This is a genomic window from Streptomyces sp. CBMA29 (genome assembly GCF_014596445.1).
Classification (GTDB): Bacteria; Actinomycetota; Actinomycetes; order Streptomycetales; family Streptomycetaceae; genus Actinacidiphila.
On record NZ_MECL01000068.1, the window covers coordinates 1 to 41,953 of the forward strand.

Consider the following 41,953-nt stretch of genomic DNA (forward strand, 5'->3'; position numbering starts at 1 on the left):
GAGGTGGTCACCGGGCGGCACCGGCGGCGGGGGCTGGCGCGGTGGCGGTGGCGGTACGGCTCGCGGGGGCGAGACGGCGCCAGGCCGCGGCGAAGTGCGTGGCCGGAGCCAGGGCGGCGACGTCGGCGGCGTCGTGACCGGCTGGCTCGCCGCCGACCGTCGCAGTACCGGCCTTCTCGTTCAGCACCGCCGTCATGTCGCGGACCGCGTGCCAGGTGCCGCGCCAGGTGCCCGTGACCTTGGGCAGGACGACGTCCGCGACGGCGGGGGAACGGGGGCCGGGGCGGGCATCGGGGCGGATGTCGCCGGGGACGCCGGCCACAGTGGGCGATGGCTTGGTCACACGGATCACCCTACGGAGACGCAAGGGACAAAACGGACCCGCGATCCTTACGAAACGCGGACGGCACCGCTCCCGGGCCTCCGGCCCGGCGTCACTGTCCGTGGCGGGTGTCAGACTCGACAGCATGACCAGCCCCACCGTGCCCGCCGCCCCGGCCCCGCGCCGCCGGGTCCTCGTCGTGGACGACGACCCGACCGTCGCCGAGGTCGTCGCGGGCTACCTCGACCGGGCGGGCTTCGCCGTCGAGCGCGTCGCCGACGGCCCCACCGCCGTCGCCCGCGCCGCAGCCCTCCGGCCCGATCTGGTCGTCCTCGACCTCATGCTGCCCGGCATGGACGGCCTCGAGGTCTGCCGCCGCATCCGCGAGAACGGACCTGTGCCGGTCGTCATGCTCACCGCCCGTGGCGACGAGGACGACCGCATCCTCGGGCTCGAAGTCGGCGCCGACGACTACGTGACCAAGCCGTTCAGCCCTCGCGAGCTGGTGCTCCGCGTCGAGTCCGTCCTGCGCCGCGCGGGCAGCCCGCCCGCCCCCGCCTCCACCCCCGGCGCCTGGCTCCGTTCCGGCTCCCTCGCCCTCGATCCGGCCGCCCGCCGCGCCACCCGCCATGGCGCCGAACTCCCCCTCACCATCCGCGAATTCGACCTCCTCGCCTTCTTCCTGCACCACCCGGGCCGCGTCCTCGGCCGCGAGGAACTCATGCGCCGCGTCTGGGGCTGGGAATTCGGCGACCTCTCCACCGTGACCGTCCATGTCCGCCGCCTCCGCGAGAAGATCGAGGCCGACCCCGCCCGGCCCCGCCTGATCACCACCGTGTGGGGCGTCGGCTACCGCTTCGACCCGTCCGACGACCCCGCGGACGATCCGGTGGACGATCCGGTGGACGACGGGGACGCGGGCGCGGCTTCGGCTTCGGCTTCGGCTTCGGGCAGGGGGCACGATGCGTGACGTGGTGCTCATCGCTGCCTACGCGGCGGCCGGGGCGGGGGCGGCCGGGGTGCTCGGAGCGGTCGCCCTGCGGCTGCTGCGGCACCGATCGGTGGCGTTGTCGCTCGCCGTGGTCGCCGTCGTGACGGTGGCGGCGATGCTCGCGGGGACGCTGTCGGTGGCGTGGGCGATGTTTCTGTCGCAGCACGACCTGGGTGTGGTCACGACGGTGTGCGGGATAGCGGCCGTGGTGTCGCTGGGCGTCACGCTGCTGTTGGGGCGGCGGGTCGTGGCGGGCAGCCGCGCGCTGGCCGCCGCCACGCGGGCCTTCGGCGACGGCGACGCCTTCGCCGCTCCCGCGCATGCCCCCACGGCCGAACTCGCCGAGCTGGGACGCGAGTTGGCCGTCACCAGCGCCAAGCTGGCCGACTCGCGCCAGCGCGAGCGCGCCCTTGAGGCGTCGCGCCGCGAGCTGGTCGCGTGGATCTCGCACGATCTGCGGACGCCGCTCGCCGGACTCCGGGCGATGACGGAAGCGCTGGAGGACGGCATAGCGGAGGACCCGGCCCGCTACCACAAGCAGATACGCGCCGAGGTCGACCGGCTCAGCGGCATGGTCGGCGACCTCTTCGAACTCTCCCGCATCCAGGCGGGCGTTCTCGCGCTCTCCCCCACCCGCATGTCGATGTACGACCTCGTCGGCGACGCCATAGCGGGCGCGAATCCGCTGGCCCGCGAGCACGGTGTACGGCTCGTGGGCGACGGGGTCGAGCCGGTGCCGGTGGAGGTCGACGGCCGTGAGATGACGCGGGTCCTGGCCAACCTCCTGGCCAACGCCATCCACCGCACCCCCGCGGACGGCACCGTCGCCGTTTCCGCGCGGCGCGACACCGCTTCCGGCTCCGTCGTGCTCTCCGTCACCGACGGCTGCGGCGGCATCCCCGCCGACGACCTTCCCCGCGTCTTCGACACCGGGTGGCGCGGGACCGGGGCGCGGACGCCTCCGGCGGGGGCGGGACTCGGGCTCGCCATCGTCCGTGGCATCGTCGAGGCGCACCACGGGCGGGCCGCCGTGCACAACGTCCCCGGCGGCTGCCGCTTCGACGTCGTCCTCCCCGCCGCCCCCCTCTGACGCCCCCGGCCCTACCCCGCCCCTTCGACGGGCGTCAGCCCGTGCCTTTAGGGTCGCGCCGGCACCCGCCGCAGCAGCGATGAACGGTGCCCCGTGTTTTCAGGGGCGCTGGGGGCACTTCCCGGCCGAAGGCCGGGCGAGGAACTGCGCGGCCCACCCCCCACCTGGCCGGCTGCCCGAAGACAACCGAACTGCCCCGCCGGGGCGGGTGGTGACCTGCGGCAGCATCGCAGCTTGTCGCGCGGTTCCTCCCCCAGCTACCGCTGGGAGGTGCCCCCAGCGCCCCTAAAACACGCCCTGCGCGAAGCCGGCGCACCACGTCCTCGACCGTGAGGTCCCGGCCGGTCCGGTGGACGGGGCCGCGCCGGGTCGGGGCGTCAGCGCTCCGTAAGAACTACGCGTCACACCAGCGCGGGCACGTCAAAGGTGAGCGTGGCGGCGTCCGCGTCCAGCAGGGCGGGCACTCCGAGCGGCACAGTGAGCGTGGACTCGCAGTGCCCGAAGCCGAATTCCTCGACGATCGGCACATCGAGCCCGCCGAGCAGGTCGGTGATCAGCGCCCGTACGTCCGTGTAGGGGCCGCAGTCCTGCCAGGAGCCGAGGACGATCCCGGCGACCCCGTCCAGCCAGCCGGAGCGCAGGAGTTGGGTGAGAATCCGGTCGAGCCGGTACGGCTCCTCGCCGATGTCCTCCAGTACGAGGATGCCGCCCGCGGCGGACGTGCGGGCGTACGGCGTGCCGAGGTCGGAGGCGAGCAGGCTGACGCAGCCGCCGAGGGTGACCCCGCCAGCCCGGCCCGGCACCAGGGTGCGGGCGGTCGGGGAGGTCAGCGTCACGGTCTCCTCGGGGGTGAAGAGGGTGCGCCGCAGGTGATCCTGGGTGGGGCCGTCCTTGAGGAAGGTCTCGGTCGCCGCCATCGGGCCGTGCAGCGTGGCCAGGCCGAGCCGGGTCGCGAACGCCTCATGGAGCGCGGTGATGTCGCTGTAGCCGATGAACGCCTTGGGCGTGGCCGCCCCCATGGCGTCCCAGTCGAGCAGGTCGACCATGCGCTGGACGCCGTAGCCGCCGCGGGCGCACAGCACGGCCGCCAACGACGGGTCGCACCAAGCCTGTTGGAGGTCGTCGGCGCGGGCCCGATCGGTGCCCGCGAGGTAACCGGAGGGGTGGTCGTCCAGGACGTGCGGTGCCACGACGGGGTCGAGGTCCCAGCTCCGCAGGATGTCGAGGCCCGCGTCGAGGCGTTCGCGCGGTACGGGGCCGCTGGGCGCCACGACGCCGATCCGGTCGCCGGGCGCCAGCCGCCGGGGGCGGATCAGCGCGGGCACCGGCGCCCCGGCCGGGGCGGCCGCCTGCCCCGGTCCGTCTCCGGGCCCCCGTCCCACAAAGGCGTCGGCGGCGGAAGCGGAGGAGGCAGCGGCAGCGGCAGCGGCAGAACTCGCCGTCATGTGTGCAGCTCCAGCGGCGCGACACCCTCCGGTGCGAAGCCGAAGACCTGTCCGTAGAGGGCGAGTTCGGCCTCCAGACAGGTGACCATGGTGTCCAGGCGGCGGAAGCCGTGGCTCTCGCCTTCGAAGGTCAGATACGCGTGCGGGATGCCGCGTCCGGCGACGGCCTCCAGGAACCGCTCACACTGCACGGGCGGGCAGATCACGTCGTCCAGGCCCTGGAGCAGCAGGAACGGCACGTCTATCCGGTCGCCGTGGTGGACCGGCGAGCGGTCGCGGTAGCGCTCGGGCACCTCGTCGAGCGGCCCGATCAGCGACTCCAGGTACTCCGACTCGAAGTCGTGCGTCTCACCGCCCGCCCGCGACCAGCCGCGCAGGTCGAGGATCGGGTAGATGACGGTGCCGCAGGCGTAGGTGTCGGTGGTGGTCAGGGCCGCGGCGCTGGTCCAGCCGCCGGCGCTGCCGCCGCGGATGGCCAGCCGCGCGGGGTCGGCGACGCCTTCGGCGACCAGCCCCTCGGCGACGGCGGCGCAGTCCTCGACGTCCACCACGCCCCACTGCTCGCGCAACCGGTTGCGGTAGGCGCGGCCGTAGCCGGTGGAGCCGCCGTAGTTGACCTCGGCGACGCCGATGCCGCGGGAGGTGAAGTAGGCGATCTCCAGGTCGAGGACCATCGCGGCGCGGCTGGTGGGTCCGCCGTGCACCCAGATGACGTAGGGCGCGGGTCCCTCGGCGGTGACCAGCGGATTGCGCGGCGGGTAGACCTGCGCGTGCACCTCGCGCCCGCCGGGGCCGGTGAAGGTCCTGGCCAGGGCGTCGGGCACGTAGGCGGGGTCGACCGTGTCGTGGTGCGCGGCGCCGATGACGCGGGTGCGGCCGGTCTTGACGTCCAGCTCGACCAGTTCGTACGAGGTGCGGGCGCTGCCCGCGACGCCGATGACGCGGCTGCCGGACGCGGCGAGGGTCGGATTCCACTCGGTCCAGTGCCCGGGGGCGTCGGTGACCTCGCCGGTGGCGGGGTCGAGCAGGCCGAGCCGCAGGGCGCCGACGCCGTGCAGGACGGCGATCAGGCCGTCGTCGAGGGGGGCGAACCAGTGGTGGCCGAGTTTCCACAGCGCGTTGCCGAATTCCTCCTGGCGTGCGCAGAGGTTGACGGCCTCGCCGGTGGCCGGGTCGACGCGGTGCAGATTCCACCAGCCGGTGCGGTCGGTGGCGGCGAGCAGGGTGCCGTCGGCCGCCCAGCCGACCTGGGTGACGGATTCCTCGGGGCCGCCGATCAGGGTGCGTGCGGCGGTGAAGGCGCCGTCGGCGGTGACGTCGGCGATCCGCAGTTCGGTGCCGTCCCAGGGCATCGACGGGTGGTCCCAGGCGGTCCAGGCGGCCCGCGTGCCGTCGGGCGACAGGCGGGGACCTGTGACGAACCGGTGGGTGGCGGGGGCCAGTTCACGTACGGCCGCGCGGTCGTCCGCGGCGGAGCCGTCGAGCGGTACGGCGGCGGGCACGCGGCGTACGTCGGTGGGCTTGTCGCCGGTGAACTCCTCCAGGACGCCCCAGACCTCACCGCGCTCGCGGTGCAGGGTCAGGTCGGCCCAGCGCAGGCCGCCGCCGACGGCGCCGACCGGGGTCAGCGGGCGCGGCGGGGTCTGCGGCGCATCGGGGCGGAAGGCGTAGAGCCGCTGGTCGGCGAAGTCGGCGAAGACCACCAGTGGGGCGCCGTCCACGACGGCGCCCGCCCAGGGGGTGCCGCCGTATTCGATGACGCGGCTGCGGACGTTCCAGGGCGCGGGCAGCGGGCATTCCTCGGTGCCGTCGGGCCTGCGGCGGATCAGCGCGCGGCGGCCCCCTTCGGCGGGGCGGGGCGCGGTCCACCACACGTCGTCGCCGACGATGCCGACGTATTCGGGGCCGCCGTCGTGCGCGGCGGCCGTGGTGGCGTCGACGGGTGAGGGCCAGGCGCCGTGCCGGGCGGTGCTCCCGGTGGTCGTGGTCACGCTCCGGCCCCCGTTCCCGTGGCGCGCAGGAAGCGGTCGAGGACGTGGACGCCGAAGTGCAGCGCGTCGACGGGCACCCGCTCGTCCACGCCGTGGAAGAGCGCCTGGTAGTCGAAGCCTGGGGGCAGCCGCAGCGGTGAGAAGCCGTAGCCGGTGATGCCGAGCCGGGAGAACTGCTTGGCGTCGGTGCCGCCGGACATGCAGTAGGGCACGACGTGCGCCTGCGGGTCGAAGTGTTCCAGCGACTCGCGCATCGCGGCGTAGGCCGGGGAGTCGACCGGGGCCTGGAGCGGGATCTCGCGGTGGTGGAACTCCCAGTCGACGTCGGGTCCCGTGAGCCGGTCCATGGTGGCGGCGAACTCGTCCTCGGCGCCGGGCAGCATGCGGCCGTCGACGTAGGCGGTGGCGGAGCCGGGGATCACGTTGACCTTGTAACCGGCTTGCAGCATCGTCGGGTTGGCGCTGTTGCGGACGGTGGGCCTGACCAGGTCGGCCGCCGCGCCGAGCTGTTCGAGGAGGGTGTCGACGTCGTCCAGGGCGGCCTGGTCGGCGGGGACGCCGTAGAGCGCGGCCAGTTCGGTGAGCGCGGCGGTGACGGTGGCCGTGAGCCGGACCGGCCAGTCGTACTCGCCGATCCTGGCGATGGCGGCGGCCAGTCGGCTGACCGCGTTGTCCCGGTTGACCTTGGAGCCGTGGCCCGCCTTGCCGTGTGCGGTGAGTTTGAGCCATGCGGTGCCGCGCTCGCCCGCGGCGACGGGGTAGATCCGCAGGTCGTCACTGGCGTGGAAGGTGAAGGCGCCGGATTCGCTGATGCCTTCGGTGCAGCCCTCGAAGAAGTCGGCGTGCTTGTCGGTGAGGAAGCCGGAGCCGTAGGAGGCGCTGTCCTCCTCGTCGGCGGTGAAGGCGAGCACGATGTCGCGGGTGGGGCGGTGTCCGGTACGGGCCCAGGCGCGGACGGTGGCAAGCACCATCGCGTCCATGTTCTTCATGTCGATGGCGCCGCGGCCCCAGACGACGCCGTCCCTGATCTCGCCGGAGAAGGGGTGCACGGTCCAGTCGGCGGCCTCGGCGGGCACGACGTCCAGATGGCCGTGGACAAGCAGCGCGTCGGCGTTCGGATCGCTGCCCGCGATCCGCGCGAGTACGTTGGCGCGGCCGGGCGCGGACTCCACGATCTGCGGTTCTATCCCGGCGTCGGAGAGCTGCTGGGCGACGTATTCGGCGGCGGGCCGTTCGTTGCCGTCGCCGCCGCCGCGGTTGGTGGTGTCGATCCTGATGAGGTCGGACGTAAAGGTCACGACCTCGTCGAGTGCCCGCGCGTCCACGGCGTCGTGCCGGACGTCTGCCTCGGCGGTCCGCTCAGCCATACTGCTCCTCCACCGCTTGCGACACGAGTGTGGTGACCGCCTTGAAGGCCCTGATGCCCTCGTACATCGTGGGCAGCGTGTAGGCGACACGCCGCTCCCCCGTCCGCTCCACGCCGGGCACCACGGTGGCGGCCCCGGCCAGGTGAACGGCGTCGAATTCCAGCTCGACGGTGAAGGGCCCGGCCTGCGCGGGCTCGTGGCGCACGGCCAGCGCGGCGGCGTCCTTGGCGGCGGCCCTGATGTCGGCGGCGGTGCGCGCGGGCGGGCGGCAGACGGCCGCGTAACGCGACACGTAGTCCTTCACCGCGACGGTACGGGCCTGCGGCGCGTACCCCTCGGCGTCGATCCCGGTCCTGTCGTCGCCGGTCACCAGCACCACGGGGACGCCGTACTCGGCGACGACCAGCGCGTTGAGCCTGCCCTCGCTGGCGGCGACGCCGTTGACCCACACGCCGGTGATGGAGTTGGCGAGGTAGGTGTGGGCGAGGACCCCCTCGGTCCCGGCGCCGGTGTGGTAGCCGACGAAGGCGATGCCGTCCACGTCTCCGTGCTGGACGCCCTCGACCATGGAGAGATCCTTGTGGCGGCCGGTGAGCATCTGGGCGCGCTCGTCCAGCTTCTCCAGCAGGAGATTGCGCATGGTCCAGTGCGCCTCGTTGACCAGCACCTCGTCCGCGCCGCCGTCGTAGAAGCCCGCGACGGCGGCGTTGACGTCGGAGGTGAACATATGGCGGCAGCGCTGCCACTGCTCGCTGCCGGGCAGCACGTCGGCGGGCCAGGTGACACCCGTCGCGCCTTCCATGTCCGCCGAGATCAGGATCTTCATGTTGCGTCACGTTACGCGGCGGCCGGAGGGCGCACCAGGGCCGGGCCCGGCCTGTGGATAACTTCAGTGGTCCAGACCACTGAAGCGGACGGGGGAATCAGCCGGTACGGCCCGCCACCAGCCATTTCGACGGAATCTCTATGCGTGTCCCGTCCACCCTGAACTCCGTTGTCACCAAGGGCTGTTCACCGTCGGCCAGCACATCGAGCCCGGCGGCCCGGAAGAATTCGGGCAGCGCCGCGTCCGACACCTCCCCGGGCGCGATGCCGTGCGCGAAGATCGCCCCGAGCTTCTGCGGCGGCCCGGCGGGCCCCTGCGCGAGCCCCATCAGCACCGGCTTGGCCGCCTCCGCCAGCTCCAGCGCGAAGGCCCGGCCGCGGTGCCCGGTGAGCACCGCTATGCCGTCCGCCAGCCCCGCGCGGTCCTCCGGCTCGCACTGGTGCAGCACCCCGCGCATGTAGACGTTGGCGTCGCCGATCTCCTCGTGCAGCCGTTCCACCGCGTCGGTGTCCACCGCGTCCAGCCGCTGGTACTCCGCCGCCCCGTGCGGATCGTCGCGCCTGGCCCGGTCGATCGCCTCCCGCGAGAGGTCCACGCCGACCACCCGGTCGTACCGCTCGGCCAGGAAGCGGGTCTGCGTCCCGTTCCCGCAGCCGAGGTCCACCACCGGAAGGCCGGGGTCGAAGTACGCCCGGAAGTGGGGGTGGTGCTGTTCCGCCGCGAGCTCGGGGGCGGAGTCCCAGAAGACTCCGCCCGGCTCGTGGGGCGCGTCCTGCCAGAAACTCTCCCACGCCTGCTCATACCCGCTGGACACGTTCACGCGTACTCACCACTCCCCAGGACCGCGATCGTAGATAAAGGCAGAGGCACGGCCGCCGACCGTGCCCGCATCAGGAGCTACCGGACCGTCACTTCGGAGTCAACGGCCAGAGCGGAATCGACCGCGCCGGCGGAACCAACACCTCGGGCGGAATCGACGGCAGCGGCGGAATCAGCGGCTCCGGCCCGGCAGCGGCTGCTCGAACCAGACGGACTTGCCCTGCGCGAAGCGGCTGGTGCCCCACTCGCGGGCGAGCCTGCTGACGATCCGCATGCCGCGCCCGCCCTCGTCGTCGGGTCCGGCGCTCAGCAGGACGGGGACGGCGTGGTCGTCGTCGGTCACCTCGCACAGCAGCGCGCCCGCGCGCACCAGCCGCAGCCCGATCCGCCGGGTGTGCGCGTGCCGCACCGCGTTGGTGACCACCTCGCCGACCAGCAGCTCCGCCGTCTCCGAGATCTCCGCCAGGTCCCAGCCGAGCAGCGTCTCGCGGACCAGGGCGCGGGCCCGCGCCACCTCGCGCGGGTCCGGCTCCAGCTCCCAGGTCGTCACGTCGCGCCGCGGGATGCCGTTGAGCCGGGCCATCAGCAGCGCCACGTCGTCCTTGCGACCGCCGCGCGGGTTGAGCGCGCGGATGATCGTGTCGCAGGCGTCGTCCATCGACGCGGCCGGGTGCGCGGCGCTCTCGCACAGCGCGGCCAGACCGGTGCCGATGTCCTGGCCGCGCACCTCCACCAGGCCGTCGGTGCACAGGATGAGCCGGTCGCCGGGCGCGACCGGCACCCGTACCGTCTCGAACGGCACCCCGCCGACGCCCAGCGGCGCGCCCGTGGGCACGTCGAGCAGCTCGCTGCGGCCGTCTGCGGCGCGGACCAGCACCGGCGGGATGTGTCCCGCGTTGGCGATCAGCAGATCGGACTCGACCGGGTCGTAGACCGCGTAGAGGCAGGTCGCCAGATACTGCTCGCCGAGCCGCTGCGCCAAGTCGTCCAGATTGCGGAGCAGTTGGGCCGGTGGCATGTCGAGCCCGGCCATGGTCTGCACCGCGGTACGGAACTGGCCCATCATCGCGGCCGAGTTCAGCCCGTGGCCCATCACGTCGCCGACCACCAGCGCCAGCCGCGATCCGGGCAGCTTGATGCTGTCGAACCAGTCGCCGCCGACCCGGCCCAGCCGCTCGCCCGGCAGATAGCGGGTCGCCACGTCACACCCCGGCATCCGCGGCGCGATGTGCGGCAGCATGCTGTCCTGGAGGGTGTCGGCGACATTCTCCTGATACGTGTACATGCGCGCGTTGTCGAGGACGAGCCCGGCGCGGGCGGCCAGTTCCGCGCCCGTCACGCGGTCCATGTCGTTGAACACCGCCCGCTCGCGGTGGCGCAGCAGGATCATGAAGCCCAGCACCACATCGCGCGCCTTGAGCGGGACGACGAGCATCGAGCGGTTGTTGATCAGCGGGCTGATGTCGCGCTTGGGGAACTGCGCGGCGATCGCGTTGCCCATCGGCTCGCTGATCCGCGGCACCAGGACCGGGTCGCCGGTGGTCATGCACTGGAAGAACGGCGTCTGCGCGGGGAAGGGCATGGACTCGCCGACCGGCACGACGTCGTCCCAGCGGCCCGGTTCGTCGGTGTGCTCGACCGCCACGCGGTACCACATGGTGGTGACATCGGGCGGCCCGTCGGGGAAGCCCTCACCCGCCAGCACCTGCTCGCGCAGATACGTGCCCGCCACATCGGTGAAGCGCGGCACGACGGCCGCGCTGACTTCCTGAATGGTCCTGGCCAGATCCAGCGAGGTGCCGATCCGGCCGCTCACCTCGTTGAGGAATTCCAGGTGCTCGCGGACCGCCGCGTATTCGAGGTCGGGCGTCGACTCGTCGGCCGGGGCAGCCTGCGGCTCGGCCGCCGCGGCGGCCTCGGCGGCGCGCCGTCTGATCTGCCGCTCGGCCCGGCGCGGCACACCCCAGTCCGGGGTGACCGGCACGCGGTCGTGCTGGCTTATCTCCAGCACCGGATAGCCCAGTTCCAGCACCTGCGCCACGATCCGCCCGCTCTCCAGCGGATTCATGCTCGGCAGGATCTCCGGCAGTCGCTTGGCGAGCTGGTCGGAGCCGGGGAATTCGGTGTGCAGCGCGAAGCCGGGCGCTATCCGCTCCGAGCAGTCCGCCGTCCCCGACGCGTCGGTCTCCGCCACGTCGGGGTCGGTCACCGCGGAGGGCGTCCCGGCAGAGCGCGTCCCGGCGAAGGACGTCCCGGCAGAGGCGGAGGAACCGGCCGCGGAGGAGGCGTCGGTGGCCAGCACGAGCAGCCGCTCGGGGCCAGGACCGACCAGCGGGTAGGCCCACCACAGCACGTCCAAGGGGATGCGCCCGTCGCCGTCGCCCTCGCCGCCGCCCTCGCCGACGCCTTCCGTGCGCCGCACGCAGTCGTACAAACGGGCGCGGCCCGCCGTCGGGTAGGACCTGGCACCGGCCAGCGAGGACTCCAGGTCGGGCCCGGTGACGTCGTACGGATACGCGGTGCCCGCCGTGCCGCTGCCCAGGTCGGCGTCCGGGGGCTCGTCGAGGGCGCCGCCCACCGGTAAGAGGTCGAGCGCGTTCCGCCCGACGGCCTCTTCCCGTGTCCAGCCGAACAGCCGGCGCGCACCCGTACTCCAGTGCGACACCAGCCCCGCGGCGTCCACGACGATCACCGCGAGCGGGATACGTCCGGACGACTCCGGCGGTTGACGGCGGTCCATGGTTCGTCGGGCTCCTTCCCTCGGCCCCGCGGTCCGCGGCCGGAATGCGGTGGGAACCGCCCCGGCACAAGATCTACGATGCCGTTGACCACGGTACGACCGGACCGGGTGCCAGGGGAGGGAAAGTACGAATCCGGGCGCACGCCCGCGCGCGAGCAACCAAACTGCCCGTGCTAGCGTCCAAACCCTCTGTTCGAACTCTCTCACGTCGGTGGAGTTCGACCCCCTCGCCGGAAGGGATACCGGCCGGGGCGCACCGCATCCGCGACCGGAAGAGGCCACGTGACCACCTGGCAGCCTGCGCGCTGGACCGCCATGAGGGGACCGGGGGCCCTTTTCCGGCGGGTCGACCTGCGCAATCCTGTCGTGGCCGCCACGGTGCTCGCCGCGGTCCTGCACGTGATCTGGGCCTATTTCCTGGCCAAGGACTCCGGCGACATGGCCGCGCAGTACGCCTGGACGGATTTCATAAGGGCCCACCCCTCCGCCTCGTACAACCTGTCCTGGTACGGCGGCATGCATCCCGCGTCGTACAGCATTCTGTCGCCGTACATCATGGCCGGGCTCGGCGTGCGGACCACCGCCGTGATCGCGGGCACCTTGTCCACGACGGCGGCGACGCTACTGCTGATCCGCGCCCGGATCAAGCGTCCGATGCTGCCCGCGCTGTGGACGGCGTTCGCTCTTTGGGGTGACGTGCTCTCCGGGCGGGTCACCTTCGCGCTGGGCGTCCTCTTCGGTCTGATTGCCACACTGCTGCTGTTCCCCACCGACCCGCCGGCCGGCGCGCGCCGCACCCCGCGACTGCTGACCGCCACGCTGATGGGCGCGCTGGCCACCATGTGCAGCCCGGTCGCGGGGCTCTTCATCCTGGTGGTCGCGGCGGCGCTGTTCCTCACCGGGCGCCGCAAGGACGCGTATGTGATGGCGGTCTGCCCGCCCCTGGTGGTCGGCGCGACCTCGCTGCTCTTCCCCTTCTACGGGGTGCAGCCCTTCAAGTGGTTCTTCGCCATCATCCCGTTCGCCACGGCCGTGGTGATCGCCCTGGTGGTGCCGCGCGAATGGCGCGTCGTACGCGTCGGGAGCTGGATCTACGCGGCCGGTGTCGCGCTGACGTACATCATCCCGTCGCCGATCGGCAGCAATGTGGAGCGGCTGGCCCTGCTGTTCGGCGGCACCGTGCTGCTGATCGTGGCCATGGCGTGGACCAGGGGCGGCCGGATGGCGCTGATGCTGTACCTGGCCTTCCTGGGCGTCGCGGGCTGGCAGATCTCCAAGCCCGTGGTGGACCTGGTGAACACCTCGGCGCCCGCGTCCACGGTCGAGCACGCGGCGCCGCTGATCGCGCAGCTCACCAAGGTGCGCGCGGACAAGGGCCGGGTCGAGGTCGTACCGCTGCGCTCGCACTGGGAGGCGTCGGGCCTGGCCCCGCACGTCAACCTGGCGCGCGGCTGGAACCGGCAGGCGGACGTCGAGCGCAATCCGCTCTTCTACGACGGCACGCTGACCGCGGAGACCTACCGGCAGTGGCTCCAGCGCTGGAGCGTCGGATACGTGGTACTGCCGTCCGACACTCCGGACGGCGCGGCGGTGGCCGAGGCGAAGATCGTGGCGGCGGGCCAGAACTGGCTGACGCCGGTCTGGCACGACGACTACTGGAAGCTCTACAAGGTCGCGAACGCCGATCCGCTGGCCGATCCGCCCGCGATCGTGGACGAGGCGAGCCCGGCCGAGCTGACCGTGACGATGCCGACCAGCGGCTCGGTGATCCTGCGCATTCCGTGGTCGCCGGTGCTGGGCATCGAGGGCGCCAACGACAACAAGCACGGCTGTCTCATCCAGGACGGCGACTGGACGCGGCTGTACGCGCCCTCGCCCGGCACGTACCGGATCGGCGGCACGTACGCGCTGATCCGTGGCACGCAGTGCAACAAGGACGACGTGGACGGCAGCGGCAGGCCGGTCCGCACGACACCGGCCCGGCGCTGACCGGCCAGCTGTCTGAACCGCCGGCCGGCCGAACCGCCGACTGTGCTGTACGACCGACTGTGCTGTACGACCGGCCGGCCGACCGGCGCTCGACAGCCCCGGTGTCCGGGAACGACAACGGGCGGTGACCCTCACTCTTTTGGAGGAGGGTCACCGCCCGTTCCGTACGGCGGTGCATACGACCGCGCGTCCGCGGCGGGTACGGCGGCGGCGCTGTTCCAGTCGGTGTGGCCTAGTCGGCGTGGCCTAGTCGGCGTGTCCGAGCTGGAGGTCCCGCTCGGTCCTGCCGCCGCCCGCGACCTGGAGGACGGTGGCGACGGGCGGGTAACCGGCGGCGATCACCGTGTACTCACCGGCGGCGAGGTCCACGAAGCGGAAGTGCCCGTCGGGGCCGGTGGTGACCGAGTCCACGACATTGCCCGCCGCGTCCAGCAGCGTGACCCGCGCGTCCTCGACCAGCCGCCCGCCGGGGGCACGAACGGTCCCGCGCAGCACCGCGCCGCCCGCCAACTCCACGTCCTGCCGGGTCTCCCGCGACGCCTGCACCGACACCGGCAGCGCCGCGGGCCTGAAGGCGGGCGCGCTGGCCGCCAGCGTGTACTCGCCCGCCACCAACTCGCTCAGTACGTAAGCGCCTTCGCGTCCGCTGCGGGAGGTGGCCACGACGTCGCCGCGGATGTCGGTCAGCGTCACGATGGCGTCCCTGACCGGGGTGCCGTCCGCGGTGCGCACGGCGCCCGCCAGGCGTCCGGCGCCGCCGAGCACCACGTCGAGTTCGACCGGTCGGTCGGCGACGGTGATACTGACGGCCTGCGGCTGGTGGCCGCCCGCGGCGGCGATCAGCACATAGCTGCCGCTGCCCGGGGTGCTCAGCGCGTACCGCCCGTCCTCGGCGGTCGCGCCGCGGCCGATCTGCCGTCCCGTGACGTCGATCAGGGTGAGCGCGGCGCGGCCGACCGAACTGCCGTCGGAGTGCTGGACGGTGCCGCACACGGGCACACCGCCCGCGTAGCTCTTACGGGCGCCCGGCACGGCCGGGTCGGTCACGGTGAAGCCGGGCGCGCCGTCGGCGCCGGTGAGGGTGTCCGTGGCGGTGTCGCCGTCGTACGTGGTCGTCGGGGAAGCGGGGCCGTGCTGGGTCACCAGGGGTTTCTCCTTGAGGAGGAAGGCGAAGAGGAAGCCGAGCGCGAGCACCGGCACCAGGTAGAGGAAGATCCGCGGCATGGCCTCGGCGTACGCGTTGACGTAGCCGTCGCGCACGGACGCGGGGAGGGTGCGGACCAGTTGGGGGGTGACCGACTGCGCGTCGGGCAGGTGGGCGCCCTTGGGGAGTTCGACCGCGAGGCGCTTGGCGAGGCGGTCGGCGAAGAGCGTGCCGAAGACGGCCGCGCCGACCGAACCACCGATCTGCCGGAAGTAGTTGTTGGCGCTGGTGGCCGCGCCGATGTCGGAGGGGCGGACCGAATTCTGCACGGCGAGCACCAGCACGGGCAGCATCAGGCCGATGCCGAGGCCGAGTACGGCCATGTAGACGCTGTACTCGGCCTGCGGGGTGTCGGCGTCCATCAGCGACAGCAGGTACATGCCGGCCGTCGACAGGGCGCCGCCGACGATCGGGAAGATCTTGTAGCGCCCTGTCCTGCTGATCAACTGCCCGCCGACGACGGAGGCGAGGACGACGCCCATCATCATCGGCAGCATAAGGAGCCCTGATCCGGTGGCGCTCGCGCCGTCGACCATCTGGAGGAAGGTCGGCAGATAGCTGGCGGCGCCGAACAGGGCGACGCCGACGATCCCGCCGATCAGGGCGGTGGTGTTGAAGACTCCGTCGCGGAACAGCCGCAAGGGGATGACCGGTTCTGCGGCGAACCGCTCGACGAGTACGAAGAGCAGCGCGCTGACCACGGCTCCGGCGCCGAGGCCGAGGATCTCCCGGGACTGCCAGCCGTACTTGGAGCCGCCCCAGGTGGTGACGAGCACCAGGCAGGTGGAGCCGACGGCGAGCAGCAGGGCGCCGAGCACGTCGAGGCGGGGCCGGACGGCGGGCTTGGGGAGTTTCAGCACGAGGCTGATCACGACGAGGGTGACCAGGCCGAAGGGCACGTTGATCGAGAAACACCAGCGCCAGGAGGCGTGGTCGGTGAAGAAGCCGCCGAGCAGCGGTCCCGCGACCGACGCGAGGCCGAAGGCTGCGCCGATCAGACCCATGTAGCGGCCGCGTTCGCGCGGCGGCACGATGTCGGCCATGATCGCCTGCACGCCGATCATCAGTCCGCCGCCGCCGATGCCCTGGATGGCGCGGAAGGCGATCAGTTCGTCCATGGTGCGCGACCAGGCGGCCAGCGCGGAGCCGATGACGAAGGTCATGATGGCGAACTGGAAGACGATCTTGCGGCCGAAGAGGTCGCCGAGCTTGCCGTAGATCGGCAGTCCGATGGTGGACGCCAGCAGGTAGGCGGTGACGACCCAGGACATTTTGTCGAGGCCGTGCAGCTCGCCGACGATCTTCGGCAGGGCGGTGGCCACGATCATCTGGTCGAGCGCGGCCAGCAGCAGCGCCAGCATCAGGCCGAGGAAGACCAGGCGGACCCGGCGCGGTGTGAGGTCGACCGCGGCGCCGTTGCCGCCGGGCGGTCCCGCGACGCCGCCGCCCGCCTCCTCGGCCGCGCCCCCGGTCCCCTCCCCCGGCCGTTCGTCGTCCACGGCCGCCGGACGCTCGATCAGCGTGCTGCCACCCACTGCCACTCCCCTCGTCGCGCCTGACTGGCCACCGTTTCCCGCATTAAGCGACAACGACGAGCAAGCGCGACGATTCTCAGGAAGTACGCGAAACCACCCGTATCAGTGAACGATCACGAAACCGGCGGCACCGTAAGGGGCTTCGCTCCCCCTCACTTCACTCCCCTCACTTCACTCAGCTCAGCCTCACTCCCCTCACTCAGCTACAGCCTCACTTCTTCTCGATGTCGGCGGCCAGCGAGGCGAGCAGCGCGTCGTAGATACGGCCGAGGCCCTTGGGCGCGAAGGTGCACTCGAAGAAGCCGCCGACGCCGCTCGCGCCCTGCCAGGTGGTGACGACGACGACCTTGCTGCGGCCCTCGCCCGACGGGGTGACCGTCCAGGTGTTCACGAGCGTCGAATTGCGGTCGGTCTCGACCAGCGTGTCCGCGGCGGGCGCGGAGACGTCGAAGAGGCAGTCGCGGATCCGCTTGCTGGTGGCCTGGAGCTTCCAGTGGACGACGGTGCCCGCGCCGTGGCCGCCCTCCCGGACCTCGTACTCGCTGAACTGCTCAGGGAGCACCCGGCCGCGGGTGCCCGCGTAGTCGGCGAGGGCGCCGTACACCCGCTCCGGCTCCGCGTCGACGATCCGCTCCGTGGTGGCCTCGACCAGCGCCATGACTTCTCCTCAGGTCCGTGCCAGGTCGCGCGCCTTCCCTGCGCGCCGTACAAGCCAACCACACGCGTTTATCGAATCTGTGTTCTATTGTGGACGGACGGGCGACCGGAGACGGCCGGCCGGAAACGACCGGAGGAGGGCGCGATGCGCTGGGACCATCTGAGCGGCGACGACGCGGCGGCCGGTGGCGCGCCCGCGCTCTTCGGCGCCGACGCGGTCACCCGGACCTTCGACACGCCGGGCTTCCGCGGCATCACCTTCCACGAGATACGGGCGAAGTCGATCATCAACCGGGTGCCGGGGGCGTCCCGGATGCCCTTCGAGTGGACGGTCAATCCGTACCGCGGGTGCAGCCACGCCTGTGTGTACTGCTTCGCGCGCAAGACGCACAGCTATCTCGATCTCGACACCGGGATCGACTTCGACTCGCAGATCGTGGTGAAGACCAACGCGCCGGAGCTGCTGCGCCGGGAGCTGGCGTCGGCGCGCTGGCAGGGCCAGCACATCGCGATGGGCACGAACGTGGACTGCTACCAGCGCGCGGAGGGCCGGTATCAGTTGATGCCCGGCATCATCGCCGCGCTGCGCGACCGCGCCAACCCCTTCTCGATCCTCACCAAGGGCTCGTTGATCCTCCGCGACCTGGAACCGCTGCGGCAGGCCGCCGGCGTCACCGATGTGTCCATCGCCCTGTCGGTCGGCTTCACCGACGGCGAGCTGTGGCGCGGCGTGGAGCCGGGTACGCCTTCCCCCGAGACCCGGCTGGCGGTCTGCCGCACCCTGCGGGCGAACGGGCTGCCGCCCACCGTGCTGATGGCGCCCGTCCTGCCCTTCCTCAGCGACTCCCCCGAGCAGTTGCGGGCCACCGTCCGCGCCATCGCCTCGGCGGGCGCCGCCTCGATCACGCCCCTGGTCCTCCATCTGCGGCCGGGCGCCCGCGAGTGGTACATGGCGTGGCTCGGCCGGCACCACCCGCGTCTCGTACGGCGCTACGAGACGATGTACGCGGGCGGCGCGTACGCCCCGACGTGGTACCAGCGCCGGGTCACCCGCCAAGTCCACGAATTCGCCACGGAGTTCGGCTGCGGGCCCGCGCATCGCGAAGGCACCCGGCGCTTCCGGAAGCCGGGCGAGGCGGAGCCCGAGGGGGTGCCCGCGGCACGGCCCACGGTCGAGCCCGCCGCCGGAACCACCCAGCTCACGCTGTTGTGATCCCCGAGCGCGGGACACGTCTTAGACGTCAGCCAGCGCCGCGTAGGCGGCCGGGGCCAGTGGCGGGTGGGCGGTCGCGGCGCGCAGCGCGTGCCGGGCGGCGGGAGGCGCCTCCCGCGCGCACAGTGTGCCCAGGCCCTCCACGCAGGCCAGCGCGATGCGTTCGTGGGGCGCGGGGTTCGGCCCGGCGAGCAGCCGCTCCAGGGTGACGGTGAGCGCCGGTACGGCCTCGGGCGCACGCATCCGTACCAGGAGGCGGATAGCGGGCAGCGCGTACGCGACACGCAGTTCGTTGGTGGCCAGCGCGGCGGCCGCCCGCCCGGTCCGCGGGTCCGCCAGCCGCGCCAGCGCCTCGGCGGCGCGGCTCGCCCGCGACTCGTCCCGGTAGTTCAACAACAGCGCCAGCGTCTCGAACGCCCGCCGGTCTCCCGCCTCCGCCAACTCCACGGCCGCCGCCTCCCTCTCCTCCAGCGGTTCACCTGAGGCGGTGAGCTTGCGAGCGAGGCGTTCACGGGTCTCGACGTCCATCTCCCCACTCTAGAAGCCGAGTTGTCCGCCACCGGGCGTTTGAGCCGAAGCGCTCCCGTCTGCCCCGCTGGGGCCGGTTTTTCGCCCGCGCCACCGCGCTGGCTGAGCGCGCAGTTCCCCGCGCCCCTAAAAACCAGGCCCTTCGCCGGCGCAGCGCGCTTTTCCCGCGCCCCTAAAAGGCACCCACCTGCGCAAGCCGAACGGAGAAGGGGCGGGCCGCGCCGGAGGCGGGGGGCTCAGATGGGGGCGGCGCACATCACATGGGCACAGGACTGGCGGGGATGTTACTCGCCGGTTACGCTCGGGGGACGTGCACGGAGGTCGGTGACGCAGCCGCCGTGGACGGGAATTTCGTCGGTTCGGCATCATCGCGGCGCGGCCCCGGGACAGGGCTCGCCCCTCTCTTCGCGCGGGCACGCACCCCTGCACTTCCGGCCCGCGACTCCACCTCACTCCTTCAGCCGTGTGCGCGCGTGGCGCGCCCCGGTCTCCCCAGCGTCTGGAGTCACGCGATGGACCGTCCGTCCACACCCTCATCGTCAGCAACCGCATCCTCACCCCCCGCCGCGAGCGCGACGCCCCTGGCGACCGTCGCCGTCGTGGGCCTGGGCACCATGGGCACCGGCATCGCCGAGGTCATGGCCCGCGCCGGTCACGAGGTGATCGGCATCGACATCGACCAGAGCGCGGCGCGCCGCGCGGTCGCGGCGCTGGAGCGTTCCACGGCGCGCGCCGTGGAACGCGGCCGGAGCACCGAGGCGGAGCGCGGCGACGCGCTGGCCCGCTTCCGTACCTTCCCCGATCTGCGGGCCGCCGCCGAGGCGGATCTGGTGATCGAGGTGGTCGACGAGCGCTACGACATCAAGCGCGAGGTCTTCACGGAACTGGACCGGCTGGCCAAGCCGGACGCGATCCTGGCGACCGGCACGAACGCGCTGTCGGTGACCCGGCTGGCGGCCGAGACCTCCCGCCCCGAGCGGGTGCTGGGGCTGCACTTCTTCGCGCCCGCGCCCGCGATGAAGCTGGTCGAGGTCGTGTCGACGGTCCTGACGTCGCCGGAGACCACCGCGGCCGTCACCGCCCTCGTACTGAGCCTCGGCAAGGAGCCGGTGCCGGTCGGCGACCGGCCGGGTTTCATCGCCGACGGCCTGCTCTTCGGCTATCTCAACCAGGCGGCGGCGATGTACGAGGCGCGGTACGCCACCCGCGAGGACATCGACGCGGCGATGCGGCTGGGCTGCGGGCTGCCGATGGGCCCGCTGGCGCTGCTCGACCTGATCGGCGTCGACACCGCCACGACCGTTCTGGAGGCGATGTACGAGGCGTCCCACGACCGGCTGCACGCGCCCGCGCCGGTGCTCAAGCAGCTCACGGCGGCCGGGCTGCGGGGCCGTAAGTCGGGCCGCGGTTTCTACAGCTACCAGGCGCCGGGCAGCGCGGTCGTGGTGCCGGACGCGCAGACGCCGGGAGCCGGGGACACCCGGCCGGCCGGGCGGCCGGTGCGCGCGGTGGGCGTCGCGGGTTCCGGCACGATGGCGACCGGTATCGCCGAGGTCTTCGCGAAGGCGGGCTTCGACGTCGTGCTGGCCGCCCGTACGCAGGAGAAGGCGGAGTCGGCGGTGGCGCGGCTGGCGAAGTCGCTGGACCGCTCGGTCACCAAGGGCCGGCTGACCCGGGAGCAGCGGGACGCGGCGGTGGCGCGCGTGTCGCCGTCCGGTGCGTACGACTCCTTCGCCGACGCCGACCTGGTGGTGGAGGCGGTGGCGGAGGACCTGGCGGTCAAGCAGCAGCTCTTCCAGACGCTCGACAAGGTCTGCAAGCCGGGCGCGGTGCTCGCCACCACCACCTCGTCGCTGCCGGTGGTCGCGGTCGCGCGGGCCACCGGGCGCCCGCAGGACGTCGTCGGGATGCACTTCTTCAACCCGGCGCCCGCGATGAAGCTCGTCGAGGTCGTGCACACGGTGCTGACCGCGGACGACGTGCGGGCGACGGTGCACCAGGTGTGCGACGCGGTCCGCAAGCACGCGGTGGACTGCGGCGACCGGGCGGGTTTCATCGTGAACGCGCTGCTGTTCCCGTACCTCAACAACGCGGTGAAGATGGTCCAGGACCACTACGCGAGCGTGGACGACATCGACGCGGCGATGAAGCTCGGCGGCGGCTATCCGATGGGCCCGTTCGAACTGCTCGACGTGGTGGGCCTTGACGTGTCGCTGGCGATCGAGCAGGTGCTGCACGAGGAGTTCCGCGATCCGGGCCTGGCGCCCGCGCCGCTGCTGGAACACCTGGTGTCCGCGGGCTGTCTGGGCCGTAAGACCGGCCGCGGCTTCCGCGAGTATGCCCGGCGCTGAGGCGCGCCCCGGCAGTGGAACAGGACACGGCGCCGAGCGCCACGCCGGCACCGGCGGCGCGCCGTCCGGCGGGCGTGAGCGCAGGTCGGACGGCGGTCGTCCGGCGGACTGGGGACGTTTCCCCCCGGCCGCCGGACGGGGGGCCGCGTCGTGTTACGTTCCCCACATGTCCCAGCCCGCGAAGTCCGACCCGCCGGAGACCGCGAACGGCCGCCGCGCCGCGGCCCAGCGCCACCGGGTGCGCCAGGACCTCGCGTCGGCGGCCATGCACCTGTTCGCCGAGCGGGGTTACGAGGCCACGACGGTCGACGACATCGCGGCGACGGCCGGGGTGGCGCGCCGTACGTTCTTCCGGCACTTCCGCTCCAAGGAAGAGGCGATCTTCCCGGACCACGACGACACGCTGGTACGGGTGCAGGCGGTGCTGGACTCCGCGGAGCCGTACGAGCACCCGCTGGACACGGTGTGCCGGGGCATCACCGAGGTGCTGCGGATGTACGCGCACCTGCCGGAGGTGTCGGTCGAGCGGTACCGGCTGACCCGCGAGGTGCCGACGCTGCGGGAGCGGGAGATCGCCTCGGTGGCCCGTTACGAGCGGCTGTTCACCCGCTATCTGCTGGGCCACTTCGACGAGGGCGCGCACCGGGACGGTGACGACGACCCGCTGCTGGCCGAGGTGGCCGCCTCCGCGGTGGTCGCGGCGCACAATCACGTCCTGCGGCGCTGGCTGCGCAATGACGGCAAGGGCGATGTGGAGGCGCAGCTCAACCACGCCTTCGACGTCATCAAGGCCACCTTCGGCAGTGGCATCGGCGCGGGCCGGATACCGTCGCGGGTCGCGGTGGAGCCTACGGCGACCGTGTCGCGGCAGGGTGAGGTGGTGGTCGCGGTCGCCCGCACCGACGCCTCCCCGGCCGAGATTCTGCGGACGATAGAGCAGGCCCTGCGCCGCTGAGCGCCCCGGGTGCCGTCGGCGCCCGCCCGGCGCACGAGCGCCCGCCCCACCGCACCCGCGACCACGGCAGCGGCCGACCGGAACCCCGGTCGGCCGCTGCCGCTCGTTTGTGGCGTCCCGGTGACACGTGAGACAAATTTTTGGCACGCAGTGTCTTTACGACTGGCACTGCGTGCCATACCGTGACGGTAGTCCGGGCGGCCGGCGTACGGATATCCCGCGTACGCCGACTGTCCCCAAGGCCCGGACCCGCCTGCGTCACAGGTATCCCCGCGCCACCGCGCACATGGTCAGTTCCACCGCCGTTCCCGCCGGACCGACGACGGCACCCCCCGCCATCCGCCCCTGCGTTCCCTCAAGCGTCAACGCAGCAGCAGCACGCTTCGCCGGAGGTCAGACACCATGAAGGAAATCCTGGACGCGATCCTCGCGCCGGACAGTTCGGCCGCCGACTTCGCGGCCCTCCCGCTGCCGGAGTCCTACCGCGCCGTCACCGTCCGCAAGGACGAGGCCGAGATGTTCGCCGGACTCACCACCCGCGAGAAGGACCCCCGCACCTCGCTCCACCTCGACCAGGTCCCGCTGCCCGAACTCGGGCCCGGCGAGGCCCTGGTGGCGGTGATGGCCAGCTCGGTCAACTACAACTCGGTCTGGACCTCGATCTTCGAGCCGGTCTCGACCTTCTCCTTCCTCGAGCGCTACGGCAGGATGTCGCCGCTCGCCAAGCGGCACGACCTGCCGTACCACGTCATCGGCTCCGACCTGGCGGGCGTCGTGCTGCGCACCGGCGCCGGGGTCAACGCCTGGAAGCCCGGCGACCGGGTCGTCGCGCACTGCCTGAGCGTGGAACTGGAGTCCGCCGACGGGCACAACGACACGATGCTCGACCCCGAGCAGCGGATCTGGGGCTTCGAGACCAACTTCGGCGGCCTCGCCGAGATCGCGCTGGTCAAGTCCAACCAGCTCATGCCCAAGCCGGAGCACCTCACGTGGGAGGAGGCCGCGGCGCCCGGACTCGTCAACTCCACGGCCTACCGCCAGCTCGTCTCGCGCAACGGCGCGGGCATGAAGCAGGGCGACAACGTGCTGATCTGGGGCGCGAGCGGCGGACTCGGCTCGTACGCCACGCAGTTCGCGCTGGCGGGCGGCGCCACCCCGATCTGCGTCGTCTCCAGCCCGCAGAAGGCGGACATCTGCCGGGCGATGGGCGCGGAGGCGATCATCGACCGCAGCGCCGAGGGCTACCGGTTCTGGAAGGACGAGCACCACCAGGACCCGCGCGAGTGGAAGCGGTTCGGTGCCCGGATCCGCGAACTGACCGGCGGCGAGGACGTCGACATCGTCTTCGAGCACCCCGGCCGCGAGACCTTCGGCGCCTCGGTCTACGTCACCCGCAAGGGCGGCACGATCGTCACCTGCGCGTCCACCAGCGGCTACACCCACGAGTACGACAACCGCTACCTCTGGATGAGCCTGAAGCGGATCGTCGGCTCGCACTTCGCCAACTACCGCGAGGCGTGGGAGGCCAACCGGCTGATCGCCAAGGGGAAGATCCACCCGACGCTGTCGCGGACGTACACGCTGGCCGAGACCGGGCAGGCGGCGTACGACGTGCACCGCAATCTCCACCAAGGCAAGGTCGGCGTCCTCGCGCTGGCCCCCGAGGAGGGCATGGGCGTCACCGACCCGGAGCTGCGCGCCAAGCACCTGCCCTCGATCAACCTGTTCCGCGACGCGACGTCCGGTGTCCCCGACTCCCCTGCCGGGGAAGCCCGATGACAGGGCGTCGCAAGGACCGGCCGTGGCTGATGCGGACCTACGCGGGGCACTCGACCGCGGAGGCGTCCAACGAGCTGTACCGGCGCAATCTGGAGAAGGGCCAGACGGGCCTGTCCGTCGCCTTCGACCTGCCGACCCAGACCGGCTACGACGCGGACCACGTGCTGGCCCGCGGCGAGGTCGGCCGGGTCGGCGTGCCGATCGCCCATCTCGGCGACATGCGGCGGCTGTTCCAGGACATCCCGCTGGAGCGGATGAACACCTCGATGACCATCAACGCCACCGCCATGTGGCTGCTGGCGCTCTACCAGGTGGTCGCCGAGGAACAGGGACTCGGTGAGGAGGGCCTCACAGCGCTCCAGGGCACGACGCAGAACGACATCGTCAAGGAGTACCTGTCGCGGGGGACGCATGTCTTCCCGCCGGTCCCGTCGCTGCGGCTGACCACCGACATGATCACGTACACGGTCAACCACCTCCCCAGGTGGAATCCGATCAACATCTGTAGCTACCACCTCCAGGAGGCCGGGGCCACGCCGGTGCAGGAGATCGCCTACGCGATGTCCACGGCGATCGCCGTCCTGGACGCGGTCTTCGCCTCGGGGCAGGTGCCGCAGGAGCGCAGGGGCGACGTCGTCGCGCGGATCTCCTTCTTCGTGAACGCGGGTGTGCGGTTCGTCGAGGAGATGTGCAAGATGCGCGCCTTCGGCCGGATCTGGGACACCGTCACCCGCGAGCGGTACGGCATCGAGAACGCCAAGCAGCGCCGTTTCCGCTACGGCGTGCAGGTCAACTCGCTCGGCCTGACCGAGGCGCAGCCGGAGAACAACGTCCAGCGGATCGTGCTGGAGATGCTGGCCGTCACGCTGTCCAAGGACGCCCGCGCCCGCGCGGTGCAACTCCCGGCGTGGAACGAGGCGTTGGGCCTGCCCCGGCCCTGGGACCAGCAGTGGAGCCTGCGCATCCAGCAGGTGCTGGCGCACGAGAGCGACCTGCTGGAGTACGAGGACATCTTCGACGGCAGCCGTGTGATCGAGGCGAAGGTCGAGGAGCTGGTGGCGCTCGCCACCGCCGAGATCGAGCACATCCAGGAGCTGGGCGGCGCCATGGCGGCGGTCGAATCGGGCTACCTGAAGTCGGAGTTGGTGTCCTCGCACGCCGAACGCCGGGCCCGGATCGAGTCCGGCGAGGAGAAGATCGTCGGCGTCAACGTCTACGAGTCCACCGAGACCAGTCCGCTGACCGCCGACCTCGACACCGCCATCATGACCGTCGACCCGGCCAACGAGGCGCGGGTGGTGGCCGCGCTGCACGACTGGCGAGCGGCGCGTGACGAGTCGCGCGCGCGGGAGGCGCTGACCGCGCTGCGCTCGGCCGCGGCGGGCACCGCCAATCTGATGCCCGCGACGCTGGAGTGCGCGCGGGCGGGAGTGACGACCGGCGAGTGGTCGTGGGCGCTGCGCGAGGTGTTCGGTGAGTTCCGGGCGCCGACCGGGGTGAGCAGCGCGCCGGTCGTGGTGGCCGCCGAGGAGGGCAGCCCGATGGCCGAGGTGCGGCGCAAAGTCGCCGAGACGGCCAAGGAGCTGGGCGGCGGACGGCTGCGGCTGCTGGTCGGCAAGCCGGGTCTCGACGGGCACTCCAACGGCGCGGAGCAGATCGCCGTACGCGCCCGCGACGCCGGTTTCGAGGTGGTCTACCAGGGGATCAGGCTGACACCCGAGCAGATCGTGTCGGCGGCGGTGGCCGAGGACGTGCACTGCGTGGGTCTGTCGATCCTGTCAGGTTCGCACGCCGCTCTGGTGCCGGACGTGCTGGAGCGGCTGCGCAGGGCCGGGGTGGACGACATCCCCGTGGTCGTCGGCGGGATCATCCCCTCGGCGGACGCCAAGGCGCTGATCGCGGCCGGAGTGGCGGCCGTCTTCACCCCGAAGGACTTCGGTATCACCGGGATCATCGGCCGGATCGTGGACGAGATCCGGCTCGCGAACAAGCTGGAAAAGCTGGAGGTATGACGTGCAGTTCGGCCGCACTTACGAGGAGTTCGAGGTCGGTGCGCTCTACAAGCACTGGCCGGGAAAGACCGTCACCGAGTACGACGACCACCTCTTCTGCCTCCTCACGATGAATCACCATCCGCTGCACATGGACGCCAACTACGCCGAGAAGACCACCGACTTCGGCCGCAATGTCGTCGTCGGCAACTACGTCTACTCGCTGCTGCTCGGCATGTCGGTGCCCGACGTCTCGGGCAAGGCCATCGCCAATCTGGAGATCGAGTCGCTGAAGCACGTGGCGCCGACCTTCCACGGCGACACGGTCTACGGCGAGACGACGGTGCTCGGCAAGCGCCCGTCGACGTCGAAGAACGACCGCGGCATCGTCGAGGTGGAGACCAGGGGCTACAAGCAGGACGGCACCCTGGTCTGCGTCTTCCGCCGCAAGGTGCTGGTGCCGACCGCCACGTACATCGAGGAGCGCGGCGGGGAACAGCCCGGCCGTCCCGAGCTGGGAGAGAGCTGAGTCATGAGCCGCCTCGCGCAGACCGACGGGCTGACCGACGTCCAGGAGGAGATCCTCTCCACCGTCCGCTCCTTCGTGGACAAGGAGATCCTGCCGGTCGCCACGGAGTTGGAGCACCGCGACGAATATCCGACGGACATCGTCGAAGGGCTCAAGGAACTGGGCATCTTCGGCCTGATGATTCCCGAGGAGTACGGCGGCCTCGGCGAGTCGCTGCTGACGTACGCGCTGACGGTCGAGGAGATCGCGCGCGGCTGGATGAGTGTGTCCGGCATCATCAACACCCATTTCATCGTCGCCTACATGATCAAACAGCACGGCACACAGGAGCAGAAGGACCATTTCCTGCCGCGTATGGCGGCGGGCGACGTGCGCGGCGCTTTCTCGATGTCGGAGCCGGAACTGGGCTCCGACGTGTCGGCGATCCGCACCAAGGGCGTACGCGACGGGGACGCGTATGTCGTCAACGGCCAGAAGATGTGGCTGACGAACGGCGGTTCGTCGAATCTGGTCGCGGTGCTGTGCAGGACCGACGAGGGGCAGCCGCAGGACGCGCCGCCGCACAGGTCGATGACGACCTTCCTGATCGAGAAGGAGCCCGGCTTCGGCGCCAACGCGTCGGTCCCCGGCCTCACCGTGCCCGGAAAGATCGACAAGATGGGCTACAAGGGCGTCGACACCACGGAGCTGATCCTCCAGGACGTACGGGTTCCGGCCGACCGGGTGCTCGGCGGACAGAGCGGCCGGGGTTTTTACCAGATGATGGACGGCGTCGAGGTCGGCCGGGTCAATGTGGCCGCGCGCGGCTGCGGTGTGGCACAGCGGGCGTTCGAACTGGGCATCGGCTACGCACAGCAACGGCACACCTTCGGCAAACCCATCGCACAGCACCAGGCGATCCAGTTCAAGCTCGCCGAGATGGCCACCAAGGTGGAGGCCGCGCACCGGATGATGGTCAACGCCGCACGTAAGAAGGATTCGGGCGAGCGCAACGACCTGGAGGCCGGGATGGCGAAGTACCTGGCCGCGGAGTTCTGCAAGGAAGTAGTGGAGGACGCGTTCCGCATCCACGGCGGCTACGGCTTCTCCAAGGAGTACGAGATCGAGCGGCTGTACCGGGAGGCGCCGATGCTGCTGATCGGCGAGGGGACCGCCGAGATCCAGAAAATGATCATCGGGCGACGACTGCTGGAGGAGTACCGTCTCCAGGGATAACCGAAGGAAGAATATCCGTATTTATTGACATTTACCCGAGGGGAAGGTCACACTGCGTGAGCCGTCGCGGCACGGGAACCAGCCATCGACTCGCCCTTGAGCTTGCCGAGTTGCCCGTGTCAACCGATACCATCGGGTTAAAGCCGCCGTCCCCAGAAGTAATTCGCGGCACCCTCCGCTACGAAGGTCTTCCATGCCCCACAGCCATTCCTCTGCACCACGCGACGGTCTTGTCGGCGTACGACTCGCGCGCGGAGCGTCGCCGTGGCTCCTCCCGACCGTCGCCACCGCGGCGGTAAGCCTTGCCCGCGCGCGCCGCTCAGGCCGCTGGGCGACGGTGGCCGTCCCCGCCACCGCGCTCGCCGCGGGCATGCTGTGGTTCTTCCGCGACCCCGAGCGCGAGATCGCCCAGGGCCGTGTGATCTGTCCGGCGGACGGTGTGGTGCAGAGCATCATGCCGTGGAAGGACGGCCGCACCCGCGTCGCGATCTTCATGAGCCCGCTGAACGTCCACGTGAACCGCGCGCCCCTGGCGGGCACGGTCACCTCCGTCGAGCACATCCCCGGCGGATACGTACCGGCGTTCAACAAGGAGAGCGAGAACAACGAGCGGGTGGTCTGGCACTTCGACACCGAGATCGGCGATGTCGAGATGGTGCAGATCGCCGGCGCGGTGGCGCGCAGGATCGTTCCGTACGTGCCGCGCGGCTGCAAGGTGGAACAGGGCGAGCGGATCGGCCTGATCCGGTTCGGCTCGCGGGTCGATGTGTACCTGCCGGAGGGCATCGAGCCCGACGTCGAGGTCGGGCAGACCACCACGGCTGGGGTGACTCGCCTTGACCGTGGTTGAACCCGACACGCAGGCAAAGGCCCATACTCACACTCCGGTGCAGGCGCAGTCGCACTGGGTCACCGAGCTGGAGGACGAGGTCGCCGACCTTCCGCTGTCCACCCGGCTGTCCATCGCCGACGCGCTCACCCTCGGTAACGCGATCTGTGGCTTCATGGCCGTGTACTTCACGACCACCGGAGTCCTGGTCCCGCACCTGATGGGCACCACCGTCGGCGGCATGTCCAAGCACAGCGCCGCCACGGCGGTGACGCTCATGCTGCTCGCGTCCGTCTTCGACCTCTTCGACGGGCTGGTCGCGCGCAAGCTGCGCAGCTCAGCGATGGGCGCGGAGCTGGACAATCTCTCGGACCTGATCAGCTTCGGCCTCGCGCCCGCCTACTTCGTCGTCGTCTGGGGTCTGGTCGCCGACGACGCCCACGGCAAGGTGTCGGCCGCCGCCGCGGTGATGGTCGTCCTGGCCGTGGTGCTGCGGCTCGCCCGCTTCTCCTGCACCACGATCAGGGACGGTGTCTTCCAGGGCATGCCCAGCCCCTTCGGGGCGATGACGGTCGTCTCCGTCGTCCTGCTGGAGCTGCCCTTCATCCCCACCGTCGTCGCCATCGTCGGCATCGCCTGGCTCATGGTGAGCCGCGTGGAGTACCCCAAGCCGCGCGGACGCCTCGCCGTCATCACCCTCGGCTGGATCCTCATCAGCATGGGCTGCCTGACCGCCTGGACCCTCGACGTCCCCGGCGGCCACCTGCTCCTCCAGACGGGCGCCGCCCTCCAGTGCGTCGCGGCGGCGGTCATCCCCTGCTTCGCGACCACGCGTCGCGTCAACACGATGCGGGCCAATCGTCGTGAGGCCAGGGCCGACGCTCTGCGCTGACATGTCCTCCGGGGGCGAGCCCCCCGGTGCTCCTACGGCCCGCGGCCCCTCCGCTCTCGGCGGAGGGGCCGCAGTCGTTTCCGCATGCCCGCACCGGCCCAGTGGCCGCAGGGGCTAGGTCAGGAAGTCGCGGGCCAGCTCGGCTGAGAGCTGTTCGAGGAGAGGGCCGGCGTTGGGGATGGAGACGGCCGGGTCCGGTTCGAGGGACGAGAGCGGGTAGGCGCGGCGGATGCCCGCGGAGCCGAGGGCGCTGGGGCTGAGGGCGAGACGTCCGCAGACGGCGACGACGTCGATGTCACGGGCGCGGGCGGCCTGGGCGACGCCGATCGGCGCCTTTCCGTGCAGGGTCTGCTCGTCGAGGGAGCCTTCGCCGGTGATGACGAGGTCGACGCCGTCGAGGGCGGCCTCAAAGCCGAGGACGTCGAGCATGACGTCGATACCGGCCCGGAAGGTGGCGCCGAGGCCGACGAGGGCCCCGTAGCCGATGCCGCCCGCGGCGCCCGCGCCGGGGGCGTCGGCCGCAGCGGAGGCGGTCGGACCTTCGGCGAGGGCGAGGACGTCGACGTACTGCCCGAGGGCGGCGTCGAGCGTGGCGACATCGGCCTCGGAGGCGCCCTTCTGCGGCCCGTAGACGGCGGCTGCGCCCTTGGGTCCGAGCAGCGGGTTGTCGACGTCGCTGGCGAGGACGATCTCGGTGTCGACCAGCCGCGGGTCGAGCCCGGACAGGTCGGCGGTGGCGAGCCCGGCCAGCGGGCCGCCGCCGGGCGCGACGGGCGCGCCGTCGCGGTCCAGCAGCCGGGCGCCGAGCGCGCTGAGCATGCCCGCGCCGCCGTCGTTGGTGGCGCTGCCGCCGACGCCCAGCACAATGGTGCGGGCGCCCGCGTCGAGCGCGGCCCTCAGCAGCTCGCCGGTGCCGTACGTGGTCGCCGTGAGCGGCGCGAAGACGCCGGACGGCAGGTGCTGGAGTCCGGACGCCTCTGCCATCTCGACCACGGCGGTACGGTCACGCAGCGCGTACGAGGCGTCGACCGGCTCGCCCAGCGGTCCGGTGACGCGTACCGTGCGCCGTTCGAAACCGCCGGTGACGGCGGCCTCGACGGTGCCGTCACCGCCGTCGGCGACCGGCACGGAGGTGACGGTCACACCGGGCGCGCCCTTGCGCAGCCCCGCCTCGACATGCGCGGCCACCTGCACCGCGGTCAGCGAGCCCTTGAACTTGTCCGCGGCGATCAGCACACGTCCCGTGGATCTTGTTGCAGCGTCGGACACTGTCGTACTCCCCATCCGAAAACGGAACATCGCGCCGGTGGGACCCTATCCCGGCCGGGGTCTCCTGCCCATGCCGCACCGCGCTGTGTCACCGCGCGACCACCGGTTCGCGAGTCCGCCGCGCGGCCCGTGGCCGTAGGTTGGCGGCATGACGACGACCGACTTCGCCACGTACATCGCAGGGCTGCCGAAGATCATTTCGGGAGCGAACACCCTCTTCAGGTCCGCCGACGGCCGGATTCTCATCGTCGAGCCGAACTACCGCGACGACGGGACCTGGACGCTGCCGGGCGGCACCATCGAGTCCGACCGGAACGAGACACCGCGGCAGGCGGCCCGCCGGGAGAGCGCGGAGGAGATCGGTCTGGACATCGAGCCGGGCCCGCTGCTCGCCGTCGACTGGGTGACGGGGCCCGGCAGGCCGCCGCTGGCCAGTTACCTCTACGACGGCGGCGTGCTGGACGAGACGCGGCTGGCGGCGGTACGGCTCCAGGAGGAGGAGCTGGACTCCTGGAAGCTGGTCCCGGCCGCCGAGATCGACTCCTACTTCTCGCCGGGTGCCGCCCGCCGTATCCACGCGGCCCTGGCCGCGCTCGCCGCGGGCGCCGGTCCCGTCGAGCTGGAGAACGGCCGCCGCGCGGGCGGCAGTTGACGTCTTGCGTCAACCGGTCGTACGGCGTGGCCCGTTGGGTACGTGGCCGAGGTCGGGGGCGGGTTCCGCCGGGCCGTGCTCGCGCAGGTCGGCGAGGAGCGCGGGCAGCCGCGGCGGCCACAACGCGTCGTCGGTGGCTGCGAGTTCGGCCGGGGTCCACCAACGGCCGTGCAGGATGCGGTCCGCGCCGTGCGCTTCGGCGAGGTCACCGGCCAGGGGTCGGTGCGGTGCGTACGCCACGTAGATGTGCTCGTGCTGGCGTACGGGGGTGTCCACGCGGGTGAAGTCGTGCTCCCACGTGCAGAGCAGCGGACCTGGCTCGATGTCGGTCCACCCGGTCTCCTCGCGCGCCTCGCGCACCGCGCCCTCGCGGTGCGTCTCGTCGCCTTCGAGGCCGCCGCCGGGCATCGCCCAGTGGACGCCGACCTCCGGATTGTCGTACCGGAAGAGGAAGATCGAACCGTCCGGGGCGAGGATCGCGACGCGGGCCGCGCGTCGCAGGACGCGGTGGGGCGCGGCCGTGTCCGTGCCTTCGGTTGCCGGTTCCGTCATGCTGTCCACCGCTCCCCGTTATCGCGTCGCCGGGTCCGTGACCCCGACCTAGGATCTTGCCCCATGACCGAATCCACACAGCCATCCGGGTCGGCCCCGCCGTCGGCCGCCGTGCTCGCGGCATTCGGTGGGCCGGGGCGGCCGGTGCCGCTGCCGGGCGGGCAGGGGCAGACCTGGCGGGACGGCGAGGTGGTGCTCAAGCCGACCGGGCTCGTGGCCGAGACCGCGTGGCGGGCCGAGGTGCTGACCGCGCTGCCCGCGTCGCCGCACTTCCGGGTCGCGCGGCCGGTCCGGGCGGCGAACGGCGGCTGGACGGCGGACGGTTGGGAGGCGTGGCAGTACGTGGCCGGCCGGTCCGACCCGGGGCGGCCCGCCGATGTGCTGCGGACGGCCGCCGCCTTCCACGCGGCGCTCGCGGACGTACCGCGCCCCGGCTTCCTCGACGCGCGCGAGGGTCCGTGGTCGTACGCGGCCCGGGTCGCCTGGGAGGAGTCGCCGCTGGACGACGGGGGCGACGGCGACGCCGAGGTGGCGGCGCTCATCGCACAACTGGCCGCCGAGCGGCGGCCGTTCGGTTCGTCCGCCGCACCGGAGCCGCAGGTCGTGCACGGCGATCTGCTGGGCAACGTGCTCTTCGCGGACGGCCTGCCGCCCGCGGTCATCGACTGGCCGCCGTACTGGTACCCCGCCGACTGGGCGGCGGCCGTCGTGGTGGTCGACGCGCTGCTCTGGTACGGGGCGGGGCCCGCGGTCCTCACGCTCGGCCCCGTCGGGGACGGCCATGTCCCCGACCCCGCCGCGTGGGCCCAACTCCTCGTCCGCGCGCTGCTGTTCCGGCTGGTCACCGGCGCCGTGCTCGGCCCGGACGCGCAGCCGCGACCGTACGAGCGGACGGCGGTCGCGGCCGTACGGGCGTACGTGGCCGCGGGCGGTCAGGGCTTGGGGATGTCGAAGAAGTAGGTCAGGCCGCCGGCCAGCCGGATGTCCCCCTGCACCTTCAGCTTCCGGGTGAAGAACAGCGCCGGGCCCGAGGCGTTGCCCGAGACCAGCTTGAGGAATTCGGGCGCGGCCATCGTGAGGGTGAGCTGCGGCGTACGCCCGGTGTCCTCGGCCGTGACGGCGCAGGCGCCGTTCGCGATGTGCGTCTCGTAGACGTCGGGCGCCTCGTCCCCCGCCGTGATCCGCCAGCGGATCAGGGCGTCGCGGCGGCCCGCCGACTCCGGCTTGAAGAGGGTGCCCATCCGGTGGAAGACCTCGTCCAGGACCCGTCGGCGCTGCGCTCCGTTCATGAACTCCGCGATCCGGCGGGGCGGCAGGTCCCGTACGATCCGCGCGAATTCCTTCGGCTCGACCGAGCCGAAGTCGAGGAGTTCGAGGTCGATATCGTCGAGCGCCGCCATGTCGGGCCTTCCTGACTCCAGAGTAAGTTTACTGGTGAGTAAGGATAGATACGGCGCGGCACCGTGGCAAGGCACCGCCTCGGGCACCGCCTCGGGCACCGCGCGGGCAGCGGAAATAGGCGCGCGGGGCCGGGCCGCCGTCCCGTACCGTCACGGCATGCATGCTGATCAGCCGACGTTGCCCGACGTCCTCGCCGCCGCGCCGGACGTTCCCGTAGCCGGCATGGCCCGCGCGCTTCGGGAGGTGCCCGGGGTGGTCGGGGTGCTGCTCGGGGGAAGCAGGGCGCGCGGGACGCACCGGGCGGACTCGGACTGGGACCTCGGCGTGTACTACCGGGGCGAGCCTGATGTGGCCGCGTTGGCCGCGCTCGCGCGGGAGTTCACCGGGGAACCGGTGGAGGTGGCCGCGCCGGGCGGGTGGGGGCCGTGGGTCAACGCAGGGGCGTGGCTGCGCGTGGACGGGGTCGCCGTCGACTGGATCCTGCGGGACATCGACCGCGTCCGGCGGGTGTGGCAGGACTGCCGCGAGGGCCGCTACGAGGTCGGCATCCAGCCGGGGCACCCGCTCGGCTTCTGGTCGCCCTGCTATCCGGGCGAGGTCGCCCTCGGGCACGTACTCGCCGACACCGCCGGGGAGTTGGCGGCGCTCCGGGCCGAGACGCGGGTGTATCCCGAGGCGTTGCGGCGCGCGCTGGTCGAGGCCGCGTGGGAGGCGGAGTTCACGGTTGCCGCCGCCGCGAAGTCGGCCGCCGGCGGAGACCATGTTCACGTGTCCCTCTGCCTGTCGCGGGCCTTCGGTGTCCTCGCGCAGGCGTTGCACGCCTGGCACCGCGTGTGGTGCCTGAACGAGAAGGGGGCCCTTCCCGCGGCTGCGGTGCTTCCCGGGGCTCCCGCGGGGTTCGCCGAGGAGGTCGGTGCCCTTCTGGGCCGCAGCGGGCTCTCTGCCGACGAGCTCTCCGTCACCGTGGCCTCGACGGCCCGCCTCATCCACGAAACCCGCTGCGCTCTGCCCCTCCCCTAGCCCGAGCCGCTCCGTGCGCCGAGCCGGCGCAGGGCCTTTTTTTGGGGGCGCGGGGAACTGCGCGACCAGCCCCCACCGGGCCTGCGGCCCGAAAACACACAGCGACTGCCCCACTGGGGCCGGTTTCTCGCCCGCGCCACCGTTGTGGCTGAGCGCGCAGTTCCTCCCCCAGCCTTCGGCCGGGAGGTGCCCCCAGCGCCCCCAAAGGATCGGCGAACCGCCCATGGCATAGGCGCCGCGCTGCGGGGTTAGCGGCGAGCGGTACGGCGGAGGTGGTGGAGGACGGCGCGGGCGGCGTGGTGGCCGGGCATGCCGTGGACGCCGGGGCCGGGCGGGGTGGCGGAGGAGCAGAGGAAGAGGTTGGGGCGGATGGTGGTGTAGGGATTGGCGGCGAGGCGGGGCCGGATGACGGACTGGAGTCCGGAGTAGGCGCCGCAGGCGATGTCACCGCCGACATAGTTGGCGTTGCGGGCGGCGAGACCGGCGGGCCCGGTGACGGCGCGGGCGAGGACGAGGTCACGGAAGCCCGGCGCGAAGCGCTCGATCTGGCGCTCGACGGCATCGGTGGCGTCGCCGTGCCAGTTGTGGGGGACGTGTCCGTAGGCCCAGAAGACGTGCTTGCCCTGGGGCGCGCGGGAGGGATCGACCACGGACGGCTGGGCGGTGATGAGGAAGGGCGTCTGCGGCGGGCGCCCGGTGACGGCCCGGTTGAGGGCGTCGCCGATCTCGGTGTAGCTGGGCCCGATGTGCACGGTGCCCGCGCGCCGCGCGTCGGGGGACGTCCACGGCACCGGCCCGTCCAGCGCGTAGTCGATCTTGAAGACGGAGGCGCCGTAGCGGTAGCCGCGGTACGCGTCGCCGAGCCCGGCGATCCGGGCGAGCGCGGTCGGCGAGGTGTCGAAGACATAGGCGCGGGCGGGCGGCAGCTCGTCGAGCTTGCGGACGGTGACGCCGGTGCGGATGACGCCGCCCAGTTCGGTGAGGTGCCCGGCCAGCGCGTCGGAGATGGCCTGGGAGCCGCCGCGGGCGACGGGCCAGCCGTTCTCGTGCGCGGCGAGCGCGAACATCATCGCCATCGCCCCGGTGAACGGCTGGGTGAGCCGGGTGATCGCGTGCCCGGCGAGCCCGGCGATCAGCGCCCGCGCCTTGGGATCGCGGAACCGCTGGGCGAGGACGGCGGCGGGCGGGGCGCCGGTCAGGCCGAACCGCAGGAAGCGGTACGGGTCGCGCGGTATCCCGGCCCACTGCGGCCGGAAGAAGTCCGCGGCGAGCGCGTCCCAGTGGCCGGTGTACGGCGCGAGCAGCCGCCGGTAGGCGCCCGCGTCGCGCGCGCCGAGCGAGGCCGCGGTCTCGCCGACCGTGCGGGCGAGGACGGCGGCGGTGCCGTCGGGGAACGGGTGCGCCATCGGGACTTCCGGCTGGAGCCACTCCAGACCGTGCTTGGCGAGCGGCAGCGCGCCGAAGACGGGCGAGCCGATGCCGAAGGGGTGCACGGCGGAGCAGGGGTCGTGCCGGAAGCCCGGCAGCGTCAGCTCCTCGGTGCGGGCGCCGCCGCCCACGGTGTCGGCGGCCTCGTAGATCTGCACGCAGAGCCCGGCGCGGGCCAACTCCACCGCCGCGGTCAGTCCGTTGGGGCCCGCGCCGACGACGACGGCGTCGGCCACGACCGCGCGGCTCACCTTCCGGCCGCCATCAGCTCGGTGACCTGCCGTGCGGTGGCCTCGTCGCGGGCGAGGGTGAAGGGCAGTTCGTTGCCGCCGGGGATCGAGAAGGGCACGCCGGACGCCGTGCGGCTGACGCCGCCCGCCTCGGTGGCGAGCAGCAGTCCCGCCGCGTGGTCCCAGGGCGCTTCCCAGAAGAAGGCGACGCCGTCGATCGCGCCGCGGGCCACGTCCAGGTAGGCCAGACCCGCGCAGGTGCAGGGGGTGCAGACCGCGCCCGAGGCGTCCAGCCGGGTCAGGGCGTCGCGCTCGTAGCCGGTGCGGTAGACCGGGTTGGAGGTGGACAGCCGCAGCGGCTCGCCCGCCTCGGGAGTGCGGGTGTGCAGCCGCTCGCCGTCCAGATGCGCGCCCCGGCCGCGCCGCGCGGTGGCGAACAGGCCGCGCTGCGGAGCGTACGTCCAGGAGGCGAGCGGTACGCCGTCGTGCACGAGGGCGACCAGGGTGGCGAAGCCGTCCTCGCCGCGGACGAAGGCGGAGGTGCCGTCGACCGGGTCGACCACCCACACCGGTTCGTCGCCGCCCAGCCGTTCCAGTACGCCGCTGTCGGCGCTGACCGCCTCCTCGCCGACCACGACGGAGCCGGGCAGCAGCGCGGTCAGCTCTTCGGTGAGCCGTTCCTCCGCGCGCCGGTCGGCGGTGGTGACCAGGTCGTACGGGCCGCTCTTGCGCGAGATGTCGTCGTCGCCGAGCCGCCGCCAGCGCGGCACCACCTCGGTGGCGACCACCGCTCTGATCACGTCCTCGACGGCGGCGAGCAGTGCGTCGTCCACGCCGTCGCCGGCGCCGTCCACGCCCGCCGCGTCACCCGATACCGCACCGACCTCATTGCCCATGCCGCCATCCAATCAGACCCTGGCGCCGCGCGGTTCCCGCCCTGTGGACAACGGCTCTCCCCCCGGTGCGGGCAGCCGCGGCGGCGCCGCCGCGGACCCACTCCCCCAGGTCAGCCACGCGCCGGGCCCCGGCCGCGCGATTCAGCCCAGCACCGGGATGATGTGCTCGCCGTACGCGTCGATCGTCGCCTCCTTCGCGTCGTGCATGTCGTAGACCGCGAACTGGTCGACGCCCAGGTCCCGCAGGGCCCGCAGCTTGTCCAGGTGCCGGTCGACCGGGCCGATCAGGCAGAAGCGGTCCACGATCTCGTCGGGCACGAAGGCGGTGTCGGGGTTGCCCGAGCGGCCGTGGTGCGCGTAGTCGTAGCCGTGCCGCTGGGCGATGTACTCGGTCAGTTCCTCCGGCACCAGGTCGGAGTGTTCGCCGTAGCGGCTGACGAGGTCGGCGACGTGGTTGCCGACCATGCCGCCGAACCAGCGGCACTGTTCGCGGGCGTGCGCGAGGGCTTCGGGCGAGTCGTCGGCCGTGACGTAGGCCGGCGCGGCGACGCAGACGGTGACCGAGGCCGGGTCACGGCCCGCCTTCTCGGCCGCGTCCCGTACCGCCTTCACCATCCACTCGGTGAGGTAGACGTCGGCGAGTTGCAGGATGAAGCCGTCGGCCTTCTCGCCGGTCAGCGCCAGCGCCTTCGGGCCGTACGCGGCCATCCAGACCGGCAGTTCGCCGTTCTCGACCCAGGGCAGCCGCAGCGGTGTGCCGTCGACCACGGCCTCGCGGCCCTCGGCGAGATCGCGGATGACGGTCATCGCCTCGCCGACCCGCGCGAGGGTGTTGGGCTTGCGTCCGGCGACCCGCATCGCCGAGTCGCCGCGGCCGATGCCGCAGACCGTGCGGTTGCCGTACATCGAGTTGAGGGTGGCGAAGGTGGAGGCGGTCACCTCCCAGGTACGGGTGCCGGGGTTGGTGACCATCGTGCCGACCTTGAGCCGGTCGGTGTGGTCGAGGATGCGGCTGTGGATGACGAACGGCTCCTGCCACAGCACGGCGGAGTCGAAGGTCCAGCCGTACGTGAAGCCGTTGCGCTCGGCGCGGCGCATCAGGCCGACGACGTTCGAGGCGGGTGGATCGGTCTGGAGGACGAGGCCAAAATCCATGACGCCGCTCCCTTCTGTGAGGCTGAGGGCTAGATCAGGTACTGGCAGATGCCGCGCGGCGTGTACTGGCCGTGGCCGGCCCGGCCCACGTACGACCGGTCCTCGATCACGGGCACACCGCGGGACAGCACGGTCTCGACCCGGCCGGTCGTCCGCTTGCCCTCGTAGGCGGAGTAGTCGACGTTCATGTGGTGGGTCTCTGCGGACATGACCTGCTCGGCGTGCGGGTCGTAGATCACCACGTCGGCGTCGGCGCCCGGCGCGATGGTGCCCTTGCGCGGGTAGAGGCCGAACATCCGGGCCGGGGTGGCGCAGGCGATCTCGATCCAGCGGCGGCGGCTGATGTGCCCGTCCACGACGCCCTGGTGGAGGAGGTCCATGCGGTTCTCCACGCCGGGCATGCCGTTGGGGATCTTGGAGAAGTCGCCGACGCCCATGTCCTTCTGCCCGGTGAAGCAGAACGGGCAGTGGTCGGTGGAGACCACCTGGAGGTCGTTGGTGCGCAGGCCCTGCCAGAGCGCGGCCTGGTGCTCGCGGGGGCGCAGCGGCGTACTGCACACGTACTTGGCGCCCTCGAAGCCGGGTTCTGCGAGGTTGTCGGTGGACAGGAACAGGTACTGCGGACACGTCTCGCCGAAGACGTTGAGGCCCAGGTCGCGGGCGGCGGTGAGTTCGGCGACGGCCTGCTGCGCGGAGACGTGCACGATGTAGAGCGGGGCGCCGGCGACGCGGGCGAGCTGGATGGCGCGGTGGGTGGCCTCGGCCTCCAGCAGGGCGTGCCTGACCTCGCCGTGGTAGCGGGGGTCGGTCTTCCCGGCTTCGAGGGCCTGCTGGACGAGGACGTCGATCGCGATGCCGTTCTCGGCGTGCATCATCGTCAGGCCGCCGTTGCCCGCGGCACGCTGCATGGCGCGCAGGATCTGCCCGTCGTCGCTGTAGAAGACGCCGGGGTAGGCCATGAACATCTTGAAGCTGGTCACGCCCTCCTCGACCAGGATGTCCATCTCCTTGAGCGAGTGCTCGTTCACGTCGGAGACGATCATGTGGAAGGCGTAGTCGACGGCGCACTGCGCGTCGGCCTTGGCGTGCCAGGCGTCGAGCCCCGAGCGGAGCGATTTCCCGACGCCCTGGATGGCGAAGTCGACGATGGTGGTGGTGCCGCCCCAGGCGGCGGCGCGGGTGCCGGTCTCGAAGGTGTCGGAGGCGGTGGTGCCGCCGAACGGCATCTCCATGTGGGTGTGTCCGTCGACGCCGCCGGGGATGACGTATTTTCCGGTGGCGTCGATGACGGTGCCGGCGGTCCAGCCCGCCGCCGTCTCACTGTCGTGGGCGGCGAGGGCGGCGATCCTGCCGCCCTCGATCAGGACGTCGGCGTGCATCTCGTCGGCGGCGGTGATGACGAGGCCGCCGCGGATCACGGTACGGGTCGCGGTCACTGCGCCGTCCCTCCCTCGGATTCGCTCGATGACTGGTCCGCGAGTTCGCTCTGCGCCTGTTTCAGGGCCGCCTCCAGCAGGTCGGCGCCCTCCTCGGCCTCGGCGACGGTGAGCGAGAGCGGCGGGGCGATCCGCAGGACGTTCCCCGCGAGGCCGCCCTTGCCGATCAGCAGGCCGTGCGCGCGGGCCGCTTCGAGTACGGCGGAGGCCGCCGCGGGGGACGGGGTGTCGGTGCCCGGCTCGACCAGTTCGACGCCGAGCATCAGGCCGCGTCCGCGCACCTCGCGGACGATGCCCAGGCCCGCGGAGACCGCGGTGAGGCGGGCCTTGAGCAGGCCGCCGACCCGGCGGGCGTTGCCCTGGAGGTCGTGGTCGAGGAGGTAGGTGAGATTCGCCAGCGCTCCCGCGGTGGTGATCGGGCTGCCGCCGAAGGTGGAGATGGAGTTGGCGTTCAGGCAGTTCATCACATCGGCGCGGGCCACCACGCCGCCCATGGACATGCCGTTGCCGATGCCCTTGGCGAAGGTGAGGATGTCGGGCGCGCCGGACCCGCTGTGCGCCTGCCAGCCCCAGAAGTTGTCGCCGGTACGGCCCCAGCCGGTCTGCACCTCGTCGGTGATCCACAGGATGCCGTGCCGGTCCAGGACCCGCTTGAAGGCGGCGAGCAGCCCGTCGGGACCCGAGGTGAAACCGCCGACGCCCTGGACGGGTTCGGCGATCAGCGCGGCGACCGTGCCGTTGGCCTGGCCGAGGATGTCCTCCAGGTCCGCGACGCACGCGGCGGTGAACTCGGCGTCCGTCAGATGCGCGTACGGTCCGCGGCTGCGCACCCCGCCGTGCACGTACAGCGTCTGGAGCGGGGACAGGCTGGTCGGCGACCAGGCGGAGTTGCCGGTGATGCCGATCGAGGTGAAGGAGCGGCCGTGGTAGCTGTTGCGCAGCGCCAGCACCTGGTTGGAGCGGCGGTAGGCGGTGGCCAGCAGCAGGGCCGTGTCGTTGGCCTCGGTGCCCGAGGTGGTGAAGAAGACCCGGGCGTCGGGGATGCCGGACAGCCGGGCGATCCGCTCGGCCAGCTCCACGGCCTGGCGGCTGAGGTAGAGCGTCGAGGAGTGCAGGATCTTCCCGGCCTGCTCGGTGACGGCCGCGGTGACCTCGGGCAGCGCGTGCGCGGTCATCGTGGTGAGGATGCCGCCGAAGAAGTCCAGGTAGCGGTTGCCCTCGGCGTCCCAGACGTGGCGGCCCTCGCCGTGCGTCAGCTCGATCGGCCGGGCGTAGTAGGTGGCCAGCCAATCGGGCAGGACGGCGCGGTGGCGGGCGTGCAGCGCGGCGTGCGCGCTCTCGGTGGCGGTGACCATCGCTCAGCCCTCCGTCAGGTCGCCGTAGGCGTCGGGCCTGCGGTCGCGGTAGAAGGCCCAGGTCTGCCGGACCTCGTCGATCAGGTCCAGGTCCAGGTCGCGGACCAGCAGTTCCTCCTTGGTGTCGGAGGCGGTGCCGTCCACGAACTGGCCGCGCGGGTCGACGAAGTAGCTGGTGCCGTAGAAGTCGTTGTCGCCGTACTCCTCGCGGCCGACCCGGTTGATCGCGGCGATGAAGTACTCGTTGGCTACGGCCGCCGCGGGCTGCTCCAGCTTCCACAGGTGCGCCGACAGGCCGCGGCTGGTGGCCGAGGGGTTGTAGACGATCTGGGCGCCCGCCAGGCCCAGGGCGCGCCAGCCCTCGGGGAAGTGCCGGTCGTAGCAGATGTAGACGCCGATCCGGCCGACGGCGGTCTCGAAGACCGGCCAGCCGAGGTTGCCCGGCTTGAAGTAGTACTTCTCCCAGAAGCCGTTGACCTGCGGGATGTGGTGCTTGCGGTACGTGCCGAGGACGGTGCCGTCCGCGTCGATCACGGCCGCGGTGTTGTAGTAGACGCCCGGTTGCTCGATCTCGAAGACCGGCACCACGATGACCATGCCGGTCTCGCGGGCCAGCGCCCGCATCCGCTGGACGGTCGGGCCGTCGGGGACGGGCTCCGCCCACCGGTAGTGCTCGGCCTCCTGGACCTGGCAGAAGTAGGGGGCGTTGAACACCTCCTGGAAGCCGATCACCTTCGCGCCCTGCGCGGCGGCGGCTCGGGCGTGTTCCTCGTGCTTCGCGATCATCGATTCCGTATCGCCGGTCCAGGTGGCCTGGACGAGCGCGGCACGCACGACATTGCTCATGAGCAGCTCCTCAGACGTGGCAGCTTCACGCCGGTAGTCCCGTTCTACGCCCGTAGATCCCAGCCGTGGGGAAGAACGTAGAAGCGCCCTACCCACTGTGGCAAGACCGCTACCGTTACCGGGCGAAGACGATCACGTTTCCCCCTCGGGGAACCCGTTCGGCGGCGCGCGTACGCGTCAGCCGCCAGGCAGGCCCGCGCGGCGCAGGGCGGCCACGATGTCGCGGCGGCGGGAGGTGGAGACCGACTCCGCGGCGTCCAGGACGGGAACGGCCAGGCCGGGGCGGGCTCTGACCACGGCGGCGGCGTCCTCGGGCGGACGCCCCCGGGCGAGGGTCCGCAGGAGTTCGCCCGCCTCCTCGTGGCGACCGGCGTTGGCCAGGTCGCCCGCGATCGTGGCCAGGTCGGCGGGCGGGCGCGACGCGGCCTGGTGCAGGAGCGTGCGGCAGTCGCCGG

33 protein-coding genes and 2 pseudogenes are annotated in these 41,953 nt (G+C 72.0%); 15 read left to right on the top strand and 20 right to left on the bottom strand.

The annotated features are described in order from the left end of the window. Positions 1-136: 136 nt before the first annotated feature. Positions 137-241: pseudogene (locus BGM09_RS39135) on the bottom strand (glycosyltransferase); the annotation flags it as partial. A gap of 226 nt (positions 242-467) precedes the next feature. Between BGM09_RS39135 and BGM09_RS10570 the strand changes: the two are divergent. Both BGM09_RS10570 and BGM09_RS10575 read left to right on the top strand, forming a co-directional pair. Further along, complete coding sequence (locus BGM09_RS10570; RefSeq protein WP_188281242.1) at positions 468-1,292, top strand: response regulator transcription factor; 825 nt, start codon at positions 468-470, stop codon at positions 1,290-1,292. Beyond that, positions 1,285-2,403, top strand: coding sequence for a sensor histidine kinase (locus tag BGM09_RS10575; RefSeq protein ID WP_188281243.1), 1,119 nt, complete (start codon positions 1,285-1,287; stop codon positions 2,401-2,403). Before BGM09_RS10570 ends, BGM09_RS10575 begins: the two co-directional genes overlap by 8 nt. Positions 2,404-2,804: 401 nt before the next feature. Here BGM09_RS10575 and BGM09_RS10580 read toward each other — a convergent pair whose 3' ends face one another. The 6 genes from BGM09_RS10580 to BGM09_RS10605 all read right to left on the bottom strand — a co-directional run bounded on the left by BGM09_RS10580 (position 2,805) and on the right by BGM09_RS10605 (position 11,591). After that, the gene (locus BGM09_RS10580) at positions 2,805-3,848 is read right to left on the bottom strand and encodes an LD-carboxypeptidase (RefSeq protein WP_188281244.1); all 1,044 of its coding nucleotides are present in this window, start codon (positions 3,846-3,848) and stop codon (positions 2,805-2,807) included. After that, positions 3,845-5,839 carry an LpqB family beta-propeller domain-containing protein gene (locus tag BGM09_RS10585; RefSeq protein WP_188281245.1) on the bottom strand — a complete coding sequence of 665 codons (1,995 nt, stop codon included), beginning with the start codon at positions 5,837-5,839 and terminating at the stop codon, positions 3,845-3,847. The genes BGM09_RS10580 and BGM09_RS10585 overlap by 4 nt, the downstream gene beginning before the upstream one ends. Then, on the bottom strand, positions 5,836-7,206 hold the full coding sequence (locus BGM09_RS10590) for a M20/M25/M40 family metallo-hydrolase (protein WP_188281246.1): 1,371 nt from the start codon (positions 7,204-7,206) through the stop codon (positions 5,836-5,838). Before BGM09_RS10590 ends, BGM09_RS10585 begins: the two co-directional genes overlap by 4 nt. Continuing rightward, positions 7,199-8,032 (bottom strand): M55 family metallopeptidase, encoded by an 834-nt coding sequence (locus BGM09_RS10595; RefSeq protein ID WP_188281247.1) that lies wholly within the window; start codon positions 8,030-8,032, stop codon positions 7,199-7,201. Before BGM09_RS10595 ends, BGM09_RS10590 begins: the two co-directional genes overlap by 8 nt. 97 nt (positions 8,033-8,129) lie before the next feature. After that, entirely contained in the window at positions 8,130-8,852 is a 723-nt protein-coding gene (locus BGM09_RS10600) for a methyltransferase domain-containing protein (RefSeq protein ID WP_188281248.1), read from the bottom strand. 171 nt (positions 8,853-9,023) lie between these two features. After that, the gene (locus BGM09_RS10605) at positions 9,024-11,591 is read right to left on the bottom strand and encodes a SpoIIE family protein phosphatase (protein WP_188281249.1); all 2,568 of its coding nucleotides are present in this window, start codon (positions 11,589-11,591) and stop codon (positions 9,024-9,026) included. A gap of 282 nt (positions 11,592-11,873) precedes the next feature. Between BGM09_RS10605 and BGM09_RS10610 the strand changes: the two genes are divergently transcribed. Continuing rightward, positions 11,874-13,580 carry an MFS transporter gene (locus BGM09_RS10610; protein ID WP_317452636.1) on the top strand — a complete coding sequence of 569 codons (1,707 nt, stop codon included), beginning with the start codon at positions 11,874-11,876 and terminating at the stop codon, positions 13,578-13,580. A 246-nt stretch (positions 13,581-13,826) separates the two neighbouring features. Here BGM09_RS10610 and BGM09_RS10615 read toward each other — a convergent pair whose 3' ends face one another. Together BGM09_RS10615 and BGM09_RS10620 are read right to left on the bottom strand one after the other, a co-directional pair. Then, positions 13,827-16,319, bottom strand: coding sequence for an MFS transporter (locus tag BGM09_RS10615; RefSeq protein WP_317452637.1), 2,493 nt, complete (start codon positions 16,317-16,319; stop codon positions 13,827-13,829). Positions 16,320-16,530: 211 nt separating this feature from the next. Next, positions 16,531-16,977 carry an SRPBCC family protein gene (locus tag BGM09_RS10620; RefSeq protein ID WP_188281250.1) on the bottom strand — a complete coding sequence of 149 codons (447 nt, stop codon included), beginning with the start codon at positions 16,975-16,977 and terminating at the stop codon, positions 16,531-16,533. Between the two features lie 144 nt (positions 16,978-17,121). On the opposite strand from BGM09_RS10620, the gene BGM09_RS10625 reads away from it, so the two are divergent. Continuing rightward, entirely contained in the window at positions 17,122-18,189 is a 1,068-nt protein-coding gene (locus tag BGM09_RS10625; RefSeq protein WP_188281251.1) for an Rv2578c family radical SAM protein, read from the top strand. Between the two features lie 21 nt (positions 18,190-18,210). On the opposite strand, the gene BGM09_RS10630 is transcribed toward BGM09_RS10625, so the two are convergent. After that, positions 18,211-18,717 carry an adenylosuccinate lyase gene (locus BGM09_RS10630; RefSeq protein ID WP_223186635.1) on the bottom strand — a complete coding sequence of 169 codons (507 nt, stop codon included), beginning with the start codon at positions 18,715-18,717 and terminating at the stop codon, positions 18,211-18,213. A 512-nt stretch (positions 18,718-19,229) separates the two neighbouring features. Between BGM09_RS10630 and BGM09_RS10635 the strand changes: the two genes are divergently transcribed. The 8 genes from BGM09_RS10635 to pssA all read left to right on the top strand — a co-directional run bounded on the left by BGM09_RS10635 (position 19,230) and on the right by pssA (position 29,258). Further along, positions 19,230-21,068 carry a 3-hydroxyacyl-CoA dehydrogenase family protein gene (locus BGM09_RS10635; RefSeq protein ID WP_188281252.1) on the top strand — a complete coding sequence of 613 codons (1,839 nt, stop codon included), beginning with the start codon at positions 19,230-19,232 and terminating at the stop codon, positions 21,066-21,068. A 166-nt stretch (positions 21,069-21,234) separates the two neighbouring features. Then, positions 21,235-22,023, top strand: a complete 789-nt coding sequence (locus tag BGM09_RS10640; protein WP_188281253.1) for a TetR family transcriptional regulator — start codon at positions 21,235-21,237, stop codon at positions 22,021-22,023. Between the two features lie 402 nt (positions 22,024-22,425). Beyond that, positions 22,426-23,802: a crotonyl-CoA carboxylase/reductase gene (ccrA, locus tag BGM09_RS10645; RefSeq protein ID WP_188281254.1), complete on the top strand. Its 1,377-nt coding sequence runs from the start codon at positions 22,426-22,428 to the stop codon at positions 23,800-23,802. After that, the gene (locus tag BGM09_RS10650; RefSeq protein ID WP_188281255.1) at positions 23,799-25,814 is read left to right on the top strand and encodes a protein meaA; all 2,016 of its coding nucleotides are present in this window, start codon (positions 23,799-23,801) and stop codon (positions 25,812-25,814) included. The genes ccrA and BGM09_RS10650 overlap by 4 nt, the downstream gene beginning before the upstream one ends. 1 nt (position 25,815) lies before the next feature. Next, the gene (locus BGM09_RS10655) at positions 25,816-26,322 is read left to right on the top strand and encodes a MaoC family dehydratase (RefSeq protein ID WP_188281256.1); all 507 of its coding nucleotides are present in this window, start codon (positions 25,816-25,818) and stop codon (positions 26,320-26,322) included. 3 nt (positions 26,323-26,325) lie between these two features. Beyond that, on the top strand, positions 26,326-27,537 hold the full coding sequence (locus tag BGM09_RS10660) for an acyl-CoA dehydrogenase family protein (protein WP_188281257.1): 1,212 nt from the start codon (positions 26,326-26,328) through the stop codon (positions 27,535-27,537). A gap of 193 nt (positions 27,538-27,730) precedes the next feature. Further along, a complete protein-coding gene (locus BGM09_RS10665; RefSeq protein WP_188281258.1) occupies positions 27,731-28,387 on the top strand; it encodes a phosphatidylserine decarboxylase in 657 nt (218 codons plus the stop codon). 37 nt (positions 28,388-28,424) lie between these two features. Next, positions 28,425-29,258 carry a CDP-diacylglycerol--serine O-phosphatidyltransferase gene (gene pssA / locus BGM09_RS10670; protein WP_188281259.1) on the top strand — a complete coding sequence of 278 codons (834 nt, stop codon included), beginning with the start codon at positions 28,425-28,427 and terminating at the stop codon, positions 29,256-29,258. 114 nt (positions 29,259-29,372) lie between these two features. Here the strand turns inward: pssA and BGM09_RS10675 are convergent, their stop codons facing one another. Next, on the bottom strand, positions 29,373-30,542 hold the full coding sequence (locus BGM09_RS10675) for a glycerate kinase (protein ID WP_188281260.1): 1,170 nt from the start codon (positions 30,540-30,542) through the stop codon (positions 29,373-29,375). A gap of 133 nt (positions 30,543-30,675) precedes the next feature. Between BGM09_RS10675 and BGM09_RS10680 the strand changes: the two genes are divergently transcribed. Beyond that, positions 30,676-31,179 (top strand): NUDIX domain-containing protein, encoded by a 504-nt coding sequence (locus BGM09_RS10680; protein ID WP_188281261.1) that lies wholly within the window; start codon positions 30,676-30,678, stop codon positions 31,177-31,179. Between the two features lie 9 nt (positions 31,180-31,188). On the opposite strand, the gene BGM09_RS10685 is transcribed toward BGM09_RS10680, so the two are convergent. Next, positions 31,189-31,731, bottom strand: a complete 543-nt coding sequence (locus BGM09_RS10685) for an NUDIX hydrolase (protein WP_188281262.1) — start codon at positions 31,729-31,731, stop codon at positions 31,189-31,191. A 63-nt stretch (positions 31,732-31,794) separates the two neighbouring features. On the opposite strand from BGM09_RS10685, the gene BGM09_RS10690 reads away from it, so the two are divergent. Beyond that, a complete protein-coding gene (locus tag BGM09_RS10690; protein ID WP_188281263.1) occupies positions 31,795-32,691 on the top strand; it encodes a TIGR02569 family protein in 897 nt (298 codons plus the stop codon). Here the strand turns inward: BGM09_RS10690 and BGM09_RS10695 are convergent. Continuing rightward, entirely contained in the window at positions 32,664-33,131 is a 468-nt protein-coding gene (locus BGM09_RS10695; RefSeq protein ID WP_188281264.1) for an SCP2 sterol-binding domain-containing protein, read from the bottom strand. The genes BGM09_RS10690 and BGM09_RS10695 overlap by 28 nt on opposite strands. A 157-nt stretch (positions 33,132-33,288) precedes the next feature. Here BGM09_RS10695 and BGM09_RS10700 point away from each other — a divergent pair, with 157 nt between their 5' ends. Next, complete coding sequence (locus BGM09_RS10700) at positions 33,289-34,152, top strand: nucleotidyltransferase domain-containing protein (RefSeq protein ID WP_411158287.1); 864 nt, start codon at positions 33,289-33,291, stop codon at positions 34,150-34,152. A gap of 248 nt (positions 34,153-34,400) precedes the next feature. Here BGM09_RS10700 and BGM09_RS10705 read toward each other — a convergent pair whose 3' ends face one another. From BGM09_RS10705 to BGM09_RS10735, 7 genes and pseudogenes are all read right to left on the bottom strand, one after another. Further along, positions 34,401-35,816, bottom strand: a complete 1,416-nt coding sequence (locus BGM09_RS10705; protein WP_188281272.1) for a phytoene desaturase family protein — start codon at positions 35,814-35,816, stop codon at positions 34,401-34,403. A gap of 11 nt (positions 35,817-35,827) precedes the next feature. Then, entirely contained in the window at positions 35,828-36,706 is an 879-nt protein-coding gene (locus BGM09_RS10710; protein ID WP_188281265.1) for an inositol monophosphatase family protein, read from the bottom strand. 141 nt (positions 36,707-36,847) lie between these two features. Next, positions 36,848-37,861, bottom strand: a complete 1,014-nt coding sequence (locus tag BGM09_RS10715; RefSeq protein WP_188281266.1) for a TIGR03842 family LLM class F420-dependent oxidoreductase — start codon at positions 37,859-37,861, stop codon at positions 36,848-36,850. Between the two features lie 29 nt (positions 37,862-37,890). Beyond that, positions 37,891-39,297: a dihydropyrimidinase gene (hydA, locus tag BGM09_RS10720; protein WP_317452638.1), complete on the bottom strand. Its 1,407-nt coding sequence runs from the start codon at positions 39,295-39,297 to the stop codon at positions 37,891-37,893. Continuing rightward, on the bottom strand, positions 39,294-40,652 hold the full coding sequence (locus tag BGM09_RS10725) for an aspartate aminotransferase family protein (RefSeq protein WP_188281267.1): 1,359 nt from the start codon (positions 40,650-40,652) through the stop codon (positions 39,294-39,296). Before BGM09_RS10725 ends, hydA begins: the two co-directional genes overlap by 4 nt. A gap of 3 nt (positions 40,653-40,655) precedes the next feature. Next, positions 40,656-41,498: a nitrilase-related carbon-nitrogen hydrolase gene (locus BGM09_RS10730; protein WP_188281268.1), complete on the bottom strand. Its 843-nt coding sequence runs from the start codon at positions 41,496-41,498 to the stop codon at positions 40,656-40,658. A 177-nt stretch (positions 41,499-41,675) separates the two neighbouring features. Further along, positions 41,676-41,953, bottom strand: a pseudogene (locus BGM09_RS10735) (hypothetical protein); the annotation flags it as partial.

Bases quoted from the DNA above. Each gene is read 5' to 3' on its own strand.
- BGM09_RS10570 (WP_188281242.1), top strand. From the start codon at position 468: ATGACCAGCCCCACCGTGCCCGCCGCCCCGGCCCCGCGCCGCCGGGTC.
- BGM09_RS10575 (WP_188281243.1), top strand. From the start codon at position 1,285: ATGCGTGACGTGGTGCTCATCGCTGCCTACGCGGCGGCCGGGGCGGGG.
- BGM09_RS10580 (WP_188281244.1), bottom strand. From the start codon at position 3,848: ATGACGGCGAGTTCTGCCGCTGCCGCTGCCGCTGCCTCCTCCGCTTCC.
- BGM09_RS10590 (WP_188281246.1), bottom strand. From the start codon at position 7,206: ATGGCTGAGCGGACCGCCGAGGCAGACGTCCGGCACGACGCCGTGGAC.
- BGM09_RS10595 (WP_188281247.1), bottom strand. From the start codon at position 8,032: ATGAAGATCCTGATCTCGGCGGACATGGAAGGCGCGACGGGTGTCACC.
- BGM09_RS10605 (WP_188281249.1), bottom strand. From the start codon at position 11,591: ATGGACCGCCGTCAACCGCCGGAGTCGTCCGGACGTATCCCGCTCGCG.
- BGM09_RS10620 (WP_188281250.1), bottom strand. From the start codon at position 16,977: ATGGCGCTGGTCGAGGCCACCACGGAGCGGATCGTCGACGCGGAGCCG.
- BGM09_RS10625 (WP_188281251.1), top strand. From the start codon at position 17,122: ATGCGCTGGGACCATCTGAGCGGCGACGACGCGGCGGCCGGTGGCGCG.
- BGM09_RS10630 (WP_223186635.1), bottom strand. From the start codon at position 18,717: ATGGACGTCGAGACCCGTGAACGCCTCGCTCGCAAGCTCACCGCCTCA.
- BGM09_RS10635 (WP_188281252.1), top strand. From the start codon at position 19,230: ATGGACCGTCCGTCCACACCCTCATCGTCAGCAACCGCATCCTCACCC.
- BGM09_RS10640 (WP_188281253.1), top strand. From the start codon at position 21,235: ATGTCCCAGCCCGCGAAGTCCGACCCGCCGGAGACCGCGAACGGCCGC.
- ccrA (WP_188281254.1), top strand. From the start codon at position 22,426: ATGAAGGAAATCCTGGACGCGATCCTCGCGCCGGACAGTTCGGCCGCC.
- BGM09_RS10650 (WP_188281255.1), top strand. From the start codon at position 23,799: ATGACAGGGCGTCGCAAGGACCGGCCGTGGCTGATGCGGACCTACGCG.
- BGM09_RS10660 (WP_188281257.1), top strand. From the start codon at position 26,326: ATGAGCCGCCTCGCGCAGACCGACGGGCTGACCGACGTCCAGGAGGAG.
- BGM09_RS10665 (WP_188281258.1), top strand. From the start codon at position 27,731: ATGCCCCACAGCCATTCCTCTGCACCACGCGACGGTCTTGTCGGCGTA.
- BGM09_RS10675 (WP_188281260.1), bottom strand. From the start codon at position 30,542: ATGGGGAGTACGACAGTGTCCGACGCTGCAACAAGATCCACGGGACGT.
- BGM09_RS10680 (WP_188281261.1), top strand. From the start codon at position 30,676: ATGACGACGACCGACTTCGCCACGTACATCGCAGGGCTGCCGAAGATC.
- BGM09_RS10685 (WP_188281262.1), bottom strand. From the start codon at position 31,731: ATGACGGAACCGGCAACCGAAGGCACGGACACGGCCGCGCCCCACCGC.
- BGM09_RS10690 (WP_188281263.1), top strand. From the start codon at position 31,795: ATGACCGAATCCACACAGCCATCCGGGTCGGCCCCGCCGTCGGCCGCC.
- BGM09_RS10695 (WP_188281264.1), bottom strand. From the start codon at position 33,131: ATGGCGGCGCTCGACGATATCGACCTCGAACTCCTCGACTTCGGCTCG.
- BGM09_RS10700 (WP_411158287.1), top strand. From the start codon at position 33,289: ATGCATGCTGATCAGCCGACGTTGCCCGACGTCCTCGCCGCCGCGCCG.
- BGM09_RS10710 (WP_188281265.1), bottom strand. From the start codon at position 36,706: ATGGGCAATGAGGTCGGTGCGGTATCGGGTGACGCGGCGGGCGTGGAC.
- BGM09_RS10715 (WP_188281266.1), bottom strand. From the start codon at position 37,861: ATGGATTTTGGCCTCGTCCTCCAGACCGATCCACCCGCCTCGAACGTC.
- BGM09_RS10725 (WP_188281267.1), bottom strand. From the start codon at position 40,652: ATGGTCACCGCCACCGAGAGCGCGCACGCCGCGCTGCACGCCCGCCAC.
- BGM09_RS10730 (WP_188281268.1), bottom strand. From the start codon at position 41,498: ATGAGCAATGTCGTGCGTGCCGCGCTCGTCCAGGCCACCTGGACCGGC.